35 protein-coding genes and 4 pseudogenes are annotated in these 50,139 nt (G+C 62.1%); 10 read left to right on the plus strand and 29 right to left on the minus strand.

The window, feature by feature from the left end:
* Positions 1-872 precede the first annotated feature (872 nt).
* The 5 genes from AC1DZQ_RS17455 to AC1DZQ_RS17475 all read right to left on the minus strand — a co-directional run bounded on the left by AC1DZQ_RS17455 (position 873) and on the right by AC1DZQ_RS17475 (position 7,359).
* A complete protein-coding gene (locus AC1DZQ_RS17455; protein WP_476964673.1) occupies positions 873-2,198 on the minus strand; it encodes a DUF2254 domain-containing protein in 1,326 nt (441 codons plus the stop codon).
* A gap of 422 nt (positions 2,199-2,620) precedes the next feature.
* The gene (locus AC1DZQ_RS17460; RefSeq protein ID WP_476964674.1) at positions 2,621-4,078 is read right to left on the minus strand and encodes a cation:proton antiporter domain-containing protein; all 1,458 of its coding nucleotides are present in this window, start codon (positions 4,076-4,078) and stop codon (positions 2,621-2,623) included.
* Positions 4,079-5,183: 1,105 nt separating this feature from the next.
* Positions 5,184-5,810 carry a hypothetical protein gene (locus tag AC1DZQ_RS17465; protein WP_476964675.1) on the minus strand — a complete coding sequence of 209 codons (627 nt, stop codon included), beginning with the start codon at positions 5,808-5,810 and terminating at the stop codon, positions 5,184-5,186.
* Positions 5,811-6,129: 319 nt separating this feature from the next.
* Positions 6,130-6,660, minus strand: coding sequence for a Rossmann-fold NAD(P)-binding domain-containing protein (locus AC1DZQ_RS17470; protein WP_476964676.1), 531 nt, complete (start codon positions 6,658-6,660; stop codon positions 6,130-6,132).
* 33 nt (positions 6,661-6,693) lie between these two features.
* A complete protein-coding gene (locus AC1DZQ_RS17475; RefSeq protein ID WP_476964677.1) occupies positions 6,694-7,359 on the minus strand; it encodes an FAD-dependent monooxygenase in 666 nt (221 codons plus the stop codon).
* Positions 7,360-7,959: 600 nt separating this feature from the next.
* Here AC1DZQ_RS17475 and AC1DZQ_RS17480 point away from each other — a divergent pair.
* The gene (locus AC1DZQ_RS17480; protein WP_476964678.1) at positions 7,960-8,634 is read left to right on the plus strand and encodes a hypothetical protein; all 675 of its coding nucleotides are present in this window, start codon (positions 7,960-7,962) and stop codon (positions 8,632-8,634) included.
* Here AC1DZQ_RS17480 and AC1DZQ_RS17485 read toward each other — a convergent pair.
* Positions 8,631-9,083 carry a DUF488 domain-containing protein gene (locus tag AC1DZQ_RS17485; protein ID WP_476964679.1) on the minus strand — a complete coding sequence of 151 codons (453 nt, stop codon included), beginning with the start codon at positions 9,081-9,083 and terminating at the stop codon, positions 8,631-8,633. The two genes, AC1DZQ_RS17480 and AC1DZQ_RS17485, sit on opposite strands and share 4 nt — an antisense overlap.
* Positions 9,084-9,673: 590 nt before the next feature.
* Here AC1DZQ_RS17485 and cspE point away from each other — a divergent pair.
* Complete coding sequence (gene cspE / locus AC1DZQ_RS17490; protein ID WP_306914453.1) at positions 9,674-9,877, plus strand: transcription antiterminator/RNA stability regulator CspE; 204 nt, start codon at positions 9,674-9,676, stop codon at positions 9,875-9,877.
* A gap of 1,532 nt (positions 9,878-11,409) precedes the next feature.
* On the opposite strand, the gene AC1DZQ_RS17495 is transcribed toward cspE, so the two are convergent.
* Positions 11,410-11,697: a 3'-5' exonuclease gene (locus AC1DZQ_RS17495; protein WP_476964680.1), complete on the minus strand. Its 288-nt coding sequence runs from the start codon at positions 11,695-11,697 to the stop codon at positions 11,410-11,412.
* A gap of 47 nt (positions 11,698-11,744) precedes the next feature.
* Positions 11,745-12,281 (minus strand): hypothetical protein, encoded by a 537-nt coding sequence (locus AC1DZQ_RS17500; protein ID WP_476964681.1) that lies wholly within the window; start codon positions 12,279-12,281, stop codon positions 11,745-11,747.
* A gap of 194 nt (positions 12,282-12,475) precedes the next feature.
* On the opposite strand from AC1DZQ_RS17500, the gene AC1DZQ_RS17505 reads away from it, so the two are divergent.
* Positions 12,476-13,339 carry a hypothetical protein gene (locus AC1DZQ_RS17505; RefSeq protein ID WP_476964682.1) on the plus strand — a complete coding sequence of 288 codons (864 nt, stop codon included), beginning with the start codon at positions 12,476-12,478 and terminating at the stop codon, positions 13,337-13,339.
* 366 nt (positions 13,340-13,705) lie between these two features.
* Here AC1DZQ_RS17505 and AC1DZQ_RS17510 read toward each other — a convergent pair whose 3' ends face one another.
* From AC1DZQ_RS17510 to AC1DZQ_RS17525, 4 genes are all read right to left on the minus strand, one after another.
* A complete protein-coding gene (locus AC1DZQ_RS17510) occupies positions 13,706-14,458 on the minus strand; it encodes a DUF2971 domain-containing protein (RefSeq protein WP_476964683.1) in 753 nt (250 codons plus the stop codon).
* A gap of 451 nt (positions 14,459-14,909) precedes the next feature.
* Positions 14,910-16,730, minus strand: coding sequence for an ATP-dependent nuclease (locus tag AC1DZQ_RS17515; protein ID WP_476964684.1), 1,821 nt, complete (start codon positions 16,728-16,730; stop codon positions 14,910-14,912).
* Positions 16,731-17,267: 537 nt separating this feature from the next.
* Entirely contained in the window at positions 17,268-18,389 is a 1,122-nt protein-coding gene (locus AC1DZQ_RS17520) for a hypothetical protein (RefSeq protein ID WP_476964685.1), read from the minus strand.
* A complete protein-coding gene (locus tag AC1DZQ_RS17525) occupies positions 18,386-23,596 on the minus strand; it encodes an AAA family ATPase (protein WP_476964686.1) in 5,211 nt (1,736 codons plus the stop codon). Before AC1DZQ_RS17525 ends, AC1DZQ_RS17520 begins: the two co-directional genes overlap by 4 nt.
* A gap of 1,477 nt (positions 23,597-25,073) precedes the next feature.
* Between AC1DZQ_RS17525 and AC1DZQ_RS17530 the strand changes: the two genes are divergently transcribed.
* Complete coding sequence (locus tag AC1DZQ_RS17530) at positions 25,074-26,267, plus strand: serine hydrolase domain-containing protein (RefSeq protein ID WP_476964687.1); 1,194 nt, start codon at positions 25,074-25,076, stop codon at positions 26,265-26,267.
* A 277-nt stretch (positions 26,268-26,544) separates the two neighbouring features.
* Here AC1DZQ_RS17530 and AC1DZQ_RS17535 read toward each other — a convergent pair whose 3' ends face one another.
* A complete protein-coding gene (locus AC1DZQ_RS17535; protein WP_476964688.1) occupies positions 26,545-27,066 on the minus strand; it encodes a recombinase family protein in 522 nt (173 codons plus the stop codon).
* Entirely contained in the window at positions 27,048-28,127 is a 1,080-nt protein-coding gene (locus AC1DZQ_RS17540) for a TRAP transporter substrate-binding protein (protein ID WP_476964689.1), read from the minus strand. The genes AC1DZQ_RS17535 and AC1DZQ_RS17540 overlap by 19 nt, the downstream gene beginning before the upstream one ends.
* Positions 28,128-29,559: 1,432 nt before the next feature.
* Between AC1DZQ_RS17540 and AC1DZQ_RS17545 the strand changes: the two genes are divergently transcribed.
* Together AC1DZQ_RS17545 and AC1DZQ_RS17550 are read left to right on the plus strand one after the other, a co-directional pair.
* The gene (locus AC1DZQ_RS17545; RefSeq protein ID WP_476964710.1) at positions 29,560-29,706 is read left to right on the plus strand and encodes a hypothetical protein; all 147 of its coding nucleotides are present in this window, start codon (positions 29,560-29,562) and stop codon (positions 29,704-29,706) included.
* A gap of 634 nt (positions 29,707-30,340) precedes the next feature.
* Positions 30,341-30,586 (plus strand): hypothetical protein, encoded by a 246-nt coding sequence (locus AC1DZQ_RS17550; protein ID WP_476964690.1) that lies wholly within the window; start codon positions 30,341-30,343, stop codon positions 30,584-30,586.
* Here the strand turns inward: AC1DZQ_RS17550 and AC1DZQ_RS17555 are convergent.
* A complete protein-coding gene (locus tag AC1DZQ_RS17555) occupies positions 30,583-31,320 on the minus strand; it encodes an AfsR/SARP family transcriptional regulator (RefSeq protein WP_476964691.1) in 738 nt (245 codons plus the stop codon). The two genes, AC1DZQ_RS17550 and AC1DZQ_RS17555, sit on opposite strands and share 4 nt — an antisense overlap.
* Before the next feature lie 189 nt (positions 31,321-31,509).
* Between AC1DZQ_RS17555 and AC1DZQ_RS17560 the strand changes: the two are divergent.
* Together AC1DZQ_RS17560 and AC1DZQ_RS17565 are read left to right on the plus strand one after the other, a co-directional pair.
* A pseudogene (locus tag AC1DZQ_RS17560) lies at positions 31,510-31,752 on the plus strand (GIY-YIG nuclease family protein); the annotation flags it as partial.
* A 196-nt stretch (positions 31,753-31,948) separates the two neighbouring features.
* Positions 31,949-32,397: pseudogene (locus tag AC1DZQ_RS17565) on the plus strand (DDE-type integrase/transposase/recombinase); the annotation flags it as partial.
* Between the two features lie 116 nt (positions 32,398-32,513).
* Here the strand turns inward: AC1DZQ_RS17565 and AC1DZQ_RS17570 are convergent.
* The 8 genes and pseudogenes from AC1DZQ_RS17570 to AC1DZQ_RS17605 form a co-directional block, all read right to left on the minus strand.
* On the minus strand, positions 32,514-33,458 hold the full coding sequence (locus AC1DZQ_RS17570) for an FRG domain-containing protein (protein WP_476964692.1): 945 nt from the start codon (positions 33,456-33,458) through the stop codon (positions 32,514-32,516).
* Positions 33,459-33,735: 277 nt separating this feature from the next.
* Positions 33,736-35,046 carry a hypothetical protein gene (locus AC1DZQ_RS17575; protein WP_476964693.1) on the minus strand — a complete coding sequence of 437 codons (1,311 nt, stop codon included), beginning with the start codon at positions 35,044-35,046 and terminating at the stop codon, positions 33,736-33,738.
* A gap of 11 nt (positions 35,047-35,057) precedes the next feature.
* Positions 35,058-38,336, minus strand: coding sequence for a M14 family zinc carboxypeptidase (locus AC1DZQ_RS17580; RefSeq protein WP_476964694.1), 3,279 nt, complete (start codon positions 38,334-38,336; stop codon positions 35,058-35,060).
* Positions 38,336-38,665: a hypothetical protein gene (locus AC1DZQ_RS17585; protein ID WP_476964695.1), complete on the minus strand. Its 330-nt coding sequence runs from the start codon at positions 38,663-38,665 to the stop codon at positions 38,336-38,338. The genes AC1DZQ_RS17580 and AC1DZQ_RS17585 overlap by 1 nt, the downstream gene beginning before the upstream one ends.
* A 341-nt stretch (positions 38,666-39,006) precedes the next feature.
* Positions 39,007-39,315 carry a transposase gene (locus AC1DZQ_RS17590; protein WP_476964696.1) on the minus strand — a complete coding sequence of 103 codons (309 nt, stop codon included), beginning with the start codon at positions 39,313-39,315 and terminating at the stop codon, positions 39,007-39,009.
* Positions 39,297-39,563: pseudogene (locus tag AC1DZQ_RS17595) on the minus strand (transposase); the annotation flags it as partial. The pseudogene AC1DZQ_RS17595 and the gene AC1DZQ_RS17590, both read right to left, overlap by 19 nt.
* A complete protein-coding gene (locus AC1DZQ_RS17600) occupies positions 39,532-40,266 on the minus strand; it encodes a transposase (protein WP_476964697.1) in 735 nt (244 codons plus the stop codon). The gene AC1DZQ_RS17600 and the pseudogene AC1DZQ_RS17595, both read right to left, overlap by 32 nt.
* Positions 40,267-41,342: 1,076 nt before the next feature.
* On the minus strand, positions 41,343-41,846 hold the full coding sequence (locus AC1DZQ_RS17605; RefSeq protein WP_476964698.1) for a hypothetical protein: 504 nt from the start codon (positions 41,844-41,846) through the stop codon (positions 41,343-41,345).
* 518 nt (positions 41,847-42,364) lie between these two features.
* Between AC1DZQ_RS17605 and AC1DZQ_RS17610 the strand changes: the two are divergent.
* A pseudogene (locus AC1DZQ_RS17610) lies at positions 42,365-42,692 on the plus strand (IS30 family transposase); the annotation flags it as partial.
* Between the two features lie 46 nt (positions 42,693-42,738).
* Here AC1DZQ_RS17610 and AC1DZQ_RS17615 read toward each other — a convergent pair.
* The 6 genes from AC1DZQ_RS17615 to AC1DZQ_RS17640 all read right to left on the minus strand — a co-directional run bounded on the left by AC1DZQ_RS17615 (position 42,739) and on the right by AC1DZQ_RS17640 (position 49,601).
* Positions 42,739-43,236: a bacterial transcriptional activator domain-containing protein gene (locus AC1DZQ_RS17615; protein ID WP_476964711.1), complete on the minus strand. Its 498-nt coding sequence runs from the start codon at positions 43,234-43,236 to the stop codon at positions 42,739-42,741.
* A 667-nt stretch (positions 43,237-43,903) separates the two neighbouring features.
* A complete protein-coding gene (locus AC1DZQ_RS17620; protein ID WP_476964699.1) occupies positions 43,904-44,767 on the minus strand; it encodes a hypothetical protein in 864 nt (287 codons plus the stop codon).
* Positions 44,764-45,321 carry a hypothetical protein gene (locus AC1DZQ_RS17625; protein ID WP_476964700.1) on the minus strand — a complete coding sequence of 186 codons (558 nt, stop codon included), beginning with the start codon at positions 45,319-45,321 and terminating at the stop codon, positions 44,764-44,766. Before AC1DZQ_RS17625 ends, AC1DZQ_RS17620 begins: the two co-directional genes overlap by 4 nt.
* A 1,046-nt stretch (positions 45,322-46,367) precedes the next feature.
* Positions 46,368-46,988 (minus strand): hypothetical protein, encoded by a 621-nt coding sequence (locus AC1DZQ_RS17630; protein ID WP_476964701.1) that lies wholly within the window; start codon positions 46,986-46,988, stop codon positions 46,368-46,370.
* Between the two features lie 634 nt (positions 46,989-47,622).
* Positions 47,623-49,239 (minus strand): hypothetical protein, encoded by a 1,617-nt coding sequence (locus tag AC1DZQ_RS17635; protein WP_476964702.1) that lies wholly within the window; start codon positions 49,237-49,239, stop codon positions 47,623-47,625.
* Positions 49,240-49,253: 14 nt separating this feature from the next.
* Positions 49,254-49,601, minus strand: coding sequence for an IPT/TIG domain-containing protein (locus AC1DZQ_RS17640; protein ID WP_476964703.1), 348 nt, complete (start codon positions 49,599-49,601; stop codon positions 49,254-49,256).
* Between the two features lie 261 nt (positions 49,602-49,862).
* Between AC1DZQ_RS17640 and AC1DZQ_RS17645 the strand changes: the two genes are divergently transcribed.
* Positions 49,863-50,139: hypothetical protein (locus AC1DZQ_RS17645; RefSeq protein ID WP_476964704.1), on the plus strand; the 277-nt coding region annotated here is incomplete at its 3' end.

Genomic DNA, 50,139 nt, shown 5'->3' on the forward strand with positions numbered 1-50,139 from the left:
CATCAGCACAACCCGGGACATGAATAAGCGAAGGACCAGCCTAGCCGCACCAGACCAAGCCAAAAAGGAGACCCAGATGCCCCCACATCCCAGCAGGCGGAGGGCCTACAGCCAGGGCACCTGACCCCGCCACCCAAGCAACTTCACAGGCTACCGCGGCAGCCAGGCCACAGGCCGCGGCCAGTGTCAGAGGGACCCGCGCAGTGAGAATGTCCACACATTAAAGCAATAACCCCTCTGACGAGGGGTTATGCGTGCCCGAGGTGGGACTCGAACCGGACTCCAGCCCCCGCAATCACTGGACTCCCCCGGAAACATGCGGAAACCGGACCGATCCGATCCACATACGACCCGGTCCGAAGCCGAAAGTGTGTACTTTGTACACACCCCCTTTTCTGACAAATTTTGAGCAATTCCATGCGACTGCCGCGCTCCCCTAACAGGGGGCGCGGCAGCTCCGTGTTTTGCGCCATGAGCCTTCCCAAGCGGATTTCCCGCCAGCTGGTAACGGGGATTGGTAACGGTGCTGCCACCAGCCGCAACGATGGGGAGCCGGGGCCAGCGATACCGACGCCGGGCTCTGAGACGCGACAACGAATCACACCAGCACTAACGTCGGATATTCCACTAATTAACAAGCCACCCTCTGGCCCTCTCGAAGGCATCGGCAGCCGCGGCCCTCAGCGGGCAGCGGGCAAACGGGTCCGCCGAGCCGTCATCGGGGCGATGAAGCCTTACCCCTTCTCGCTCTTGAACCACTTGACGGTGCCAGTAGCCATGGTGCTGCCGTCCTCGGGGGGGCGCCGTGGCCTCACATTGCGGCCAGCGCTCGCGCCGCCCTCGGGGCAGGCCTATGGGTGCTCCTAGCCAACCTAGGCGGCGCCCGTCGTGCCGCCCGGGACGTCGAAGGCCTTGAGCACTGCCGCGCCTTCCGCGAGAAGAGGTTCGCGGTCGGCTGGCTGGGCCACGAGCCGGGTCACATCGCTCAGGAGAGTCTCGACGTACCGCCGGACTACAGCGTGGTGGGCCGCGTCGCCGAACCACACGAGATCGCGGCACACGCGCAGCAGAGCCCGGACGACGCGAGGTTCGTTCGCGCCGTACCGCCGCACCTGTCCGAGGGCGAGATCCACGAGATAGGCGAAATCGCGAGCCGGCACGTGCAGCCTTATGGTGCCTTGCGCGTCCGCCACGGCCTGCGGACCGTGCTGCCGGAGCGCGAGGGCCGCGAGGATCGAGCCGAGATGATCGACCGCCTGGTTCGCGGTGTAGGGGTCGTTGATGGCGGGCGAGAGCGCCTTGGACGCGACGTCGGCGAGTTGCCGGATCCCGAAGGCGACGTCCTGCTCAAGGGTCCGTTCGTAGCCAATCCGCACGCTCTGCACGAGCGCCCGCCGCAGTTCAGCGCCAGCGTCGGGGGCCAGGGGACCTTCGCCCGCGCTCCCCCACACCCAGGCGAGCGGAGCCCCGGCGACGACGTGTCGGCCGACCATGGGCACCATCCGGGCAGTGAGGCCTCGGCTCGCGAGCGCGCCGACGAACGCCTCAACATGGAAGGCCTGGACATATCCAGACCGCGGTGCCGGCAAGGCCGTGGCGCCGGGCGGCGGGTTTGGCATGCGAAGAGTGGGGTCGCCCGGGACGAACGACCGCTCGATCACCTTGAGTGTGGCCGTCTCGACGCGCTTCATGACTTGGTCCACCTGGATCGAATGCGCCAGGTGGTGGGCGAAGTAGACGAGCATGATCATGCTCACGAACAGCAGCAGCAGTGCGCCGCTCACCGCGAGGCGCGGGTAGTCCTGGGTGCGCTGTCCGCCGGCGATGCCGACGGTGTAGAGGCCCGCCGTGCTGTACGCGAACGTGGCCATGAACGTGCTCAGCGTCACCTGGTTGGGGATGTCGCGCAGGAAGTTCCGCAGCAGCCGCGGGCTGAACTGCGTAGACGCGAGCTGCAGGGCAACGACGGTGAGCCCGAGCACGACGGCGATGACGGTGACCATCGTGCTCGCGATCCCGATGAGCAGGTTCCGCGCGTCGTCGGACGTCCCTTGGAATAGGAGGACGGCGAGGGGCGACGCTGCGCCCAGCTGCACTGCGGAGAGCCCCGCCCCCGCGATGAGCGCGAGGGCGACGGCGCACGTCGGCATCGCCCACAGGGCACTCGCCAGATACTCCCGAACGGCCTCACGCCTCACATGTAACACTCTCGGCCGACGGTTCTCGCCGGTCAAGGGCAACGCTGCAAGGTTGTCGCCCAGTGGGGCGCACGGGGTGCTTCAGCAAGTCAGGGGACCACATGCAAACGTCGGAGACAGATCAGGTCCCGGGCCGGCGGAGCCCCTCGGAGCCGGACCGGGTCCCGACAGCCGACCGCGCGAAGCGGACGCCCATAATTCCGTTGCAGCGAATCGGAAACCGGCAAGGAAAGGTGACTGGATTCGAAGAACCAGCCCCAAATTGCGTGGTTCTGGCCACTCATCTTTATTGGCGACCGCTCTAACAAATTGCAGGATGGTGGCCCGCCAAGGCACGCCGTTTGATCGGGGGCGGCGTCTCTCGAGCCGAAAGTCCCTCTGGCCGGGGTACGTTCACGTGGTTCGAAGTGTCTGCGGGGCTTTTACGGGGGTTGCTGAAAGAGTCGCGCCAGCCCAGTCTGTGAATCCGAGAGGGCGAGGATGACGTCTCCGGCACGCAGTGTGGTGTTGCCCCGGACCTGGATGAGCTGTCCATCTCGTCGGATCATGCTGATCCACCCCGACTCGCCTAGCTCCATGTCCGCTATCGTGGAGCCGTCTGCCGGGGATCCTGGCTCAACGACGTGCCGGTGTAGTCCGTGTGGTTCGTCTGTGAACCGCAGGCCAATGCCCCAGGGTTCCGGTTCGATGCGGTGCATCGGCACGTGAAGGAGTGCGGCGAGGTAGGGCACGGCTGTGCCTTGAACGATGACCGAGGTCAGGACGACGATGAATACTATGGAGTAGATACGTGACGCATCGGCCGGTCCGGCGCTGAGGATGAACATGCCCAGCAGGATCGGGACGGCTCCTTTGAGGCCGGCGAGGAGGATGAATGCACGTTCGCCCAGTCGTAGCCGGATGGGTGTCATGATCAATCCGACGAGGGCGGGGCGGATGATGAGGATGAGCAGGCCAGCAAGGGCCAGCCCGATCCCCAGCTCGCCGGATCGGAGGACATCTCGGAGCGAGATGCTGAGCCCGAGAACTGTGAATGCAACGATTTCGGCCAGGCTGGCGATTCCGGAGCTGAAGCGTTCGATGTCGCGTTTGTGAGGGGCGCGTTGGTCGCCGATGATGATTCCTGCCAGAAACACGGCCAAAAACCCTGAACCGTGGAGCAAGGTCGTTGCGGCGTAGATGAAGGCTACAGCCGCCATTGTTCCCACCGAGTGCAGAGCTTCGTTAGGCAGGACAACTTTGCGCATCAGCGCCAATAAGCCATGGCCGGCGAAGAAACCGATGAGCGCGCCGACGGCCATTTGGAGTGTGAAATCCGCCATGCCACTGGCCACGGCGTCAAGCCCGCCTCCGGTGACGCCGAGGAGGCTGATCATCAGGGCGATGCCGACGGGGTCGTTCACCCCCGACTCACCCTCCAGGATGGTGCCGGTCCGACCAGTGATTTCCCGGCCACCCAGGACGGAGAACACCACGGCGGGATCTGTCGGGGACAGCGCCGCGCCAATGAGCAGGGCCGCGGCCCAGCCGAATCCAAAAAGGGCATGTGCGGTCAGCGCTAGGGCGGCTGCCGTTGCTGCGGTTCCGGCGATACCGATCCAAGCAATGGCCCCGGCGGATTGGCGGAACCGGCGCCAGCCAATGTGCATGCCACCGTCGAAGAGGATGAACACCAAGGCAACTGTGACAATTCGTTCATCCACTGTCACCGGGATATGTTCCAACGCAGGGACAACATCGGAGGCCAGGGCCGCGGCCAACAGAAACACTGCCGGCGCGGGTACTCGCAGCCGGGCGCTGAGGCGGTGGGCCAGCACGGCGGCAAGAAGAGCGGCCGCGACCAAGAGCATGACGAGGCTGAACGGCTCGACGTCGATCACGTGTTGAATGCTACGCCGGTGACGGGTGTCAGAGGCCAGGGCTCGGCCTGTCAGCACTCGCAGCCGCAATTCGTCGACCGAGGCCAATCATCAGTCATACGGAGGGACTTGCGTGAACTTCGCCGCCGCTCAACAGCTTTCGGGCACGTGGTTGTGTTGGCCTGGCACAGACGTCAATCAACGCCGGCGTGCCCGCACATCCGTGTTGTCCTTACCCGCAAGCTCGTCGCGGAAGTCGGCCTAAAGTCGAGGGACGTTGATGCCGAGTCCCCCGCCGAGGATCAATCGTCCGGCAATGCCGAACTGGGCTAGGTCTGTGCTGTGCACCCGCAACTGGGCTGGAGCCTGCTGGACTTCATCGTCCTGCTCACCGCCATCGGCGCCGCCAGGCGCCGCCGCGTACCCCCTCGCCGCACGACGAGGAACCGCCCACGCCTGACGCATCGCCCGTGCCATAGCCGGTGTCGAACGACCAACGAAGCCCCGGAGGGCATTCGCAGTCCGGGGCTTCCCTGGCTCCCGGCGGACTACGGGGACTCTGCGGGTGGACCACAGGGGGCGGCGGAATCCTCGGGTGTCGCTCGCCCACGGCACCCCAGATTTCGGTGAGGAGCTGTTGCTGGGTGATGAGTTTTCGGGATCCGGACCAGGAGTTCCAGGATGCCTTCCGTGGGGGTCAGGCGCACGTCCTGCCCTTTGCGGGTGACGCGTCTCAGGGCCAGTTCGACGGTGAGGGACGCTGTGGTCACCACCGGCGCTTCGTCAGCTTGGATGGACCGGCGTTAGACGGCCCGCAGCCGGGCCAGGAGCTCGTCCAGTCCGAAGGGATTGGCCACCACGGATGCTTCTTCAGGTGGGAGTCGCTCACCGCGCCGGGGCCCTGATGGATTCCCTTGGCGTCCTGCAGGCCGAACAGCAGCCAGCTCCTGAAGTTCTCCCTGGCTCCCGGCCGCAACGCCGAAGGATCCGCAGGCGGCCTGTTCATCGTGGTCATGTGTGCCTCTCCGCGCGATGCCCGCCATCGTGTTCACTGCCGACGATAACACCGGCTCCGGGAGCCGCCACCGGCCCGGCGCCGATCTTGACGGATCCTTAACACGGGCCGTCACCGCGAACGCAGTGAGCCACGGGCGGGGATTTCGATGTAGAGGATGGATCCGGCGGCGGCCGGCAGGTAACGGTGTTTGCGGTGCCGCGCGGGTCGGTACAAGTGTCCGAAGGGGTCCTTAACACGGGCCCGCTCCAGCCGGTCCTGGCGTGCGAGCCGGCGGTCGATCTCCTGAATGTTGGACGGGAACGATGCAAAGCCGTCGATGTCCAGAGACCACGCACCCTCGACCGGTGCCGTCCCGCCTTCCAGGGCGAGGGTTTCGAACAGGCCCGACACCACCTCATCCCTGGTAACGGGGTAGAAGCGCCGGAGCCGGTGCCCTTCCGGGTGCGCGTTTTGCGCGTCCAGCCACGCGTGGCGGAGCCAATGGAATTCCACCCGGCCCAGCGCGGGTCCAAGGATCAGGTGCCGGTTCGGATCCAGCGCCAGACGGTAGGCACTGCCGCTGCGGTCGATGATGCAGGCAGCTTCCCCGACGTACTCAAACGCCGCCAACAGATCCTGTTCCGACCGGTAATACGAAAACTCCCCGCTGTCATCGACGACGACGAAATCCCGGAGAACACCGGCACCGGCAGGAAGGCCGGGCGTGTCCTGTATCCGCCACGGCGTGGTGTTCATTATGGTTGGTTCCTGCCGAAGATCTGATCGCGGCCACGGCGGCTGCGGTGTCCTCTTGCTTCAGGACAGCACGGGCTGAGTCTCAGCGGAACGGGCCTTAACGCTTTACATATGCCGGAAGGCCACATATTTGCGTTCTCTTAATGTGGCGGCTCGTACGGGTTCATCTGAATCCAGATGGCCGAGCCGTGAATGACGTCTCGACGCTCACTAGTGCATTTGTGTCAGCCGCCGGCGCGCCGGAGCAAGGATCAGCGGTGCGGGCCGGTGTGCCGGTTGAGCTTTCGAGTTCGCCCCGCTGAGGCGTTCGCAGCTCCGGTCACTTCGATCCCTTGGGGCCGGGTGGTGGGGTCGGCACGTGTGGGAGCAGACGTGCGGTGAGGTTGCGGACGGTAATGCCGGTGTGTGTCGCGGGCACAAGCAGCGCGGAGGCGAGAGTGTGGCCGCGTTGACTCGGGCCGCTCGCCTTGCGGTGGCGGGTTTCGTAGGCGCGGAAGGCGGCGGTGTGGTCCTCGGGGTTGGCGGCCAATGCCTCGGCCAGGGTGGTGGCGCCGATCATGGCCTGGCTGGATCCGTCTCCGAACAGGGACAGGCAGGAGGCGGCGTCTCCGAGCAGCGCGACCCGGCCGCGGGACCACACCGGCACCCGGACCTGGCTGACCGAGTCGAAGTACAGGTCGTCGGCGGCGCGCAGGCGCTCGAGCAGCTCGGGCAGCACGGGTGGCGCGGGTGCTGGCCAGCCGGCGTAGGCGTCGAAAGTGATCCGCTTATGGGCATCAACGTCGCGGCGGGCGAGTCCGGGCCGGTCCGGGCCGCGAAAGATGAACGCGGCCCCCTCGCTGCCCCGCACGGGGTGCATCGTCAGCGAACGGCCCGGCGCGTTCTACATCAGGATGGTGGCCGGATCGGCCGCGGGCCGGTCGAGCGGCAGCGTGGCGACGTACAGCCCGAGGTGGCGGACGAAGTCCGTCTCCGGCCCGAACACCAGGGTGCGCACGCTCGAGTGCAGCCCGTCGGCGCCGACCACCAGGTCAAACCGGCGCGGGGCCGCGTGCTCGAAGGTGACGTCGACTCCCCCGGCGTGCTGGCGCAGCGCGGTGATCGAGTCGCCGAAGAGGAACTCGGCATCGTCGCGGGCGGCATCACAGAGGATTGCCGACAGGTCGGCCCTGGGCACCTCGACCTCGCCGCGATGTGGCCGGCCCAGCCGTAGCGGACCGATCCGGCGGCCGGAGGCAGTAACAAAGGCAAAGCCGGTCGCGTGGGTGGCCGCCTCTCGCAAACGCGGCATGATTCCCATCCGGCCGGCCACCTGGGCGGCCCCGCCACGCACGTCGACCGGATTGCCGCTGGAGCGCAGTCCCCGGGCGCGTTCGACGACCGTCGGGCGGAATCCCTCCCGGGCCAGCCAGTACGCCAGGGTCGGGCCGGCGATACCGGCACCGCAGATCAGCACTGTGCCTCGCCCCATACCCGCCATCCTAACGATATCGAGGAGCCCAGGAACCTGGCCCAGCCCGAAGCCACCGGTGTGCGCGCCGCGGATCATCTCAGCGCCAGCCGTGGTCCGGGGCGGTGTTGAGGGCCCCGGCCGGCAAGCGTCTAGCCCCTGCACCTATGCCGGCCCCCTGCCGCGACACCCTCCGACCGCTCCCCCGCCGCGAAAGACTCATTTAAATTGTTCCCGCACAGCCGTGCGCAAAGGGAACCGCAAACCGCCATTCAAGCCGCGATTTGACCGTCCACTCTCCCAGAACAGCGGCGAAGGCCTTAGAACCGTCCCAGAGAAAGAGTGGCCGAAGGATTCCGAGAACGACCTCAATCGAGAATTGAAGGCGTGCCAGCCCTTCGGGAAAAGGACCTCGATAACAGTTCTCGAAATCGCATCGCCGATCAAGGTCCGAGAATCGGGTTTTGAGAATCGAAGTTCTCCATCGGTCTGTGCATAATTATCGAAACGACTGGGGGACTAAATGTTCGATCTTTTGCCGCTCGATGGAGACGGACGTAGCTGCTATCCGAAGGACACTGATAGTCGTTGGGAGAGCGCGGAGGTTCTAGTTGTCGTGAAGGCCGCTCCTCAGCCCTCTGCAGCCTACGGCGACACGGTCTGTGTGGCAGGCATCCGAATGAGGGAGAGCGGCCCTGAATGGATACGGCTCTACCCCATACCGTTCCGCTCCTGGAGGAGTACCTCCAATTCACGAAATACGACTTGATCAGGCTGCAGGTAAAACCAGCGTCCAAGGATCCAAGAAGCGAAAGCTACATTCCAGATCGCTCCACGATAGAAACTGTCGCCCATTTGGATCCGTGGAAGCCCCGGCACCGATATGTGTCTCCGCTGTCGTCACAATGGACCATGTGCGGAATACTCAAGGCGCAGAGGGCAGGCATGGACTTCCCGTCACTCGCGGTGATACGCCCCCGAGAGGTTCGAGACTTCAAGCTGACCCTTCACCCGGGTTGGACTCCGGAACAGGCACAAAAGCTCAAAGTGAACCTTGGCCAGGAAGACCTATTCGGAGATGCCCCCAAAGTACAGCTGCTGGAGGCACCTCGATTCGAAGGAAAATATTCCTATCTCTGTGAAGACAAGACTTGCAAGGGGCACGTCCAGGGATTGCTCGACTGGGAGCTCGTCGCGCTGGAGCGACGACTGAAGGACCGCGATGACGTCACTGCCATGTCCGAGATCCGCATGAAATTCTTCACGGAGATGTGTGCTGCCGATCGTCGCCCGCTGTTTTTCGTCGGAAATCAGTTGAAGCATCCCTTGGCGTTCAGCGTTATTGGGGTCTACAGATCCCAGTCGCAGAACTAGGTGCGAGACAGCGCTGTAGCTTCGGCCGAAACGGCCTCAAGAACCAGTCGGCGATGGCAGCAAGCCTCCGATGCTTCAAAGCACAGGAGAGCCACATGTTCGGCCGCCGCGAGCTGGGCGAGGTAGTGAATAGCAGCATGAGCGGAGTCAGCGAGCAACAACTCTCGATACTTTTCATGGGCTCGCATCGCGGCATTTGTACCAGGCGCCCAGAACCCGTCACGGTTATCTTTGGGATTACCGAGGACGGGAAGATGCTCGTAACGAATGCCGGCTTCAGCCAAGGCAGAGGAAAGCGCGGTCTTCGAGAAACCCTTTTTCCGAGAGATAGCATTCAGGCGCACGTCGACGAGTACGTCAACCTTCCACGGCTGGAGATGATGAATGAACGACGAAATATCGTGGCCCTCGTAGCCCACACCGATAATCCCGCTAGTCTCCGTCCACATCACCCCATTCTTTCATGGGACCGGGCCTTAGCTTTCGTCCAGCGTCACCTGTCCGGTGCGGTCGCCCGCACAACTTCGAAGCGAGAAACTGATCTGCACGTCTCCCGTCAGAGTCTCCACCTCCGCTGATTCGACGAAGTCGAGCCGCCTGCGATCCGCACGGAGGGAGCTTTTGGGGAAACTCGGGATTCCTGCTGAGGTTCTGTCACACAAACTGATCGCAGAACCGTCTGCGACACATAAATTAGATGACGGGTAAAGTGACAACATTGCTGGCATCCACGATTTCGGAGACGGGTGTCACACAAACGAAGGTTTACCAAGCGAGCTGGCCGCGCCTTCCAGAATTTGGAAGGGCCGGGCGCAGATCTGTACGCCCAGGCAGGCGATCGCAAGCCCGACCCGTGCCCAGATGCTCTCCTCCAGCGGCCATGGACATGGGCCTTTCGGCTCTTCAGAGCCTCGGAATCTCCCGCTTTGAGGCCAACTGTTGCCCCTGCAATCGATCGCACATAGGCTCGTCCATGTGAGTGGCGGGGACGGTATTCCGAGAAGCGGAACCGCCCAGCGACCCGTGAAGGAAATCAAGCATGGCAACAGGTACTGTCAAGTGGTTCAACTCCGAAAAGGGCTTCGGTTTCATTGCCCCTGACGACGGAAGCGCTGACGTGTTCGCACACTATTCGGCAATCGCATCCAGCGGCTACCGCTCGCTCGAAGAGAACCAGAAGGTTCAGTTCGACATCACCCAGGGCCCCAAGGGCCCCCAGGCTGAGAACATCCAGCCGCTCTAGCAGTCCCCGAGAGGCTGGTCAGCCGATGCGGACGGCCAGTCTCTCGCTGTGTCCGGGGAGGGGCGGTCCGCCAAGCCTCGATCCACCGGTCGGGTTGAGGTTGTAGCGGCGCCTTAAACGGAGAATGCCTGTCGGATCGAGAAAAATCGGGTTTGTCTAGCACTCCCTTTGGCCGATTCGGCTAGAACGGCGCCGGCATGCCCGCCCGGCGAAAATTGTCAGTCCAGCTCCATGACCTTCAGAATGACTGTCAATAAATAGCACAACGGCCCTAGTCGGACGGGAAAATATCCTTGCTAGACGTCCAGCCGGGGTATGCCCTAACCAGGCAGATCAATAGCGATCCCCCGCGTGTCACCAACAAGCTGGTGAACGACCGCCTCGGCGATGACGACGTCGATGGCGGCTTCCCGCTGGACGTGTACACGCACGGCGCAGGTGGACTACCTCGACGCGATCCTCGCCGACGGCGACATGAAGCTCGACATTGTCCTGGAGCAGACCGCGGAAGATGAGGAACTGGTCACTCGCCTCTCGCCTCCTGGGCCGCAGCGACCTAGAGTTCGCTCTTGCAGTCATGTCGAAAGCCACCTTCCCGTTCATGGGATAGGCCTGACTGATCAAGCACAGCTAGAACCCAACAACAGCTGGAACGGCGACAGAAGAAGGCCTCCGGTCCCCGATACCAACATGCCCCGGACGCTCCTGACAGTCCTCGGGGCGGGCGTCCCCGCGTATTCGGAGTGGCGGCCCGGCCATGACTTGCGGGAAAAGGTCGCCAGACCCTGCCGGCAAGTCATGTCACATAGGACTCGTGGCTGCATGAACTCGTGTCAGCACAATTGGGCGAAGGGAGGGCCGCCGATGAGAATGGCACCACACGGACAAGGGTGTGGACGCAGGTCATGTCATCACCACAACACCACGGCATGAATAGGTACAAGGCCAACCACGCCCACCCGAACAACCCAGAAAGGAGACCCGGATGACCCCACATCCCAGCAAACGGAGGACCCACCAGCCAGGGCCCTGAACCCCACCCACATAACTCCACAGGCCACCGCGGTGGCCAGGCACCAGCCGCGACACGCGTCAGAGGGACCCAATCAGGTCAATGTCCACACGTTAAAGCAAAAACCCCCTCTGACGAGGGGGAATGCTGTGCCCGAGGTGGGACTCGAACTGCATTCCCGGCCTTGCAAAAACTGGGAAGCGGCGAAAACGTACCGAATCCGGGGCAGTCCGCAGGCTTTACGGTCCGATCCAAAGCGAAAGGTGTTGACACTGTCAACACCTTCTTTTCTTTCCACTATCCGACAGAGGTCCGTGGGTCTCCTTAGAAGACAGCGCGTCCTCAAGGCAGAAAGCCTAGGACCCAACAGGTCAAAGGCTCTCTGAACGGAGTTCATCCGTTTTTGGGGACGCGCCGGCTGAGATACGGCCGTTCCTCTGCTGCACGCCAACCTACTATTGAAACGCGACTGGGGTAAGTTCGTCGGAGAACTCCATAGAACGACGTTTTCTTCACCGACCTAGGTCGTCAGAGTGGCCAGCGCCGCTGGTTCGAGTTTCTGTGTAAACACGAGAGCTAGATTGTGCTTAGCTCTCGAGGCAGCTACATAGAAGAGGTTGCGAGAGGGCTCAAAGCTCCTACGTTCGCCTTCGCTGAGGCGGTTTCGCCCTGGATAATTCCCAAGCATCTTGGCAAAGTCGTACCCTGACCATCCTCGCCTCAGCAGCACCGCCACGTTGTCGAACTCAGCTCCCTTGACGTTGTGCTTCGTGGAAAAGACTGTTTTGTCATCGAAATAGAAGCTCAAGGCTCGAATCTCCGAGTACGGCACTTGTTTCAGTTTTTGAAACTCCACTATTCGTCGCGGTTCCGAAAGTGGCTCTCCTGCTCCAGATTCGCAAATCGCAACTCCAGGTCAATCTGACGACGTTGGACTTTCGTTGGTACTGAGAAAAGTGTCTGTTGGCTGACGTGTTCAGCATGAACACCCCACGCTTCCGCGAGCTCGTGCGCTGCAGCGCCTTCGAAGCCTCGTTCAACAACCTTCGCTTCGAGTACCTGCCTGAACGTCTTGAAGGTGGCTTCATCGAGCTCCACTGCTCTGTTGCAATCGAGCAGATCGCGGTGGTCGCTACCTCCCTGATCGCGCCGAGCGAGGATCAGACACTCAACAGCTGAGAGAACGAACCGACAGTCCCCGAATGAGGGCTCTAGCAGTCGCTGGGTATGGAGGGGCTTGTCAGTCGTGTACCCGATGAGATCAAGCATGAAGTCAACGACTTCCTGGCGAGTAGGCACTGCCCCGCGGCTCTTTTCCTCGTGACCGTAGGCCTGTTCGCTCCGGGTACGTTCGAGCAGGCCGAGGTCAGTATCGCTAAGCGACGAAGTCATGTTGTAAGCGCCGTCTTCCGTTGAAGGGTCAAGGAAGCACCCCTCCGGTGCTTGCCACGTAGGGGCGAGGACAGGTGCCTATGCTAGTGGCAGTGCCCTATGCAGCTAGGCTACGAGGGCGCCGTTTCATATCACTAGGGGGATCATTGCTCGCTCAAATCTTGCCCGGATTCAGGGACTTCAGGACGCCGCTTGTGGCTGGCTACCTATGGCTCATCGGGGTGTGGATCTTGCTGGGCATGCCAGTCCCGTCCGCGGAGACGAAGACGGGACTGGTTGGCATCGTTAATGGCATTGGTAGTTACCTTTCGCCGACCGTCGCCTTAGTCGTGCTTTCCTTCGCCGCCTACTTCGTCGGCATGCTTGCGTCTCCGGACATGATCGCCACAATGTGGTTTTGGAATCGGCGTTTTAAGAAAACGCGCACGAAGATCGCCGAGCATTTTCGTAAACCTAATGAGAACCAAGTGAAGTTCACCCGGTTGCGGCATCGCTTATCCCAGCTCGACCGTTCAGAGCACCCGGGCATGAATCTAGACCTGACTGACTCGATATTGCAGCTTTGCTACGACACCCTGGATGAGGCGAAGCGGAAAGGGGTGAGTTGGGTACCAATCATTGAGTACTACTCAATTCCTGAGAGATACCACACAGGAGGTTGTAACGTCTTTCTGAACCGTGTTGCCGAAGAACTTACTGGCAGTCTTGAAGACGAGGTCCGCAACCTGTCGGCTCCCCTGCAGGCTGCGAACGAGAAACTTTACAACGAGTACGACCGCTCCAGATCAGAAGCGGACTTCAGGATCAACATAATGTTCCCGATCAACTTTGTGGCCTTATGTATCGCATGGTCCTTGTGGCAAACCGACCCTTGGCTTTCTATTGCCGGTCTGATACTGGCGCTTGGTATCAGTGTGCGACTTTATCGACAGGCAAAAAGAAAGCTTATTGACGCCTCCGAAGTGGCGTTTGCGGCAGTGAGGGAGGGTCTAGTTAAGCCCAAGTCGTTGGAACGTGTCAGGACATTGGGTTTGATCCCAAGCGATGCACGGGAATAGGACAGCTCCTCGGCCTTGAAACAGGAGACTCAACGACTCTATAGGCACTAGTTGCTGCAGATAACCTGGCAGAAAGCAGACGATGCCAGGTTGAACCCATTACGTCCTCGACCGGCTTGGATAAAGCGCAGCTCCAGCTCATCAATCACTGAGCCGTTCTTGCTCACTCCAACTGCTGGTTCCATTTGAGTCCAGAACGTCCCTCAGAGCTAATCCACGGCTCCACGGAATTGATAACGGTGGGAAGCCACGCGTTCAAAGCCTCTGCTACGGCGAAGCTCTTGGTCTTAGCCCCGGACCAACTAATAAAGACCTTCAAGTTCTTCCCCATCTTTTGACAATTCAGCTCCGACTGTCAAGGCTCCATCACGCGAGCGGATCGCTTGCCAGGTTAGAATGCTGGACAGCAAAACCATGACCATATCGCTTACACATCTTCTGAACTAGGTTGCTTACCCAGTCGGGAGCATCCGGTGCAACATGAACGGCCTGTATCAATCGCTTCAGATCGACAGGGATGGGGATCACTGGAGGCTCAGGACCGAGCGAGACAGAGGAATTTTCCTCCGTTGGGTGCGGCATGCTTCGCCCTGTCATCATGATGAGCCGAACCTCGCGCTCGTGGGAGAAGCTCAACCGCTTATGCATGAAGCGATCAAAGAAGTTGCCCTCGGGAATAAACGTTGTCCTGTAATCGACGTAGTTAACTCGGCCGCCGAAGATGCTTCTATCAGAGCCAATACTCGCTATCAGGTTGGACCAGGTGGTCTTGATGGCAACTCCCCTACCCTCGCGCTGGTAGATGCCCCACATCGCCGCAGATTCAACGGGAGACTCGTGCCAGCAGTTCATGTGGGTGGATCTAAGCCCTGACTCGCGCATGCCTGGGTACTGGCGGTTCATGTCTTCAAACAATTCACCGTACAGCTTGGGTCGCAATTCTACGTTGGCGTGGCTGAAGGAGCCTTCCCACCTATCACTCATTTGGTCTGCACGCGCGAAGTGAATTGCTTCGTCTTCTAGAAGCGAGAGGAACCGCGCCAGATCCATGTACCGCCACAGGACATCATCATCACCAGGCTTGTTCGTAAAGCTAGGGTGGAAATCTGAAACAAACACGGACTCAACCTATCGGGTGCCGGAACAAGCGGAATTCATGGACGTAACGAGTGACGTCATGTGTCATCGCTGGACTCTAAGAGGTCTGTACGGCTTTCCTCGTAAGAACGCAGGTCAAATACCAGCGGAGCGTATCCACATACCGCTGGGTCGGAGGGGTGTTTTCCTCGCAGTCGGTGTCTTCTGCCCGGACGGGTCGGTGTTGTAGGCCGCCCGGTCTGAGACTTTGCTGCGGCGGACGGGGCAGGCTCGTTTCTGCTGGTTGACCATGGACATCTGGACCGCGGCCAAGGCGCCGGCTAATGACATTGTCAGTCCCCTACGCGGAGTGCTCAAGGTCGAAGCGCTACGGCCAGGAGATGTGGAACGTCGACGACATCCATCGGGGCCATCCTCCGTGGTGACGACTGCACCTCGTCGCTGGGGTGTGCGACCGCGCCAACGAAAATTCTCAGAGCGGTGAACGCTCGTGTTCCTTCACGATTGTGCGAAGCCAGTTATCGAGCGGCTTGACCGCCTGAGGGACGGCCTTGCGTGTGGCAAGGTGCTCTCTCAGGAGAGCCGACGGCAAGTGAGGCTTGACCTTCCCTGACTTCTTCCCTGTGGAGTTCCATCCCTTCGAGCCAAGCCATGCCGCCAGCTCCTCTTTGCCAGTGACGCCTGACACGAATTTATCCGATGCCACTTGGTCAATCTCGTTTTCGCCCGCCGGCCCGAGCATTTCGGCGAGCTTCCTATGGCCGATGGTGTCAAGCAGCAAGCCTTCGAGATCGGATGCCAGAACGAACGCGTCCCACATGGCAAGGCTGCGATTGAGATCCGCCTGCTGCTCTAGCGCGCCCTTTAAGTTCAATACCGTTGTATCCGCCAAAACGTGCAAAGCCTGAAGTTCCCGCTGGGACGGAGCAGGATCTCGGGCTTTGAGGATTTCCAGCAACTTTCGCTGGCCTTGACCGCCCGGCTTGTGTACCCCGTCTTTGTCAGTGAGGACGTAGGCGCGAACGCCGAAGTACTGTGCGAGGCCCACGAGATGCTTGATTGTGTCGATGCCCGACGCTTCGATGACAGCGATACCCATGGCATAGTGGCCGCCTGCCCCGCCGGTGATGCGAGCAAGAAGATGGTCAATGAGGAGCTTGTCACCATGGCCTTCGACAAGAACTACCGAGTTCGCGAAGACGAGCTCGCTATTTGTTGCGTCGCAGTATCTGGTCAGCCGGCCCTCTTCAGCCTCGGTCAGCTCCTTACGACGCGCGGTGTAGTTGGTGCCACCGGAACAGTGCGGAAGCCGTACGATGCGTCGGACCGAGAATGAATCGACCAAGACAGGGCTGTGGGTAGTCACAAGGACCTGCGCACCTGCCGAGATCTCCCGCAGGATCTTTGCCATCGCCCGCTGAGTCTGTGGATGGAGGAAGGCTTCAGGCTCCTCTATAGCAAACACCACATTTCCGCCCGCCTGCTGGCTCTGAGAGGCCACGTACCGAAGTATGCCGAGCACCATCGCGGACTGGAAGCCGGTACCGCGTTCGGCGATCGGGACCTCTACCTCGTCCCGGCTGGTTATCACCGCCTCCTGGAGCATCCCTCGAAGTGCATGCTTTGAATCAGGCAGATTTATACCAAGATCACGTTCCCTGAAAGGAAGCTCGGTCGCCACGGCGACAACGGACTCACTGAGGACCTTGTGTACGAGGTCCTCGACTGGTTTGATCGCATCCTCGAAGTCCTTTTGTAGCTGAGTCTTGCGAGAACCACCCGATCTCACGAGCACGCCCTCAAGAGTCTCGTACAGCCTGATCAGCGACTGGTCGTTTTCGCCCTGCCCGGATTCGCTCACGCGGACGGACGGGATCTTCACAAAGCTGAACGATTGTAGTACCGCTCTATAAAGTTCGCTCGCCCGTGCTGACTTGCGGCTCGCTTCGTATGTGATCTTCCCGCCCCGTGAACATGAGATCTTGATCCAAAAAGTGCCGTTCTTGAGGACCGCGTCGGCGAACACCTCCTGCTCGGCATCGGAAAGTCCGCCGAAATGCACCACGATGCTAGACATCATCCTGGGGCCTCCCTGCACGTAGTATTCGTGCAACGGCTTCAACCGCAGCATATCCGACCCGCTCGGGTTGGCGAAGAAGGTCTCCAGAACGCGGAACAGCGACGACTTCCCGGCGTTGTTGGGACCGGCAATCAGCTGAAGCTGTGAATCCACCTCAATGCTCAGCTTCTCGAACCCAAGCAGCCGCTCTACGTCAACGCGATCAATTTGCACGTGGGTCAGTCTATAGGCGTAGCTGCCGAGGACCGGGAGCGACGACACCTGGAGTGGCTGTTCATCAACTTCAACGACGTAGGCTGCTGGAATAAAGGGTTGGAAACCGGTTCCACGTCCATCTCGCGGGAACTTTCACAGCCTAGAAAAGCATTCAAGCTCGGTCTTCGATACGCTTCAGCAGCCACCTCGCGTCGACTTTGGCGGGAGGCCTGTCTGTTCACACTGCCGACGGTTCCGGCCACCGTTGATCTGAAAACCTTGGATCGCGAATTGAGGGCCGCCGCTTCCAAGCGGCTGCCGCGGCTCGCGCCATCGCATCGGGTCGTACGGAGGTTGAGAAACGGTCCCTCAAGTCGAGCATCCTCGCGCTCGAGGTCGTAGTTAAGCTCCGACGATGGACTGAGCATTGTCTTCTCTGAATCCTCAGGTTGGTCGCATCCTATTGCCCGGATATAACGCCAAGAGTGCCCAGCGGCACAAAGATTACGGCTTCCGACGAGGCTGCTCGGCGGTCATCATAGCCTCTCGCGGGACTTAGGTGGCGACCTGGAGCGAGAGCCCGATGCGGAGTCGGGTGGGGCCAATAGATTCTACGGCGGTATCGTACAGGTCAGGCCGGAGGAGCAGGTCGGTCCCCACGATCGCAGGTTCAAGCGGTTCGTAGTTTCCGTCGTGGATGGGAAAAGAACTCCATTGTCGGCAAACGAGGGCTGGGCCGGTGCAGTCGATCAGCATCAGTCGGTTCGACGGCGACTCTGGAGAGAGCTCAAGAAGCGCACTGAGCTCGATGTGCGGGGCGAGGAGGAACGGGTGGAGCCCGGGGGCCATATCAGGGTGAGGGATGCCGTGTGTGGTATCGAAGTCAAGAAGCGCGACCAGGGGTCTTGCAAGGGCAGAGAGGTTGGCGTGTGCCTGGGCTCGGTGAAGCGCTGGTTCAAGTTCTGTGGCTCGATGGGTCCAGATAGTCGGGATCGATCCGGCGAACGGCAGGTCCGGTCGGCGAGGGTCTCCGTTGGTCACTTCGAGACCGGTAGAGATGATGTAACGACGGGCAGGCCGGTCGGGATGTTTGGTGGCATACGTGTGTTGTCGTTCGATGAGGCCGAGTTGCACCCAGTTTTCGTAGGGGGCTTCAGTGCAGCGGGGCAGTTCATTTGATGAGAATTCATTTTGCCGTTGAAGGACCACAGCTTCTGGTGGTGGCCATGTATACGCGCTGTCGTTGAGCCACGGGACCGCTGGAAGTGTCCATGAGAGCGCGGCGGGCCGTGTTGGCGGGCGTGGGACGCGTGCGGCTTCGCTTCGAATTGCCCAGGCGGCCGTTGAAGCAAGTTTTCGCGTTGCGGCTTGTTCGAATGGGGTTGCTTCGACGAGGTGGCCTTCCATCGCCATGGCGGTGCGGATGCCGGCGGCTGCCTCTTGGAGGCTCGTTTCGAGCGCCTCTTGGTGTGCGTAGTAGGCCTGGGGCCGGTCGAGGTCCCGGGCGTCGAGATGCTTGATTTGATTTTTGACTCGGTCGGTGACCTCATCACACATATCGGCGAAGCGGGCCTCGACTGCGTCGCGCAGGCCGGGCGGCCGTTGGGCTAGTTCGAGACGTTCCCCAAGATATTCATTTACGGCGTCTTTCGCGAACTCCCGGGCGTTCTCGTTCATGCCTCCTCCATAGCTTTGTTGATGGCGCGACGCACTGCACCATCAGGGTTTGTCGCCGGAGGGTTTGGGACGGGGCGACCATGGTATTTGAGGATTTGACCGGCGAGGGCGCGCACTGACAGGCGGTTCGTCGTTGCGAGTGCGGTCAGTTTGTCTGCGAGGGCTTCGGTGAGGCGTCCGTACGGCAGGTGATCGCGGATGGTTTCGAGGACCCAGGTTATGCGGCCGGCGTCGAGGTCGGCGTCGAGTATTGGAATTACAGCTGTTTGGGCGAGCTGTGGTCTGCAGGCGATGAGCAGTGTGAGGGCGAGGAGCGCGGTGCGGATGTCTTCTGTCTTAGGTTGGCAGAGGGTTGCGATGGCGAGGGAGGCGAGTGCTTCGTTCAACTCGTTGTGGCGGTCTGGCGTTGGGGTCGGGGTGTAACTGGGGCCGGTTCTTCTTACGGTTCCGGGTAGTCGTTGTTCGAGGATTTCGAAGGCGGCGTTCCAGATCTGAACTGCGGTGCCGGAGGTGCCTTGTGCGGGTGCTGCTGCGAATGCTGCGACTACGGCTTGAGTAACGCCGAAGAGTCCGTAGTGTTCGGTTGCGATGTTGTAGGCAATGGCGGCTGCGAGGGTGTCATCGGCGGTGTCTGGGTGGAGGGATCGGGCTTGTGTCCAGAGTTCGATGCGTTCGCGTCCGGCGAAGGCTTGCCATCCGCCGCCGCCTCTGATGCGGGTGTACGCGAGGACATAGGCGTAGCTAGCGACTTGTTGGAGTTCGGGAATTGTGCCGTCGCAGCGTTGCGCGAGTCCGTGGGCGAGGGTGGCGAACAGCTCGTCGGCAGTCATAACGCGCAGTTCGCGGGCTACAGCGTCGAGGACATTCTTCCCACCTTCGGCGCCGTCGGTGCTGGTGGCTTCGAGGATGCGCCAGCCGATGGTGCTGGCGAGAGTGTCAAGGTTGTATCTGATGGTGTTCTGGTCCGGTCGATACCCTTTGTCTTGGTAGTCGCGTACGGCAAGTGCGGCGCCTTTCGCCCCGGGGCCGAACGTGGGGCGTTGCGATGCTTCAAGTAGTTCGAGCAACGATTCGGGGTCGCCGTGAGCTCGATCAGGTGAGTACTTGGCAGTGTCGTTCTGTTCTTCGCGGGATTCGGGCGGTGTGAAAGCGGGGCCACCGAGTGCCTGGATGGCGGCGACGAGGTCAGGTGGCGCTGTTCCGCTTGGTAGGTCGCGGGCGTACATGAGAGCTTGGTTGTCGTAGCTAGCTGCGACCTGGTTCGCGAAGACAGTGAGGGCTACGTCGCCCTGGGTGAAGAAGCCAGTTTCGGCTTGGAGACGATCGAGCAGGGCCAGGTCTGTGGCCGGTTGCCGCCAGCCGGGTCCGACGGTGAGTCGGAGCGCCGCGAGCGCGATAGGGTCCGCCGCGTCGGTGAGCGTTTCGAGTAGTTGGATGTGGGTGGTGTTCGCGAGGTAGTCCTCGTATCCGTACTCGCGGATGAGGATGCTCGCAGAGCTGGTCGCTGCTGCGATTGGATCGAGGTTAGCGGCTTGTCGCCACCAACTGGCTGGGGCCTGGTTGGTTCCGCGTCCATCGGTGTGGGCAGCAGCGAGGTAGGCGGCGTCCTGGACACGTGTGAGCGCTGCACGGGCTTGGTCGAGGTCGATAGCCGCGATGTCTTCGATTGATTCGATGAACTCATAGATGGTCGCGTCTTTGTGTCCTCCGTAAGCGCATAGTAGAGCTGCGGCTCGTCTCCAGCAGGCGTCAGCTTCGGCTTGGTCGCCGGCATCGAGGCAGATGCGCGCGGTTGCTGTCTCGAAGTCGGCCGTGACTGAGTACATAGTGTTGGCGTCGTAGCGGTTGGCCCGGATGGCGGGCATCAGTTTGTGGATGGGTTCGATGCCGATGCGGCGGGCTGCTCGGCTGAGGATGGCAAGAAGGTCGTTGGTTGCAAGTGGTCCTCCTTCAGCCATACCCATGGTGGAGGCGGTTGTGTTCTCGCCGATTGTGGTGAGGTGGGCGAGTACCTCGTCAAGGTCGTGGGGTTGGACGACGAGTAGGGCTCGTTCGACGACTTCGTGGATGAGGTGACGGATGGACCAGAGGTCGACGGCACGGGGGGTGCCGGTGAAGTGATCGGCTTGGATTGAGAGTTGTTCGAGGGCGACTCTGACAGTGGTAGACGCGGCGTCAAGTGTTGTCGCGGCATTGGCGGTGTCCTCGTTGAGGCCGACAGTTGCAACGGCGAAGCGGAGCCAGGCGCGGTAGAACCCAGCACCGCTGATGTCGCTACTGATGATGAGGGCAATGCTGGGGTCAGTGGCGTGCGCTAGGCGTAGAAGGTCGAGCCATCGCCGGACGTGTTCCGGGCGTTCAGCCATGAGGTCGTTGAGCAGGGCCCGGGTGGCGGCGTGTAGCTCGGCTCGTAGGTCGGACAGGGCCAGCAGCGTGAGAAGTTCCTCTGCAGCAACGCCATGGTCTAGGCATTCGGTGATGTATACCCCCGGGGCTCGGGCGGCAGCTTCACGGGCGAGTTCAGCTGCGTCTGGGAGATTATAAGGCCCCGTGGCAGCGAGGTCGGCAAGGGTGATGAGTACAGTGGCCGCGTTGATCTCATCTGTCATCTCGCGCGCTGTATCAAGAAGGTCTTCGGCAGGGACGGCAGCGGCAAACACTTCGACGAGCTGGTCGAGAGGTGGTTGGGTGTCGTGATCGTCGAAGTACTTGGCGAGCTTGGACGGGTCGATGGTGCGGCCTGCGGCGAAGCGCTGGCGGAGGTAGCCGAGCTGTTCGGAGAGCCGCAAGCGGGCGTCGCTGTCTGCGCCGTAGTGGGTGTTGTCAGTTTTGACTTCCCGTCTACGGGCGGCCAGGTAGGCGTCCCAGGGTGCGGGGACACCCGCTCGGTCGACCGCTTCGCACAGGCGGAGGCCCCAGCGGGCTGGGAACGTGGTGCGGCCCTCGTAGACGAGGCGTTCAGCGACGGTGTCGGCTCCGAGGATGCTGACGACGACATCAGCGTACTCAACAAGGGTGTCGGGAAGCGATTCATTCTCGTAGACCCCGACGGCGCGAAGTGCTTCGACACAGGTGATTAAGGCTTTCCAGTCGCGACGGCTCTGAGCTTCAACGGCGACAGTTGCGAGCACATGCTTAATGGATTCTGGGGGTTGCAGTTGGGCAACTGACTTACTGACGAAGTCGGGGTCAATGAGGGCGATGAGCTCGTCGTACTTGCCCAGTTCGGCAAGGAGCTGGGGCAGGTTACGGAAGGATCGGGTGTCCTTGAAAAATCCTCGACCTCGGAGCCAGTCGGCTGCGCTCTGTCGAATGTGGTTGCACCATCGTTCGGGTTTGTCGCGGCGCGTGAAACGGCTGAGGCTTTCGTGGTGGACCTTAAGACCTCCGGCTCCTGGGAGCGACACGAGGACGGGCGCAAGTGTTGCGAGTGCCCCGCCCAAGAGGGGTTCGAAGGCGGGGAGAACTTGGCCCAGTTCGTCCTTGGTGAGCGCGAAGTCGCAGATGGCCAATGCGCCGACCGATTGGAGTTCGCCATCGGTGAGGCTATTGAGGAGGTGCTGGTAGTAGGTGTCTAGGTCGTTGGCAGTGTCGGGTACTTGCTGGATACGCTCGATGACTTCTGCCACGGTGGCGGCCGCCGAAGGCGATTGACCGAGAGAGGATGTGCCCGTTGCATGGCGGCAGAGGTAGGTGGCATATAGCGCGTTCCCATTGGAGCGGGCGTCGAGGAGGCTGACGATGGTCTCCCGGTCGCTGTCCGTGATGGGGGCACCGGTTCCAGGTTCTTTGAGTACCTGGTGCCGGTCGGCGAGGGAGGTGAGTTCGTCGGTTGACATGCGGGGCACTTGGAGTGGCGTGCCATGGTCGGGATTGGCGTCAACAAGGTGCATTCCCGGTTGGCTGGCCAGGAGAAGGCAGGTACCTTCGGGGAGGTCGACGCTCGCGAGCTGGTTGACCACTGCTCGCGAAGGGTCTGCAGCCCCTCCCCCGATGTTACGTCCGCTTACTCGGTCGATGTGGTCAAGCCCGTCGACGATGAGAAGAATTTGCTTACCCGGGTGCTGGCCACGGCAGTCGTGCAGAGCCTTGGCGAGCGTGTCGGCGGTAGCAGCGAATCGGGGGCGGATACCCGCTACGGCGTCAGGAGCTTGGAGTTCGAGCTGGTTGAGGAGGCTACCGATGACGACTTCGACTAGAACTCGTTGGCTGCGGTCGGAATCGGTTTCGCCGAGCCAGCAGTGATGACGAGCCACAATCCAGTCGCTGGCCCGGTAAGCGTCGGCGACCTGCTGGCTGAGCCAGGATTTGCCAGCGCCCGGCTCACCGACGAGAACCACACGGCCACCTTTTTGCGCCGCGCTATCGACGTGGTTCTTGAGTGCGGCGAGCGCTCCTTCACGCGCAACTGCGAGAACGGGTTCAACGGGACTTCCATCGCGGACAGCCCCGAAGTCAGTTGTCAGACGTACTTCGGCGGCAATTGAGGCACGAGTGACGTAGCCGTTGGTGGCTCGAGCTTTAGTGGCCGCATGGACCAGTGTGAGCGCGATTTCCTCGGGCGACCTGTTGACGTTCGGCGGCCGGCCGGCGCCGAGTTCCACTGCGACTCGTTGAGCGAGAGCAGCCTCGGCTGGACCTGGGTCGCGGAAGCTGAGGGAGGCGGCAGGTGCACCTACGTCGACAATGAGCCGATCACAGGCGAGGCGGACATCTTGCTTAGTAAGTCCCGACAGTAAGGTCTTCCACGGCTTCGCCTGGTCGAGCTGATCTGGGGCGAACTTGTATCGCCGGGTCGTGACGCCGGGAAGTGGGTCCCCGGGGTCCTCAGACGGGTCCAGGGCGACGAGAACGCCTGCGAGCTCGGCATCGGGTTGCCCGTCTCGTACGACCACTCGATAGGTGGTGTCCGGATTTGCGTCGAGATCTGTAAGCAACGAATGCAGGATTACGTCGAGGCGCAGGTGACGACCGTCGGCGGTAAAGGTGCTTTGGGACAGTTCGCGGTCGAGCGTCGTGTGCTTGATTTGGAGCCGGACGCGGCGGCCGTCAGTGTAGGCGATAGTGATGTCGTCGAAGCGGTCACCGTCGAAGTCTTTCAGGTCGACCTTAATCGAGACAGCCGTGCCGAGGAGGAGGTCGACGAACGCATTACCCGTGACGATGTCCTGGTATGCATACCCATGGTGACCCGGACGTAGGTTCATTGCGCACCTCCGTTCCGAGCATTGAACTTTCTCTTTACCACGACCAACTCTACGGTGCCGGCCACGCAATACATGGCTTGACTGCTGCAACGGATCCGCGTTTTGGGGGCTCCCGGGATACCGGACAGACGCAATCCAATGCCACTCAAATGCACGAGAAAGCACCAAGTTTGCGCCCCGAGCGTACTCTGCAGGTCGCCCTCGTGGCCCGAGCGGGAGCGGCCCACCGGACCGCGGACGCCGAAGCGTGTTTCAGGTCTCACCCGACCAGGGTTTCGGGTGGGCCTAGAAGTGAACATTAGTCCGATAGGCGCAGAGGATGCTGCGTGATCCAGAGCTCAGTACCAGACAGATGGAGCATGTCGAAGACGACTAATTCCGAAAAGTCAAGCTTTGTCAACACTCAAAGTGCAAAATGGGCGCTGACCTACGGAAACACTGTGCCGAGGTGGGACTCGAACTGCATTCCCTCCCCCGCAAACACTGGGCTCCCGCGGAAACATGCGGAATCCGGCCCGATGCGAACTACATACGACCCGATCCACAGTGTTATGTCGCAGGACATAGGTGACAGTTCTTTGTCAGGTCAATGGTGACAGTTCCGAGGTTCTTGGTGCAGACCGACGACGTTGTAGCCCTACAGAAAGCCGGCCGATACGTCCATTAGGTACACGCTTTTTCGTACGTGTCCCATCGGAAACTACGTTGATCAGTACATCTAGCCCACGAGCTCGGCAAGGACAGGGCAGTCCACAACTGCGGGTTCGTCCCTCTGACCAGAAACCTGTGAAGGGCTCAGCGCAGCCCTTCCACACACACGGTGGGACTGCCGATCTGCCGGCCTTTTTCAGAATGGCGTCACGCCTATACTCGTTGCACCGAAGCCACTGCAAAAGCAGCGAACGGTGATATTGAAAGGTCGCGGTCACCGTGATCAGGAATCCTTTCAGGAGACCCGGGCACCAACGCAGCGATGAGTCGATGGTAGGCGCCTCCTGTCCATCTTCCTGGATCAAGCGCCAGGACGCTGCGATCAGCCATGGCAACAGCAGCCTGTTTTTCATCGCGCACGAAGATCCCGCGCCCCCTCAGTCACCTGCCTTCAGGGCCATGACATCCTGCCCGGCGAAACAACGTGCAGTCAGGGTCATCCGATCGGCTAAGAGGTTCCGCCGATGGGTGGGAGATGGTTGCGTCATCGGCCGGCAGGAGCTCGGCCACCACCCTCCGGCGCCGGCGGGACGAGTGGATCGCCGCCGGAATCTGTTACGCGGCCAAGGATTCCCGCCCGCAAGCTAGATGCGCTGCCAGGGTCCGGTGCCCGGCCTGGCTTTGGGACGTTTCCGGGCTAGACGAAAGCATGTGTTTATTAGGGCTTGTGCCTACATCGTCAAATCCGGTGCGACCTCACCTAACGGCGGAACCTCTAAAGGGCTGCAGACTACCCAGCGGAGTCGTTTGAGCGTACAACGATGCCATGGGTGCCTTGGCTGCGTGGCGGCGGACGCGTTTTTCTCTGCCCGGTGCCGCAGCTTTCTCCGCGGCTTTGGTTGTCGCTGTGAGCGGTTGCGTGGGGGCCCCTCCCGGGCCGTCTCCGTCGAGCGCCGTCGCGACCCAGGCAGCGACGGATTCCGTGGAACAAAGGATCCAGCACTTCATGGATGGCGGTGCGACGTCCGTTGTTGTGCAGCTGAGATGGCCTGGCGGCGAATGGTCCAAGGCCTATGGGGTGCGAAACCTGGTCAGCAAGGACCCGGCTCGGCCCCAGGACCGGGTATCCGTTGCCAGCATTACGAAGTCGATGGTCGCCGTATCCGTTTTGAAACTCGTCGACCAGGGTCTTATCGGGCTCGATGACCCGGTGAACGGTGTCCTTGAGAGCTTCCGAACCACGCTGCGGCCGCCCGGACCGATCACCGTCCGCCAGTTGCTGAACCATAACTCCGGCATGCCCGATTTCGGAGACTCAGAATACGCGGCGGGACCACTGAAGCAGGTTGCGAACACACGGCTCAGCATGAAACGAGGACTCGAACTGGCAGCCACGCTCCCCTGGGAGACCAAGAACGTGGACCGCTTTTCTTACTCGAGCTCCAATTACTTGGCTCTCGGCCAGCTGATCGAAAAGCTGCGCGGACGGCCCGTTGCCCACGTGCTTAATCAGGACATCTTCGCTCCTCTGGGACTTCAGCACACGTCACTGGCGGAACCGGACCGCGGGGCTCCGGACACCATCCACGCCTACATCATTGATGGCGGAGAACGGGTCGATGTCACCCAGCCCGAGATTTTTGTCGGCTCACCCGCAGGCGGCGTCATTTCGACCACGCAGGACATAAACAACTTCTATCGGGCCCTCCTCCGCGGCCAGCTTCTTTCCCCCGCCATGCTTGAGGAAATGAAGAAGAAGACCGAATTCTGGGAATACGGACTCGGTCTAGCGCGGTTTCCTGACGCATGTTCCGGCGGCTTCCGCTACGGCCATGCAGGGTACGCATTCGGCTATATGAGTATTTCCATCACGAGCGCCGACGGCGGCAGCCAGATCACGATGACCATGGCGCACGCCCCGCTGCCTTGGAACGACCCGGCGACGGCACGCCGCATCGACCTACTCCAGACGCAGATGGAAGCGGCTGCCCAGGAAACCCTCGACCGCCTCTGCCAGTGAACACGGTGGGGAGCCGGGCCCGGGTGGAGCTCCTTCCGTTGTGAACGCGGCGGCCTTGGCCGGACCGGCTAGCGACCGGGCTTATCCCATCCCGGCAATGCCAGCCCAGGTCCCACTCCCGCCGGTCCCGCCACCGCCACGGTCGTCGTCCTTACCACAACGCGTGCAGCGCTTGTAGCGGCCGCCATCCTCGGTGACTTCCATGTGCCAATCGTGGCGCATGTTCAACTCCACGATCGACTCTGAATGATTCGACCAGGCCCGACCAGCGCGAACATCACAGCGGCGAGGGCCGGACTGAGACCGAAAGCGCCCTCCCCCTGCCCATAATCGACCGTCTTTGGGGCCGGACTGAGACCGAAAGCGCCCTCCCCCTGCCCATAATCGACCGTCTTTGGGGCCGGCCAGCTCTTTTCGGCGCATGGAACCGAAGGGACGGCGCTGCGGAAGAGGATGGGGACTCCTGAACCTCGAGAGTTTGCCCGACCCGGATCTCAGCCTTGCGCGTCTCGGGGGAGCTCTGGCCGTCTCGAGCTTTCATGGGGGTCATGGCCGGCGGGCGGCCGCCGAGTCTGCCCCTGGCTTTCGCGGTCGCTTGGCCGGCCTTCGTGCCTTCGTGCAACCGCGGTCGTTCGTACGCTGCGCGAGACGCGAACATGTCGAAATTTGGCTTCCGGTGCGATCTTGTTGTGTCCAGCCAGGGTCCGGTAAGTGACCGGAAACCTATCTCTCGACGTCCAAGAACCCAGACCCTTCGACTCCGGACCAAGTGGCCGCCCGCTAGCCGCCGGCGCTGCACGGGGCAATGGATCGGGGCTCAGGTTCGGCCGCGGCCAGATCCTTTATCTTTGCTATGCGGGCTTTTGTATCCGGGTCCGCCTCGAGTTTCGTGTAGACAGGGGCACCGGCGGCTTTGAAGTCGGCAACCTCGGCCGCCGTCGCTACGACAACGGTTCCGCCGTCCTTGCAGAATTTCGCCGCATCGTCCGCCGTCTCCGTCATTGTTTCCACGGCCCATGTGCGAGTGGCTGCCGCCGCGTCTTTCAGGGCCCGCCGCTGACCCTCGCTCAAGGCTTGAAACGACTTCGTGTTGATGACCAGGGAGTTCAACTTGGAGTAGAGGACCATGTTGCCGGTCGCGGTCGTGGCCTTCGGGAGCGACCCGGCCAACGCGAACGACGATTCCGCCGCCACCACCGTTCCCGCGGCCATACCGTCATAGAACTGTTCGCCCACCAGATCGTCCGGAGTGGCGCCAATCGTCCTCAGCAGATCGTAGGTCGTGTCGGACCGGGGAGCCCGTACGGTTTTCCCTGCAAGATCAGCCGGCGTCAGTACGGGTTCGAAGAAGGAGAAGAGCATTCGCGTGCCTTCCGGGAACAGGGCAAGACCGGACACACCGACCTTGTCCAGCCCTGCAAGCATTTCGTCCGCGACTGCCGGGTCCGACACCTTTGCCATCAGTGCAATGGATGTCACGAGGAACGGCGCATGAAGTGCCGCAAAGGAACTCACCCCTTCGGTATCCCAGGCCCGGGCCGGAACCAGCCCCATATCGAAATCGCCGCTCACCACTGCGCGTGCCACTGCTTGATCCGGGTCGTCCTTGTCCTCACCCACGGCCTTCCACACCGGTTCGATCAGGACCTGGCCCCCGGAGTGTTCCTTCACGTTGCGGGCGAATTCCTCAATCTGGGCGGCGGCCGGGCGGCCGGGCTCATCATCGGTGGCTATCCGCAGGGTCTTCGTCTGTTCTGCCGCCGGCGGCGGGCCGGCCGTGGTTGCGCTGCAACCTGCTGTGGCCAGAAGTGCTGCTAATCCGAACCCTACAGAAGTCATGAAGTTGAACGGATTTCTCATAGCACGTGCCTTCCGGACGATGAATCAGTGATGCAGACTTTGGGACGGGAGACTGGTGAAGCAGCGCAGCTGGAAACGTGCGTGTCCGCAAGCTACGCCCAGGCCGCCAGCGAAGCAATAGCGGACGGCAACGCCGGACCGCCGTCCTGTTGCACAGCGAATCTTCCGCTGTGCTGGCCCAACCGAGGACAGTTCGGGGCCCGTTTAACGGTGTGGACTATCTACACATCGCGTATCGCCAGACAATGCAGTACACAAGGAATCCGGGGAAAAATCTTCAACAAACCCCCGCGAGTCATGCCAACACCACAACTCCGCGGCATGAAGAGGTGCAAGAGCAACCATGCCCACTGGGACAGGTCAGAAAGGAGGTTCGAATGACCCCACATCCCAGCATGCGGAGGACCTACAGCCAAGGCGCCTGCCCCCGCCACCCACAGTGGCGGGCGGAGATGGCAAATCCGTGGGTTAGGTGATCTCCTCGCATGGTGGTGCCGGCTGAGCGGTTACTACTTGGGTATTCGGATCGTACTCTAGGGCCGGCCTTCCGGCCACGATCACTGTAGCGCGCTCCCACGGCCGGTCTTCAAGTAGGAAGGGAATTTCTTGTTCTTCCCACTCCCTGTGCAGGTCTTCTTCTTCGTGGCCATCTCGTTCCAGGAGGCGACGTCGGGCTTCAAAGTTGTCGCACTGCACCCAGATTGATGCGTCGACTAGGTCGGAGAGAGCTTGGCGTGATGATCCGCTCCCTTCCACCCACACCACGGAACGCCCGGCGGGTAGAGCTATGGCACCTGGACGTTCTCGGGCCACCCAACCCGGCGGACGGTAATGGACTGCCTCGCCTTGGAGCAGGGGTTCGAGGACACCGTCACGGAGTTCATCGGCCCAGTCAAAAAACGAGAGATGCCACGCTACATCGTCCGTGTGAACGACATCTGATTCCGGCACTCGAGCTAGTAGACGATCGACCAGGGTGGTCTTGCCTGCCCCGCTCCTTCCATCTACCGCTACAATCCATGGGCGGTTCGGACGTTGTCCTGCTGCCGGCAGTAATCGTCGCACCAAGCCTTCCAGTGACTCGGCTTGCCAGGGTCCCCCATCGGGTTCGCCGACTTCCGGTTTCATATCCATGGTTACCTCGACTTCGATTATCGGTCCCGCCCAAAGCTGCCTTGTATGGAGTCTCGAGAGTTGCCCTGTTTGGCGCAAGCTCTTTTCGTGGCTGAGGATGGCTGGTGTACTAATCTACGCAGGGCTGTCGTATTGCGGGTGTCCGGCTGATTCAGTGCGAAGGTCTAGGGTCATTTCCCTTTTGGGGGGAGAGCGCGGTGCCGTAGCGCAGCAACGTGCGCGCTTGCGGGTCTCGGCGCCCCAAGGACCTGATCAATGGTGACCACGGCGTGACCGGAAGTAACGGGAACGGCCGGGACTGAACGAAGCCCTGGCCGCTGCCCGGGCCGGCGGCGCCCTGGTCGTCAGTAAAGTCCATCGATTCGCCCGGCCCTACCCGACGGTCGAGAACATCATCGAGGTCCTGACGGGACTTTCCCAGAAGTTCCGGCTGCGGCAGGGATGACCATGAGGATTTGATCCCAAGTCTCTACACGTCATGCAGTTCCACGCGCTCCCGGCCATGAAGGAGTACGCAGCAACACCGCTGTTCAAGCCAAGAGAAGGAGCCACCAGACCAGCCGCCACTAAAAAATGGGCCCCCGCAGGGGCCCATAAAGGAGATTTGTACACATTCAGAGGCTCACAAGCCCCTGAACAGGGAAAACACGTGCCCGAGGTGGGACTCGAACGGCATTCCCTCCCCCGCAAACAGTGGACTTCCGCGGAAACATGCGGAATCCGGCCCGATCCGACCCCAGTACAACCCGATCCGCAGCCCAAAATGTGCACAATTTACACACCCCTATTGCTTCAAGGATGCCCGCCCGACACTCAGTGCGAAGACTGCCCTTACAAAGAATTTGGTGGCGCCGCGTCTCTCACTAGGCAAACTTGAGCAAATCTTGAACAAACGTGCGATTGATTCCTGAATTCTGTCCAGCAGGATCAAAGCAGCCGGGGACTTCCGGTGCTCAGGTGCCTTCCATGGCCGAATCGCCCGCAGCTGCTAGCGGCTGATGAACGAGGGACTCGGCGGTGGAAAGTCCGCGATCTTCCATCATGTGGTTGGTCGCTGATGGAGAGTAAGGTGAAATGCCATGACCAACGATGATCGTCTGTCAGGAATATCCGACGAATCAGACCCGGCGATGCCAGGCATGGGCACGCTAGTCATCCGCACGTGGCACGAGCCCGACCAGACGCCGAGCTTTCGCGCACGGATCATCCATAGCCAAGCACCGGGCGATGAGCCGACCACTGTCTCCACTGCCGATAGGGACGAGGTCCTAAGCGTTGTACGCCAGTGGCTGTTTGCCCAACCTGTTCCTCCCGGCAAGGTCTAGATATCTCCCGTTTGATTGCGGCCTGGCTGTCCCGAAATTTCTGAGACAAGGCGCTGAATGGCCCCCGACGGTGCAAGCCCCATGTCCTCCTTCAGCTTCCTTTGGTACTTTTCGAAGGCCCTCAGCGCGGCAGCATTGTTGCCCCGCTCCCGTTCCGCCCGAATGAGAAGTCCAACTGCGGTTTCATAGAGCGGTTCAAGCTCCAGTGCCGCCTCCGAGGCCTCCAGAGCAGATTCAAAGTCACAGCACGCCAGCGACTCGCGAGCAATGATCTGGAATGCGTGGAGCCGGTCCTGCCGCAACCTGCTCTGTTCGAAGAGCACCCAGTCGTCGTACCAGCCCGGGAGCAATTCGGCGTCCCGCAACTGGTGCAGATATGAGGCCACGTTTCCGTTGAGCCCACTACGGCTCAGCTCCCGGATCTGTTCCCGGACCCGGTGGAGGTCGACGTCGACCAGTTGGCTGAGGGACAGCACGTTGCCGCCATTGAGCAGAAGGCCCGGGACCTGCCGCGAAATGAGATGCACACTGACACGCAGGCTTTCGAGGGCCCTGGACTCTTGACACTCAGGCCACAACAGACCGACGAGAAAACCTCGGGGGCGGGGGCCGTTGATGGCCAGCGCAGTAATGAGCCGTTGTTGCCGCGCCGCCACCTGCACGACGTCGGTGCCCCGGCGAAGTTGCCACGATTGAAGCAGGGTCAACCGAAAACCATAATCGTCATTGCCCATGGGTACCCCCAAAATCCAGCGTGGGACTGAAGAGCTGGAAACCTATGTGGCAACCCTTTCGCAGTTCGGAGCGTGAAGTCAATGGCCTCCGTCATGAAGCGAGTTTTGGATGAAAAGTAGACTGCTCCTCAGCATCCGTAGGGCTTACGCGCAACAACTGCCACACGTCGGTCCGAAAAAGGGCAACTACGACTCGAAGCCATTGACCAAGCGATCGCCCAGAACGACTACCGCGCAGCAAACATCCGCACCGGCTAGATCTACGTGATCTCCAACCGCGGAGCATTCGGAGAAGGCGTCGTCAAAATAGGCCTGACACGACGCCTTAAACCAGCCGAACGCATCGCCGAACTCAGTGGCGCATCGGTGCCGTTCCGGTTCGACGTCCACACCATCTACTTCTCTGAAGATGCAGTTACCCTCGAGAACGAACCGTGCTGAACTACCACCGCTTCAGTCTCGTGATGCATCGCACCAGGCGCCTGGCTCTCTACAGCTTCGTGAACGTCGACGGCCGAGTCGGCCAGTCGCCCAGGCGTGATCGGGACCGGCGGTACTTCCACCCCCGCCTGAAGCAGTCGGAGCAGATCGGTGAGGATCTATGCGGACAATGATTTTGACCGCAGTTGTGAAGTTCGTCGGCGACATCACCTACATCCACTCCTGGCATGGATTCATCTACCTCGTCACCGTCGTCGACTGTTACTCGAAGAAGGTCGTCGGCTGGTCCATCGCCGATCACATGCGCACCGAACTCGTCGCAGACGCGCACAGGAACGCGGCCGCTACGACCCGGATCGAGCCGCTCGCGATCTGGCACTCCGATCGGGGGGCAGCGTCTACACCGCGACCGAATTCAGGGCCCTGATGGCCGGCCTGGGCGATGGGACGCACCGGTATGCTCTGGGACAACAGCATGGCCGGATCCTATTTCTCCGCCCTGAAAAACGAGCCCGGAGCGACGTCGTTCGCTACATCGAAGGGTTCTACAACAGCCGGCGCCGTCACTCCGCGCTCGGATGCCGGCGGCCCAACGAAGACCGCCATGGATGTCAACAGCCAGCCTTGGCAACGTAGAAGAATCCACTAATTCCGCTGTCCGAAATCCCCATGGCAACTTAGATCAGGGTCCGCCAGCGTTCGGCTACGGGTCAGGGGACGGCCCCTGGGTAGCAGCACTCGGCTGCCGCACTTCACCGCTCGACTAGCACCACCCTGCCTGCTTCAAGCCGGTACTCGAACGCTTCATGGAAGGCAGCCAGGACCACATCACCCAAGCTTGGCAACAAGGATTCTTGCGTGTGGGGCGGAAAGTCGTTGTCCCAGAACCCCTGGCCGTCGGCGGTCGCGGAGTCATTGAGTAGCAGGAACTTGGCAACCACGACCCCCGGCGAGGACTCGGCCTGGAGAGCCTGGTCGTTGAAATGCGGTTCGCCCACGAGGAATCCATCTTGTAGATGCGGCCGCGGCGCGGAAGGCGGACACACTGCGCTAAGCCGGACCGCGACGGGGCCAACGGACTCATCCTCAGGAACGTCGTCGAGGTCTGAGATGAATGGTGGCATCGCCGTGACGTAGAGATAGCCCTCCGGCTTGGCCTCCTCGGTCCCGAGAGCGAAGGAGGCAGCCACTCGAAGCGAGCCCGTGAAGTCAAGCACAGGAGTGGGCCATAATTCGTAGTGTTGGATGACCGCCCAAGGAGCCAGCCGATAGGCATCTCGGTCGCGAAAACCGTCGAACGGTCGATGCCGAGGCAACTTGTCACGAAGGACAGCCCCGATGCGGCTGGACATCACGTCCAACGCGTCCCAGTAGTACTGCCGATCGTCGCGAAGATCAACCTTCTCACCTTCGCGCCACGGGACATTCCAGGTGTCTCGGAGAAGTGTCGGCCGGAGCGGGAAGTCCTCTGTCTGACCGCGGAAGAGGAGATGGTGCTTCTTGTTCATGACGTTCAGGAACGCAACGATTCTCACCAGTTCGCGAAAAGTTGTGACCTCATACGTCTCGATCGGGATGAGTTCGCCAGGCGGCAGCTTCTGCGACCGGAGGCTACGGGGCGCCTTCTCTTCCCAGAGTCGCCAAGCGCCGATGCCGTAGTACAAGTTCTCTTCACTGGCGACTGTATTTGTGGACATATTGCCCCCTCTGTGGCTGCGCCACCAAGCTGTGTGATGCGGTTAACTTCTGACCAACGCTAGGCGGGCCTGCTGGTCAAGCGTTGCCGAGGACTGCCTGCACCATTGTCAGACTCAACCCAGCTCTGGTGTGAACGAACCGTCAAGGACGCTGGGCTGTGACTTTCAGCTTGGTTTGGCGAGTTTTCATCAGTACCAAATGGCGGTGCCGGGCTCTCAAGCCCCGACATCGCCGGGATCCCTGCGTCAGTTGCAGCAAAACCGCCATTCCAAACCTTCAGCGGGTGCCCATAGCGGCGAGAACTGCATTGACCACGGGACGACTAGTGACGTCATTGTGTTCGGTGATGAATTTATCCGCGTTGAGGTTGTACACGTTGCCCGGCCGGAAACTGTAGCCTGGTCCGACGGCGACCGCACGGAGTTCGGTTTCGTCCAAGCTCACTTCCGGGGTGTGTTGCGCGCCGTTCCGGCCCATGCCGCCGTAGGGATCGTTCTGGTCACCGAGACCCGTGGCGTTGTCGCGCGCGATGCGCGAGGCGAGTGGGTAGGCGATGCCGACGGCCAGGTCGTTCTTGGTGTGCGTGATGACGACGGGCCCCGAGATGAGGGTGCGGTCCAGGATTCGGCGGAACGCCCCGTCGTTTCGGCCGTCGAACTTCCGGCCCAGGCCGTTGTGGGAGTAGGCGGCCTGCAGCAGGGTCATGGTTACGGGAGCATCTCCTGGCTCGATCATTGAGGCAGCCGCCGTCACGAGCCGGCCGCCGAAGCTGTGGCCGACCAGATGCAAGGGCAGTTGCGGATACCTCTCCCGTACCCGCAGGAGCAACGAAGCCAAACCCGTCCTGCCCACCGTGGCCGCTCTCGCCTTCATCTGGTAGTACGTGCCGAAGTTCGTGATGCGCCGCGCCGCGGCCTTGGTCCCGGAGAGCAGGTCCCCCAAGAACGCCACACCGCCGTCCGACACAGCCGCGACCCCGCCTTCTCCGACCGGCAGGTCCACCGGCACCCCGACCGAGAACGCGTCGAACAGCTCCTCGGGATCCCGGTCGAAGAATTCACGGGAACCGTCGTCTTCGTGCGCCTCATCGGGGTTCAGTACGCTACGAATCCTCAGGATGAACTCGCGCCTCGCGCTCTCGGACGTCTCCAGTTGGTCGATCAGGGCGGTCGCTTGGTCGATGTTTCCGGCTCTGGCCAAGTCTTCGTCGGCCTCTCCGAGGCGGTCCGGATCGTGCTTGAGGGCTGAAAGTGCGCGGAGCAACGCCACGTCGTTCTCGGCATCTGCTGAGGCGACGCCGCCGCCGGGGATGAGGTCGGCGTCGGTGAACTTCTTGCTCGGCCAGAACACTCGCAGGACAGCCATCTTAGGCGCAGCACCGTCCGCCGCGCGCTCCTGCAACTCGGCGAGATTTGCCAGAAAAGCGTCGTACAACTTTTCTGCGTCCGCCTTGTCGTTGTTCCATCCGTGGGACAACACCAGCAGGTCGGAGGCGTCACGAAGTCCGGAGAGGAGTGATACTGCCTGTTCCTGGTCGAAGACCGAGCCGTCCCTGCGGAACTCGACATCAAACTGTCCGACGATCATACGAAGCCCTCCTATATTGACTGAATTGCCCTCATGAGGTCGACCAGGCCATGGCCCTCGAAGTACCGCTCCCGCCCGAGCGGGGTCGCGGCATTGAGAAACGTCTTCTTCACCTCGAGCGGGCGACCGATAAACTCCCGCCGAATGGAGAGGAACGCAGCAATCGCGCCCGACACATGCGGAGCCGCCATACTGGTTCCGCTGTCTTCGACGTAGTAGGCCCGTTTCTGTCGCCCCTGCGGTCCGGTGTCTTCAGCGGCTGCGGGGGCATCACCGTCCTGCGTACTCTGTCCCCACGAGGCACCCTGTGCCGGTGCGGTGCTGTCACCGCCCCTAGCCGGCGCGGGCTCCAGCATCCCCCACGCCTTGCTAAGCCCGGAACCTGCAGCGCAGGAGATGATGCGCTCGCCCGGCGCGACCAGGTCGGGTTTGAGCCTGCCGTCCCCGGTCGGCCCCTTCGAGGAGAAGTAGGAAATTCCGAACGTGTGCGGTGCCTCCCGGTGGGTCGAGCCCACTGTGATGGCGTCCTCGGCGTTTCCCGGATCGTTGATGGTATTCGACAGCCCCACCCGGGTGATCCTGTTACCTGCACTTAGGCTTGAATAGCCGGTGTTGCCCGCCGCTGTGACCACGACCACCCCCGCCCGCACCAACCGGTTGACCTCCGTGCAGAGCGGGCTCTGGCCGCAGGCGAACATCTCGGCGTCGAACTCGTAGCCGACGCTCAGGTTCACCCCCTGCACGCGCAGAAGCTTGGGGTTGTCATTCAGCCGTTCCCGGATGTATTCCAAGGCCCGGACGATGTTACTCGATCTGCCTGCACCGTTCTCGTCCAGCGCACGCAAGCTCACAAGCCTGCATTCGGGGGCGACGCCGTGGAAACGCTGGCGCTCACGGTCGCTCTGGATGACCCGCTGCCGTGTGCTGGTTCGGAGTTTGGGCCGATTCTCATCCTCATCGCCGGAAGCGATGTTCTGTCGCCTCTCCAGCACTACGATCTCGACGTCTCTGGGCGCTCGACCGGCGATAATCCCGGCGACGTGGGTGCCGTGCCCGAGCGGATCCTGCAGCGCGTGCGTACGGTGCTCCTGCAGGCGGCGCTGCCGCTGCTCCTCGGTAAGGGGCGGACCGTCCACGACTTCCTCGTCGGGATCGTCTAACTGCTGGCCGTTTACGGGTGTGAAACACCGGTGAAGGTTACGCACCCGAGGGTCACAGAGCGCGTGGTCGCTGTCCGACCCGAACTGCCAGTGACCGGCGTCAATGCCAGAATCGATCACAGCCCACGTAATGTTCTCGCCGGTCGCATCGAACGAACGCAGGGCCGCGTCGGCTTTAATCGTGGAGAGCGACCTCGTAATACTCGCTTGAACGGGGAAATCCGGCCAGAGCTTGTAGACGGACCGATAGGTGAAATCATCCATCCCTTGGTTCGCGCCCTGGCCGGCCTCTCTGTGGGCTTGCTCGACGGCGACTTCCTCGTCCGCGGCGATCAGCTTCTTCCACTCGTCGAGCTTCATTTCGCACCGAAAATATGTCTTCGAGATCTTCACCAGATGCCAAGGCGGGCCAGCCGCGCTCTCACCTTCCGGCACGAGGGCATTCTTGAACAGGTTCACGAACGCGGTCGCCGCCCCAGCGAGGCCATTCATGTGCTGCACGTTCAGCTCCACCATGTAGGGCCCTCGGTCCTCCGGTGTTTCGCCCAAGCCCCACCGCTTGCGGTGCTCATCGTCTTCAAGCTCCGGTGGAACGGTTACCTGAGAAAGACGGTCGCCCTGGAAATCACCCTGCTCGACAGGGCCATTCCCTGCAAGACTGCCCCTATTGCCGTCGCCCGGGACGGAGGCGTCTATGGGTCCTCGCTCCATGAGATCGTGCACGATCTCTGAGGTGGAAAGCCCGGCAAAAGCGCCCAACCGGTCCCGCACGGCTTGCAGGTCGGGCCACAGCTCTGCGGGGCCGCGCTCGGCCAGGGCGTGCAGGAATTCATTGGCCTCGCCGGCTGTCTCCGGAGCCAGGATGGCACCATTGTCGGTCACCTGCGCCCCGGCAGCGGTCACGAGGCGCGCGGCGCGCCCGGCCAGCTCGGGCTCCAGCACGAGGCTGATCAGCGGTGCCTGGAGCTGTTCAAACAGTGCGATCCAGCTCCGTCCTTGCTCGGTGCCGCCGAGTTCGTCCCTGACCCGGCGCAGCGCAACGACCTCCGTGTCGCGGTCAAGCAGCTTCGAGCCGATCAGCTCGATGGCGCAGATGGACTGCTGGAGCAGTTCCAGCAGACCCGACTCGACCTCCCGCTTGACCGGTTCGGGATTGGCAGGGTGGAAGGATTCGGCCACACTGCCCTGCCAGGGGCCGGTCTCGAGGGTGAAGCCGTAGGTCTTGTGCTGCGCACCGTCGGCAATGTGGCGTGCGTAGGCATAGTCGCTCAGCGTCCCCGTGGTGGGATACAAGCCGAGCCCGGATTCCCGCGTATATTGTCGGCCGCGCACGTCGGCGATGGCCTGGACAATGCGGTCTCCGACGCTTTCGAAGCGCGTCAGGTCCCGCGGCATCATGTACTCGGCGTAACTCGGGTTTGTGATTGGCTGGCAGGCAGTCGTCGGCAGGGAGGTGAACCGCTTCGTTGGGTCCGTCGTCTGGGTCGGTGCGTGTCCCCAGGGGTGGAGCACCAATTCGGAATAGGAATGCACGTCGGCGAAGCAGTCGATGCCGTGGGAATCGAGCAGGTGCTGGACGTTGCGGCTCTCGGGCTCCGAAAACACGGACGGTCCGCAATAGACCTCCGAGCACCGGTCGCAGGAGGTCTGCCCTTCGGTGACGCCCCAGAGGAGGTCCGCATTGCGGTTAAGGTCCACCCCGTCACAGGGGGTCCCCGGGTTGTCGCGCCGGTTCTTGCGCCACAGGCTATCGACGGTCATCACGAAGTGGCGGCCGTCCGGGTTCAGGCAGGGCACCAGGTACACATCGAGAGTCTCCAGGATCAGTTTGATATCGGCGGCCGGCCAGATCCGGCTGCCGAGGACCACGTCGCTTCCTGTCCGGTAGCTGGCCACGAGGTCGACCGCCAGTTCGATGAGCAGGTCCGGGTTCATCAGTTCGCGCGCGTGCGTGCCGCCCACCAGCAGCACGCCCCGGCGGTTGTCCCCGCCGCCGGCACGGAGCCGCAGGGCACGGACCGGCCGGCCCTGGACCGAGGACTCGGGCAGCGTGAATTGCGTGCAGAGCTGCGGATGGGTCGCCGCGAGGGTGCTGCCGGCGGTATCGAGTTGGGAAACCGTGCGATACATCAGGCCCCTCCCTCCTGCTCCGTGCCGCCAAGGCGTTCATCGAGCCAGGCGGCCGCGGCGTCGTCGTCCATGATCAGCGAGGGGTCCAGCGGACCTGCGGGTGCGGCCTGGACGATTGTGACTTCGAATCCGCTCCCGACGAGACGGGCCGCCTCATCCATGTCGACCAGCAGCCGGACCCCTCCCTCCGGATCGGGCACACGGTCCAGGTCCATGTCCGCCACACGGCGCATGTCCATCCTTTCCGCAGCCCCGGCCCCGGCACGGACAATGACCTCGTACCTTGCCTTCGCCTGGTCAGCCTCTTGGGGAGTATCCTCGCCAGCCATCACCGGCCTCCCTTCCTGAAGCAGGGCTTCATCCGGCCCGGCAGCACGTGAGCCTGCCGGATACCGGCAACTAGTTTTGGGCGCCGTGCCATCCGGGCCTTTCCAAACTCGGTTCTCCCGAAAATTTAACAATTCTTTGTTCGGCTGCTTGCCGGCCCAAGCCCGGCATGGACAGCATGCGTCGGCAGCCACCCCCAGTCTGCCTAGATGCCGTTACTTGGGCGTTACAAGTGTTGGAGGGAGGCATCCCGGCGGCATCGATCCAGGTGTCGGCTCCGGCCAGGTCGGCGCACCTGTACCGGCTCTTGGCGGTTGGTGGGGAAAGTGATTCCTGGTGAGCGTCATGCCGCCGTCCGGACGGCACTTCTCATGAGGATAATCGATTTGTAGTTGCCGGAGTTCCGGTAGCCGCGGGCGGTTCGTTTGATGTGCTTGATTCCCGTGTTGTTCGCCTCGACCGTGCCGGTCGTGGCGCCGGTGACGATGATGACCTCAATCTCCTTCCACCAGCGGCACACCGTGCGGTAGAGCTTGTTCGTCTCGTGCCGTCCTGCCGCCGCAACGAGGACCGGAGTTCGTCTTTCGCTGCGGCGGCCTCGACCAGGGAGATGGTGCGCAGCAGGATCCGCAGCCGTTCCTTGACCTTCCATACTGCCTGCAGCTTGCCGGTGGCGTCATCGGCGTCGAAGACCGCTTCCAGCCGGTGGGCTGCAGTGTCGGTGAGCGTCTCGCCGGCGCGCACGAGCAGCATCCGGTGCGCCCAGGCCTTGTCGATACTCCGGCCGCGGCGGCCCTTGACCTGTTGGGAGAGGTTCTGCCGCGCCTCGGCCACCGCCTGGTTGGCGAGGGAGACCAGATGGAAGTGATCAACCGCGACAGCGATCCGGGGAAGCCACATCCGGAACGCCGCGGACGGGTCGATCGACGACCTGCACGCCGAGCCGCCACTGGAGCGGTCGGGCGAAGAGCCAGTCGCCGACGCCCTTGTGGTCCCTGCCGTCCACGACGCCCAGGACCTGGCCTCTGTCCAGATCCACGATGGTGGTCATCCACGGCTCGTGCCGGACCCACGAGCTGGACTCAGCATCACGGAAATACCGCACGGACCGGAACCGGTGCTCATCGATCCCCAGCAGCCGCGGACTCAGCTCATCCACCTCGAGCAGCGTCAGGAAGCAGGCTTCGGTCAGCGCTGCACGGACCAACCACAAGCACACAGCGAACGCGGCGGCGGTCTCGGACACTGCCCGGCCGGACCGGACGGCCACATCAACTACGTGGCCCCTGAGCTTTCCGGTGAACCGTGCGCCGCGAGGGATCTGGGTCGTGGATTCAGAGAACGAGAGCCGGGCGCAGGCCGGTTCATCGCAATACCAGCGGGATTTGGACCACAGGACCTGGACGGCGCCGGCGACAGGGATGTCCCGGATCCGCTGGAAGCGCCGTTCCTTCCGCCGTGCCGCAACGACACCACACGTCGTGCAGCCCGGGGGCTGGTCGGTTTCGATAATAATCTGGCGTTGTCCGTCCGCCAGGACGCTGACGGACACGACGCAGTAGTCAGGCAGGTTGAAGATGCTGGCGGCAGCGTCGGTAGCCACCCCCGGTAGGCTCATTCATGGCTCGTGGTCCTGTTCCAGGTTGAATGCTTAGACACACTCATCCCAGCAGGGCCACGGGCCCCTCTTAGCTACGACACGGAATCAATCCCCCGCGAACCTTAAAAAGCCCCTGTACCCTGGTTTTCAGGAGTACGCGTGTCCGGCATCGCCGGGGTCCTGTTCCGCAGTCGGACATGGTCTGGAAACGCCGCCGCTGCTTCAGCGGCGACGAAGACTGGGACAAGACCCAGTCCCGGATCCCTGCGGAGGCCGACGCTGCCGGGATGAACGATTCGGAATCTCCGTAGACTCCACCGTCAACCGGGCCCACCAGCACGTCACGCTCCCGGCTTTCTCCCGCCCGGCACGTTGCCTCCGGATCTGGTGAAGATGGCAACGCGGGGTCTGTTCAAAATGCGGTCCGGCTGCTCGGCATGGTGGTCAGGGCGTGCGACTTCCTTCCGGTTGTCGCTGTGACGCTCAGGGACGTCGTTCGAGCCGTAATAACTTCTGCTCGTGCTTTGTTCCCGGATGATGCTCTTCGCCCGCGCCCAACCTTGGTGGAAGTGCTACGCCGGAGCTGCATTATCTCGCAGAGGTGACCTCGCTCGCCGACCAGGCTCTCCTCTGGTAAGGACCGAATTCCCCATCAGTTTGACCCAAGGCCCTGCCTCCGTCGACTTGAGCCCTAAACGGCCAGAAAAACCTCAAAGTCAACCAACATCCGCCCCGCAGTCTTGCTTCACCGTGACCAGAAACCCGTCGCCGAAGCCGGTTGTACATGCGCACTGTGACTTTGGCCTTAGATGTCCGAAGCATCGTCAGTCCACTTCGGCCAGATGCGAATGAAACTGCGCGAACGTCATGCGTTGCACGGCGGCCTCGGTGGTCCGCAATCGGTCCGCGAACACCGCCGCGCCTTAACGTTGTGGTGGCCCCGCACCACCACATCGATCACATCTCAGGCTTCGCCGACCCAGCCTGGGCCAAGGTGCAGGTCGACGATGTCTGGGTGCCCTATATCGAGGACCCGAGGACGAGAGGACGATAAGAACCTGCGTGGCGGGTCAGAACTACTAAAGCCTGTAGTAATGTTCACGTACCCTCCCTTGCCATTTCAATATTAATTCTCGCATTTCATCAAGTTCGCCTGAACCGACATGGGCAGGGGGCATCCTATTCACAAAAGCATCAGAAACTCCGTTATCAAAAACTCCTCCGTCAATTCCGTCTTCACGGAATATGAGTAAGGGTAACCCGAGACCGAATAATATTCCAGCTTCAAGGTTGTTCCAGGGCGTTGGGAACCTTCTATCCTTCACTCGGACTTCGTGCTCCGTTCCTGGCTTTAGCGTCCCCTCTAAACTTCGAAATTGCTCAAAGCCGAGAATCACACCGCAAGAGCAATGCTTAGCGATGACCGCAACCTCCCGAAGCGGATAATCCGTCGGGTACTCTTTGCGCCCAAGAGCCCGAGGCTCCAAGCCGAAATCGTTCAGGATAGTCACTACTCGGCCACGCAATTCTTCTTGTTTTGGATTCAATGCAGTGGGGGCAGATAGAAAAATTGGAATGCGCATATCAACACTCCTTTATATTCACATCGTAAATTTCTGGCTGGTAGGAGAATCCGAGATAACGTCGCCAATTCGAATTGAACCATTGCTAGTCATCGGATGACCTAAATAACGGCGGATGGGAGCTCTGCCGGATTTAACGAATTGTTACACCATGTGCGTTGCCAGTCCTTATCTCCGGTTTCAGATGATCCGAACCCATTTGGGTGCCTGCGAACATTATGCATCAATGACCATCTAGCTCACACGACCCCTTCCGCGAAACCAGCCGATCGGACAACTGACCGCGCCGGGTGGCACTCCCGTATCGCCGCGGTGAACCTCAAATGACTCCTGAAACTCGGACTCAGCGACGAAAACGGCTCATGGACCGCCAGGGCCACCCGCGGCCCACGGTCAGTCCGACGAACCGCTCTTGGCGGCCATGCGGAGGATGCGGGCAGCGGGGAAACGCCGGCAAGGGCTGCAAAACGGCCAGAGCGGATGCGGCCGGTGCGACGCGCAGATGATGACCGCGGCGGCATCTCGCAGGCAACCGAGGTGCCGAGAGTCTGTACCACCGACTGGCAGACACGACGTGCGCCCTTCCGACCTATCTCCGGCGTTCCCTCACTTGGGATCAAGGGTACTGAAATGGCGTGCCACCAGGATTTCACCCGGCGGACACCCATCCCCGTTTACTTCTGCGATCCGGCCAGTCCCTGGCAGCGCGGCTCGAACGATAACACCAATGTCCTGCTCCGGCAGTACTTCCCGAAAGGAACAGACTTGGGCGTCCACAGCCCAGAACACCTCGCCATTGTAGCCGCTGAACTCAACCGGCGACTACGCGAAGTCCGGGATGGCTGAGTCCCATGTAACCTCTGGCTAGACTGTCTTCACCCACGCGTGGCTCTTACAGGATGTCCGAGACGAGTTGCAGAATCCCCTCCGAGGGTGCAAGGCCCATGTCATCGTTCAGCTTCGCTCGAAACTTTTCGAAGGCCCGAAGTGCGGCAGCATTGTTGCCCTGCTGCCGTTGAGCCTGAATGAGAAGTCCGACGGCACTTTCGTAGAGCGGTTCAAGTTCAAGTGCTGCCTCCGATGCCTCCAAGGCCGCCTCATAGTCGCAGCGCGCGAGGGTCTCGCGAGCAATGATGTGGAACGCGTGGAGCCGCTCCTGCCGCAATCTGCTCTGTTCAAAGAGCACCCAGTCCTCGTACCAGCCCGGCAGCAGTTCGGCATCTCGTAAAAGGTTCAGGTACGAAGCAACATTCCCGTTAAGACCGGTTTGGCTGATCTCCCGCAAACAAGACCGGACCCGGTGCAAGTCAACGTCCACCAAGTCGCTTAGCGAAAGCTCGGCGCCGCCATTGACCAAGAGGCCCGGAACCTGCCGTGAGACCAGGTGCATGCTCACCCGCAGACTCTCCAGGGCCCGAGCCTCGCAACTCTCCGGCCACAGAAGCCCAGCCAAGTAGCTCCTCGGGCGGGTGCCGTGGATAGCCAGCGCAGTGATGAGCCGCTGTTGACGGGCCGCAACATGCATAACGCACGAGTCCCTGCGGAGTTTCCACGACTGGAACAGGCTCAGCTGAAAATTGCAAAAGTTGCCGCTTAGCATCGGTACCCCCAAATCCAGCGCGACTCCGAGCTGGAACAGTTCTAGCCACGAGGATCCGCATTTCGGTAAGGGGTGTCAATGGCCAAGCGCATCTGGCAGTTTTGTGAAGCGAAGTGGCGTGAGCTCAGCACCCCGGCAACGCGTGCACCTCAGTGACTACCATTGTCACTGGAATCCGGGGCAAAGGCCTTAGTCACAACGCCCTCTAGAGATGAGCAGCCATCGCGGATTCTCCCAATCCATTTACCGCTCTTCGCCGGCGAGGGCCGACGTCGCATCCCAGATGGCCACGGTGGCCCCGGGAGCGAGACGGGTAACCCGTGGGCCGGTCAATCCATGGATGCTCCGTCGTAAACTCCCTAGCCGCCCGGTAAGGGAAGCACCCGCCGTTCGACCCGATCCACAGCCGCTAAACGATTGTGCCAGGTCCGCTGCTGCAGAACTGACCGAACCAAAACTATCTTTTGAACTCGATTCGGACCGAGTTGTCGTCCGGGAGCACGATCACTGTTCCATCACGCGGTGTCCAGCCGTCATGCAGGAAGAAGAAACGTCCGCCGCTGAGCACCAGCAGGCGCAGACCGCTGTAACGGTAGAGGGCTGTTTCCCCGCTACCCACTTTCACCTCCTTGACGGCATCCGTGCCGATGCCCAGCGGCTTGAGTGAGTAGACCTCCGCCCGGGGCATGTACTGGACTCCCTGCTCGAAATTCACTGCCAGCCGCCGGCCCAGCGCCTGGGCATAGTCAGCCGTGCCCCAGAAGAGCAACAGTGTCACGATGCTAAGGACCAGTGTGGTTTCCACCGCCCGCTGTTCCGTGGTGAGCGCTGGTCGTTTGGCGTCCCGGCCCAGACGGCGGAGGCGGACGCACCACGTGGCCACGAGTACGCCCAGGGCCATCAAGTACGGCGTATACAGCGCCGTCCGTGCAGGCTCAACGATGGCCAGAAGTAGACTGACGCCGACCACGAGCCCACTGGCCAGGGCGGCAATGCCGGCGGCTCGGACGATGACCGCACGGCCGCTGCCCTCCTCGATGCGGCGGCGCAGCCAGCGGTCCAGGGCCACCCAGACGACGCTGACGACCAGGAGGCAGACCAGCGGCAGAAAGAGCGCGTTGATGCTGATCAGGATGTAGTCCTGCACAGCGTATCCGAACAGGCTCACATCCAGACCCATCTGCGCTGCCTGGGCTTCCGCACGTGCCCAGCCGAAGTAGAACAGCAGCGCCGTCGCCACCGTGACCGGCGGGCCGATGGCCGAAACCACACCAAGGGCGCGGGACCACGAGGAACGCTCGTCACCGTGGGCTTCCGTCATGGGATGTTGCCCGGCGCCGCTTGCAGGCACGTGTTCTGGTCCACCGCGTATGCGAAGGACGCCGTTCCCTTCACCGAAAGTTTGGCCTTGGCGACAGTGACGTCCACCGTGGCCGGCGCTCCCTGCACAGGAGTCGGTGCTTTGAAGTAGAAGTCCCCCAATGGGTAGCTGTCGTCGGGGGGACTCGCACGATGCCCCACCTTGGCCGTCGTCGTGCCGACGTTGACCTCACTGATGCTGTTAGCGGGGAGGCCGCCCAGAGTTCCGCCTAGGAGGATGATGTCGCCGGGACAGACGGAATCGGACGGGCGGCCCACGACACTAAGGTCTTTGAGCTCTGGCGGGCAGGCAGTGCCGGGGAGGGGGGCAAGCTTGAACGGCACATCCGGCTTCTGCCGTCTGAAAGCAGCCACATCGCGCAGCACTTCGTAGGCTTTTACGGACCAGCAATCGGAATTCGGCAGTTTTGGCGGCTGCATCGTGCCCAAAGCCGATGCACCCTCTTCCCACGCAGCCTTTTGGCCCTTCAGGCCCAGGCACAGCTTTCGCGCCACTCGCTCCACGGTGACCGGGGGATCGTCGGAATCCGGAACGACATCGCAGTTCCGGTCCTTTAGTCCTGCATACCAGACCGGATCGTCTCGGCCTACCGGGCCGATCGGCAGCCAGTCGAGTACGGCGGTCTCCTGCGCGGGAGGCTTACCGGGCGCCGGCGGACCGGGCGGCTGAGCGGGAGGCTGACCCGGGGCCGGCGGACCGGGCGGCTGAGCGGGAGGCTGACCCGGGGCCGGCGGACCGGGCGGCTGAGCGGGAGGCTGACCCGGGGCCGGCGGACCGGGGGCCGGCTGACCGGGGGCTGGCTGACCCGGTGCCGGCGGACCGGGCGGCTGAGCGGGAGGCTGACCCGGGGCCGGCTGACCGGGGGCCGGCTGACCGGGGGCTGGCTGACCGGGCAGCTGGCCTTGGGACGGCGGCGCGGGCTGTTGTCCCGGAGCCGGACGTTGCGCCTGGTTGCGCCCGTCACCCGTGCCGTCACCGGATCCGTTCGAGCCGCCCGATCCTCCAGTCGCCGTCCCGCCAGGGGCGGCCGCCCCGGCCGACGTGTCCGCACCGGTATCCGCTGAAGTGACGGGCGCGCTGGAAGCCGAGCCGCGGTCGCTGTTAGTCGTCACGCACGCAGAGAGAAGCAAAGATAAGATCAGCACCCAGAGAAAGGCGAATGGACGCCGGCGGCTGCAAGAGTGCATCGTGCATCAGCAGTATCTCGGTCTGTGTGCCGCTGAGCACCTGAGGCGGGGGAATCTTTCGTGTCCTGCGCCCTCCGTGGCCGGAATGGTAGCCAAGACTGAGCTAGGACGGGCTTCGGGATGGGCCAGCAAAACGGACATGTCTTTCACCTCGCAAGGCATCGTGGCTCGCAAAGCCACGGGCCATGAGCATCAGATAGTTCACTTGAATTGCTATGCGCAAGGCATCACTGCTGCACGTCCCCACCAACAGTGTCCGGGTGTGCCGTTACTACAACGTTACAGCTATACGATGCGGGCAAGACCTTGCAGGGGTACGCGACCAGTGGAATGCTCTTGCCCGCTGGTCTTCGTCACGGGATGACGCCCGGGGTCTGCCGGCATTCATTCTGATCGGCTGCGTACTCGAAAGAAGCAGATCCCTTCACCACCCAATCGGCGTCGGCGATACTGACGTCGGCCGTGGTCGGGTCCCCTACTATGAGGGGCGGCGCCAGGAAGTAAAACTCAAGGGGGTTGTCATTATTCGTGGAGCTCTGCCGCTGCAGTACAGGTGCCGTTGTTGTTCCCACCTTAACCGAACGAACGGTGCCAACGGGGAGGCCGGTGACATTCCCCAGCAGGACGATCACAGAGCCGGGACACACCAGGGAAGGCGGCGAAATGCCACCGTCGTCCTCGAGGCCGTTGAGTTCAGGAGCGCAGGCGGTCCCGGGGCGGGGAGCAAGTTTCACAAGCGCATTTGGCTTCTGCTTCCGGGAAGCGGCGACATTGCCGAGCACTTGGTAGGCGGTTACGGACCAGCAGTCGTCCGAAGGTGGCAGCGGCATAGTGTCCAGGGCAGAGACCCCTTTCTGCCAGGCAACCTGGTCGCCTTTCAAACCTAGACAGAGTGTCTTTGCCGCTGCTTGCATGGTGTCAAAAGGTTCGGAAAAGCCATCGAGCGACTGGCAGTCCAGGTCCTTCAGGTCCACTTACCAGACCGGATCTTCTCGCCCGACCGGGCCTATCGGCAACCATTCGAGTACTACGGACTCAGGTGCGGGGGGCTAGTTGGGGGCAGGCGGTCCCGGCGGCGGAGCGGGTAACTGGCCGGGGCCTCGGGGGCTTGCGTCCGAGCAGGCGGCTGGCCTTGCACGGGCAGCGGTTGTTGACCAGGACCCGGGCCTTGCGGCTGACTTCGCACGCCGCCAGGGCCAGAGCCGCCGGGCCCTTCGGACGCTCCACTGGCTTGGCTCTTGTCCGTATCGTCAGTGGGCCGATTCGACGGCGGGGTGTTCTGCCCATTGCCTTCAGAAGCGCCGGGACTGCTGGAAAACGAGTCGCCGCGGTGGCCGCCTGCCGTCATACACGCAGACAGAAGCCACGACAACCACCGCCCAGACGAAGACGGTTAGGTGGCCGCGGCTATAGGCGTTCATCTCGCACCATCGTTGTTATCACCGGCGGGAAGGCTCCTGCTTCCGAAGGGCTTGGGACATATTTTCCTCCAGTTCGCGCACCTGATCCAGTTCATGGAGCCCATACGGGATCCCTGGGGCCGCACCCAGCGGCGCCACCGGCGGATCCGGAAAAAGTGCAAAAAACCATGTCAACCTCTCGGCGTGGCTAAAGATGGTGGCCGGGGGTTACCCGAAGGCGCAGGGGACAAGTGGCGGAGCCTCCCGCGGTCTTTACCGTGACCACCAAGAAATCCCGGGCTGCCAAGGACGGGACCCGTACGTCGATCACCGTAGGGCTTGGCCTGCCCACAATGGCCCCCTGCTTGACCACCAATGCGCCGGATGACTGCCGGAAAAACACCTTCACGGGGGCAAAATGAAAGTTGGAGCCGTGCAGTGTTATCGTCTCGCCCAATTGGGCTTCTTGTGTTGACAAGAACGGCTTAGCAAATTCCGGCTTAGGCGGTTCGACGTGGAAGGTGGCGCTGGCAGTAGCAGTGCCTGCGGCGGTGTGGATGGCGACCGGCACGTCCGCCCCCTGTTCCCCTGGGGCCACGAGTCCTTGGGGTACGACAGCCGTCAATTTATGAGCCGCAAGGGGCTCGCGCACGGTCGCCTCCTGGCGGCCGAAGAACACCTGCGGGGTACCGGTGTCGAGATTCCGCCCGAACAGCGTAACCGCCGTGCCAGGCCACCCGCTCACTTGATTGAAGGGCGGATCACCGAATTGGGGAGGTTCGGAGAGGAGGATGCGGAAGGCGGTCCCGGCGACGGCGGTGCCCGCGCGTGTCTCTACCTTGACCGGTACATCCGCAACCGGTTCCCCGGGATGGACAAGCCCCTCGGGCACGAGGGCAGTCAAGGATGTCGCGGTAGGGTGCCCGACCACTATCGCTGTCTGGTGGCCGAAGAACACCTGGGTCCTACCCGCATTGAAGTTCCGCCCGAACAGCGCGACGGGCCTGCCGGGCCACCCGCTCACCGGGTCGAAGGCCGGATCGGCGAACGCCGGAGGCTCGGCCAGCACCCGGAATGCGGTCGCCGCGGCGGCGGTGCCGGCGGCGGTCTGGACGCTGACGGGCACGTCCGCCCCCGGCTCCCCGGAGACGAGAAGCCCCTCGGGCACGGCAACCGTCAGGGTCCCGGAGGCGGGGGGCGCGAGGAGCGCCGCCTCCGCCGCACTGAAGAACACCCGCGGGATGCCGACATTGAAATTCCGCCCAGAGAGAATCACGGGGGTGCCCTGCGCCCCGTCGTCCGGGGTGAACTGCGCCGCCGGCGGATCGGCGAACGCCGGGACGAACGACGCCGGGTCCGCCCACGGCTGCACCGTCTCGCCCTCACTTTCGGCCACTACCCACGTAAAGTAGCCCTCGCGGCCGGGGTCGTTGTTCCGGATCCCCAGCGTCCACGTCTCCTCGGTCGCCCGGTCGAACCCCACCACGACGCCCGTGACGGTCCCGGCCCCCGGAACGCCAGCTTGCAGGACCTGGAACGCATCCCCCACGAAACCGGTTCCCCCGCCCTCGGGGCGTGTGGCCCGGAACACCGGCTGCGTCGTCGCCGTTACCGCCACGGCCGGACCCTGCCCTGCCCGCACGAACAACGACGGCGCCACCGTGCCGCCGACCATCGCTACCCGCAGGAACATCATCCGCGCGTAGATCCCGGCAAACTCCGGTAACGCTTCCCCCGCCAGCTGGGCAAAGCCGGCATCCACCCGCCCTGCGACGGGCGCAGCCAGTGGCGCCACCGGCGGATCCGGAAACAGTGCAAAAACCATGTCAGCTCCTCCTCCTAACCCACAGCGTGGTTGATGGTGATGAGTTCTGCGCTGGCGCTGCTTCCGAACTGGTTCCGGACGATGATCCGGGCCTGTTTTTGCGCTTCAGGGCCAAGGCTTGGCGCTGTCACCCTGATGCGGGTCGCTGTCGGCGGCTCAAGGAGGACGGCCGGGACCGGGGCCTGGCCCTCCACACTGAATGTGACAGTCACTGGAGAACCGTCGAAATCCTGGCCGTTCAGCGTAACCTCTGCGCCGACCTCGACAGCTGAGGGGCTGAAATCCTCAACGTCCGGCGTAGGCGGAGCCACCAGAATCCGAAGCGCCTGGGCGCACGTGACGGAACCTCCTGCGGTCGTCACCGTAACCGATATTTTACCGATGGGGCCGAGTACGAAGACACCCGTCGGTATCCGCACGGTCATTTCTGTGGCGCTGGGTCGCCCGAGGACTTCCCCAGGAACAGGAAGGCGAGAATCATCATCAAAAAACTCCAATGCACGGAACTCAACCGTCACAGGAGCAAAGTGGAAATTCCGGCCGTGCAGCAGAAGCTTCCTCCCGAGAAGAGCTGGTTCGGGTGCAAAAGGCGGAGCGGCGAAGGCAGGTGCCGGCGGCACAGCATGAAAAACACCGGAGGCTACGGCGGCGCCAGCGGCGGTTTCGACGCTGACCGGCACGTCCGCACCCGATTCCCCGGTAGGGACAAGCCCTTCGGGCACGGCCACCGTCAGGGACCCGGCGGCAGGGGGCACGAGCAGCGATGCCTTCCCGGCACCGAAGGACACCCGCGGGATACCGACATTGAAATTCCGGCCGGACAAACTCACCGCGGTACCCGCCGTCCCGGCCACCGGCGCGAAGGAAGGGTCCTCGAACACCGGGATAAACGAGCCAGGG

The sequence above is a fragment of the Arthrobacter sp. P1_C12_2 genome (genome assembly GCF_056406415.1).

Coding starts and splice junctions, on each gene's coding strand:
- AC1DZQ_RS17465 (WP_476964675.1), bottom strand. CDS start 5,810: ATGAACACCACGCCGTGGCGGATACAGGACACGCCCGGCCTTCCTGCC.
- AC1DZQ_RS17475 (WP_476964677.1), bottom strand. CDS start 7,359: ATGATCCGCGGCGCGCACACCGGTGGCTTCGGGCTGGGCCAGGTTCCT.
- AC1DZQ_RS17480 (WP_476964678.1), top strand. CDS start 7,960: ATGGATACGGCTCTACCCCATACCGTTCCGCTCCTGGAGGAGTACCTC.
- AC1DZQ_RS17485 (WP_476964679.1), bottom strand. CDS start 9,083: ATGTGGACGGAGACTAGCGGGATTATCGGTGTGGGCTACGAGGGCCAC.
- cspE (WP_306914453.1), top strand. CDS start 9,674: ATGGCAACAGGTACTGTCAAGTGGTTCAACTCCGAAAAGGGCTTCGGT.
- AC1DZQ_RS17500 (WP_476964681.1), bottom strand. CDS start 12,281: ATGACTTCGTCGCTTAGCGATACTGACCTCGGCCTGCTCGAACGTACC.
- AC1DZQ_RS17520 (WP_476964685.1), bottom strand. CDS start 18,389: ATGAACGAGAACGCCCGGGAGTTCGCGAAAGACGCCGTAAATGAATAT.
- AC1DZQ_RS17525 (WP_476964686.1), bottom strand. CDS start 23,596: ATGAACCTACGTCCGGGTCACCATGGGTATGCATACCAGGACATCGTC.
- AC1DZQ_RS17530 (WP_476964687.1), top strand. CDS start 25,074: ATGGGTGCCTTGGCTGCGTGGCGGCGGACGCGTTTTTCTCTGCCCGGT.
- AC1DZQ_RS17540 (WP_476964689.1), bottom strand. CDS start 28,127: ATGAGAAATCCGTTCAACTTCATGACTTCTGTAGGGTTCGGATTAGCA.
- AC1DZQ_RS17550 (WP_476964690.1), top strand. CDS start 30,341: ATGACCAACGATGATCGTCTGTCAGGAATATCCGACGAATCAGACCCG.
- AC1DZQ_RS17555 (WP_476964691.1), bottom strand. CDS start 31,320: ATGGGCAATGACGATTATGGTTTTCGGTTGACCCTGCTTCAATCGTGG.
- AC1DZQ_RS17570 (WP_476964692.1), bottom strand. CDS start 33,458: ATGTCCACAAATACAGTCGCCAGTGAAGAGAACTTGTACTACGGCATC.
- AC1DZQ_RS17575 (WP_476964693.1), bottom strand. CDS start 35,046: ATGATCGTCGGACAGTTTGATGTCGAGTTCCGCAGGGACGGCTCGGTC.
- AC1DZQ_RS17580 (WP_476964694.1), bottom strand. CDS start 38,336: ATGTATCGCACGGTTTCCCAACTCGATACCGCCGGCAGCACCCTCGCG.
- AC1DZQ_RS17585 (WP_476964695.1), bottom strand. CDS start 38,665: ATGGCTGGCGAGGATACTCCCCAAGAGGCTGACCAGGCGAAGGCAAGG.
- AC1DZQ_RS17590 (WP_476964696.1), bottom strand. CDS start 39,315: ATGGAAGGTCAAGGAACGGCTGCGGATCCTGCTGCGCACCATCTCCCT.
- AC1DZQ_RS17605 (WP_476964698.1), bottom strand. CDS start 41,846: ATGCGCATTCCAATTTTTCTATCTGCCCCCACTGCATTGAATCCAAAA.
- AC1DZQ_RS17615 (WP_476964711.1), bottom strand. CDS start 43,236: ATGCACCTGGTCTCACGGCAGGTTCCGGGCCTCTTGGTCAATGGCGGC.
- AC1DZQ_RS17620 (WP_476964699.1), bottom strand. CDS start 44,767: ATGACGGAAGCCCACGGTGACGAGCGTTCCTCGTGGTCCCGCGCCCTT.
- AC1DZQ_RS17635 (WP_476964702.1), bottom strand. CDS start 49,239: ATGGTTTTTGCACTGTTTCCGGATCCGCCGGTGGCGCCACTGGCTGCG.